We start from the raw sequence: 45,139 nt of genomic DNA, 5'->3' as shown, positions 1-45,139 counted from the left end.
GAGTATCAATTTACACGCTGATGGACCCAGTAAAGCTGGTGTTAAGCATAAACGAATGCGAGCGATGTGGTCCGATAAGGCCCGTGATAAAGTTTTTCTAGATAGTATGCGTTAGCCCTGCCCCCGGGGTAAGAGCGACGCACAGCGTCGCTACTCAGGAACCGGGATTAACAGAAAAGAGCTTCGAAATCGGGGTTGAGATAAGTACCCGCCCAGTCCTGCCAATCTTCGACCAACCTGGATTTAACAGGGTTGTTGAGCACGTACCACATCACTCGCTCAAATTTACCTCTGTGCACCGTCCGGTCAAAATAGAAGTGTTCCCAGAACTGGGTGCCCGTTTTACCAATGAGTTTATTGCAAACCCGGGCGGTATGCGCCTTGTGGCGATTCATGAGGGCACCGATGTCGACGGTATCAAGGCCATCGGGAGCGCGAATGAGGGCGTGCACATGGTTGCCCATTACGCAGACGGCGTAGACGTATACAGCACTTTCTTTTTGAAGGAATAGCCATGAGTCAATAATCTCATGGGCCAGGTCGGAGTCTTGCAGGTAGAATGGACCGCTCGCAATGGTGTGCAAAGCTTCGTCGATATCCAGCTCGTAGCGGGCGTTCAGGGAAAATAATTCGCTGGCGTATACACCCGATTGCAGGATGCCGGGATGCGTTTTCGCTTTGATTTCTAATTCGGCCTTACAGGCTTCATGGCGCGCAGAAATTGTTTTTAAAGCAGCCTTAGGCAAACTACCCGCCAGGCGATAGGTCACGTGAACGGGACGATGATCAAGTGGTTGGTGAGGGAGTTTGGCAGGACTTTTTTTCATGCTCTCAAGATAATACCTCTGGTCGAGACGCTGCGCGTCGACCATCCGCGTCGACTTCCCGCGTTACGATCGACGCGCAGCGTCTCGACCATTGGTGTGGTTGTTTTACGGTAACTCTTCTGGTGGAGACGCTGTGCGTCGACTTCCCGTGTTGCAATCGACGCACAGCGTCTCTACCATTGGCGTGGTTGTTTTACGGTAACTCTTCTGGTCGAGACGCTGTGCGTCGGCCATCCGCGTTACGATCAACAAACCGCGTCTCAACCGGGAAGTGTACCGGCATCATACTCCGCTTCCGACATGGAAAATTCAGGGTCCACCACCTTCACCTTCTCCCACGTCAACCCGTACAACCGATACACCAACACGTCAATCTCCGCCTCTAAAGCCGAGGTGTCGGCGGTGGGGTCGGTTTGTTTGGTGGTGAGGATTTGCTGGACTAGTGTAGAAACTTTGTTTGTTTTCTTTTGATTTAGGTGGTCTTCTTTGATTATTGGAAGGCTTTCCAAATCTCCAACTGATAAACGAGGGAAGCTTCCCGCAACAATTTTATTAGAAGTGTTAAGGTAAATTGTGTTTTTATTGGTACTGACCAACCGGAAAACGGGGGCAGCGTTGGTAAGCGCCTTCGTTTCAAGCTCTTTACCTGAGAACCATATATCTACATCCGCCGTTGCAACAGAAACTAATCCCCTGACACGATGAAGCTTTTTTCTGTTTCCCGTACTATATTTTTGCTGGCGCTTCTGTTTCTGGCCCTTGCCGGCTTTTTCCCCTCACCCCTGACCATCGGCCTGGCCGCAACCGCTTTTTCTGCGCTGGCGCTTTGGCAGACTTACGCGATTTTGCGCGACGACAGTGCTGCCGCCAAGCGGAAAGGACCCACCGTTTACGAAGGCTACCAGAACGAGTAGCGATTACTGCCTCCGCGGCACCTTGCCGGCATATTCTGGCCGTTCAACCTTCTCCGCACCTGCGGCCGCGCCCGGTAAGACACTTCTTTAGTTCGCTACGACCAAACGACCAAGCGCCTTCCGCCGCTGCAGCCCGATTTTTTCGGAGGTGGTGAGGAACTCCCGCGCCTGAAAACTGATGGAGAAGATGACGAGCTGGTAAAACAGGATGCCGTAGTTGGATTCGCCGAAAATGCCGAATTCGGTGAGGGAGTTGATGGTGATGGGAATGAGGATGCCGATGAGCATCAGCTTCTTCTCTTTCGTTGCCGAAAGTATGCCCCGCAGCGTGAAAAGCATCTGGAAGAAAACAAGGGTGAGCCCGACGAAGCCCAGGTTCATCAGCACCTGCATGAAGGTGTTGTGGGTCATTTTACCGGGGTAAGTGTGGGTCGACTGAAAGTACTCTTTGTAGTCGATGCGCATGAACCCGAAGCCCAGGAGCGGCTCGCGGGGAAGACCTTCGTTGATGAGTGCTTTCCAGAAAGGCAGACGGCCGGTCATACTCATCACTTCTTCCAGGCGGGAACTGTCTCCGTCTTTCAGGACGACCTTCCAGACCGCTACCGGCGTGACCACCATCATGCCAACCAAAATGAGCGCTTTGATCTGCTTGCGGTCCGACTGCATGACGTGGAAGAAAATGATGAGTAACGCCCCGATGAGGGAAGATCTGGAGCCCGTAGCGTACAGCGCGTAGAAAATGATGAGCAGTTGAAAGCCGGTCCAGACGACCCGGTGGGCGTGGTAGAAGTTGAAAATGAGGCAAGCTACACCTACGCCCGCCAGCATGCCGAGCTCGTTGGGATTCATGATGTAGCCGCCAAGGCGCGCTTCTTCGCCTCCGTGGGTGAGGCGGTAGAAAACATCAGGCGAGACCCACATGCCGACAACGAAGATCACGATGAGGTAAAACACCGTATTGCCCAGCAACTGGTACAGCCTGATAGAATGCCCCGGAAAATACTGATCGATGAGCTGAATGGTCTTAACGAAAAAGTAGGAAAAAACGAAGCTCTGGCAAGTCATGAACCACTGCAACCCGCTGACACCTACGTTGGTACTCCACAAAAAAGAAGCGAAGCCCAGCAACAGATACCCGGCATAAAAGGCCACCGAGAGGATGTTGTCCCCCTTCGCCGACGCCGGAATGCCGTAGGCGCGTACCCGCTGGTACAGGTAAATAGAGCCGAGCAGTACCCCATTCCTCCCGATCAGTTTGATCGCCCGGGTAATTAGGATGTTTTCGCTCCACGTGAAGAAACACCCGACCATGAGAAAGAGCAGAATGAACAGGTACTTATCGACCTGCTTAAGGAACGGCTGGTGTAATTCGGGCTGTAAACTCATGCGTAGAGTTGGTTGAACTGCTTTACGATACGGGGCCAGTTGAACTGTTCTGCGACCATCTGTGCGGCATTTTTGCCGAGACTTTTCAGGGCGCGGGGCGCGAGGTGCAGGGTTTGGTTCATGGCCGAGCCCAGGGCAGGAGCATCGTTGTTACCCACCACAAATCCTGCCCGGTGTTGTTTGATGTATTCACCTACGTTGGTCGCTTCGGAGACGATGCACGGAACGCTGAAGGCTGCTGCTTCCAGCACTGCGCTGGGCAGACCTTCGTTGCGGGAAGGGTGCAGGAACACGTTCATTTGCCGCAGGAGTGCGTCTTTATCCTTACCGAACTTTGCTCCCCATAAGATTACGTTGTCGGAAATGCCGAGTTGCTCAATCAGTTCGGTTACCGCCCTGCGGCCCCCGCCGTCGCCGATCAGCCAGAGCACCACGGAGGTATTGCCCCGGAAATGCTGCGCAAATGCGGTGAGCATCAGATCGAGGCCCTTGGTGTGGTAATCGAGCCGGCCAACGAAGCCGAACACGAATGGCTCGGAGGTTGAGGCCTCGGGCGACGCTTCTTTGTTGAATTCCATACCGTACGGAATCAGGAGTGTCCGGTCAGTAGGGAAGATGGTATTAAGACCGGTAACCTCGCTGGCTCCGATGCAGTGAATGGCCGCAGCGTTTTTAAGGAGTATTTTTTCGAAGAGCTGGAAGTAAGCCAGCTTTTTCAGTTTACTGCGTTGCATCGCGACGGTATTGTACGCGCCGTGGCCGGTGATTACGTACTTCAGCCCCGCTTTTTTCAGCGCTTTGGCTGCTTTGTAGAACTGAGGAATCCATCCGCCATGCAGGTGAAATACGGTACGCTCGGTATCGAGCGCTTTTATGCTGTTCAGGAACCGTTGGTCCGGGGCGGAGAACTTGCCCGATGTGCGGAAGAGGCTTGTCGTGAAATTTCGTTCGGGGTAATTTTCGGACAGGTCGTGGGTGAACCCCCAAACCTCTGCCTTCAGGCCGGCTGCTACCTGTTGGGTAGCCAGCTGATGTACGACCTTGTTTACGCCATTCATACGGTCAGGATTGGCTTTGCCCATTACGAGATGTATAATTTCCATACGTTGAATTGGTTTTTTTTGAGGACGATGAGCCAGGTAGCCTGAAGGATCAGCTGATTGCCGATGAGGCCGATTACAGCGCCCGTTACCCCAAAATGAGTCAGCAGGAACTGGTAACTGATGAGGCTGAACGCAAAACTGATGAGGTAGGCGACGAAGTAAGACCGGTTAAGTTCCGTAACCCGAATGAGTAAGCGAACGGGGTAGGCAAGGATGATGATGGCGTACAGAACGACCATGCCCCGCAGAACGTAAGCGTACGGTACAAACTCTGCACTACCCGCAAAGCGAAGAACCTGCCCGGCGAAGAGGAATAAAACGCCGAGGCCCGCCAGAATAATCATCTGGTATACCCCAAGCGCACTTTGAAAGGCCCGGTAGCAGTGCTGTAATGAAACCTGATAGGCCTTGCTGAGCTGTGGCAAAACGTAGTTCTCGATGGTTTGAAGCAATATGTTGACAAGGCCAAACAGACTTTGCACAAAACGAAGTGCTCCTAATGCTTCCAGCCCGATCAGCAGGCCGGATGCCATAACGTAGAGATTGCCGGAAAACCACTGAGTAATGGCTGCGTAAAGCAACCACTGGCCATCGATGATGTGTATTTTGAAGTACCTTTTTATTGCCTGCAGATCGGGAAGAGCTACTGATCGCCAATAAACAACCGTGGCAATAATAATTGAGGGCAACTGACCCGCCGCCAGAAGGTACAAATAAGTATTGAGGTCAGTACTTGCTGTGCTCAGTAGGTGGAATGCCAAAAGGCCGATAGTTGACAAGGCGAAGGCCGCGGCGATAATGAGAGCAGTAATCAACTGTGCCGTAGCCAGGAAGTATTTGCGGTAGAAATCGTACCCCAGGAAGAAAGCGAGATAAAGCAAGAACGGTAAAAGGTCCTCCTGGCCAATAGCCAGTAAACTGGTATTGGCCAGGTAGGCTCCGAAAAAAAACGTGAAATAAACTAATATGAGAAAACACTGTAAAAAAATCAAGACTATGCGATAAGACGAATCGTCGGTTGTTTTACCGACATGGATCTGCATTGGCTGAATGACCAGGGCCTGACTGATGCTCAGCAAGAGGTATGAAATGATTATGAGAGACGCGTAGACGCCATACAGCTCGAGGCCCATAGATTTGGCGAGCGCAATGTTGACGACGAACCCCGTGCCACTGAACAGACACTGTTCGAGCAGGAGGGGAAGCTTTTTATTGAGGCTGGCTGACATCATTTACGGGTTATGAGTTTGCGTGCCTTTTTGATTAGCCACCACCCCTCGTGGAGGAGGGAGGGAGAATACTTATGGTTGTTGAGGATCAGGTAGAGGTTCTGGACGTTGTTTTTTGCTTTGATTTCGTTTAGCTCTCCGATGCGGCTCAGGTGCGTCTTTCTGGTGTCAACGATGCATACGTTGAGGTCTGCAAGGCTCATGAACACTATAGACTCAGCGTTTTCGGGCAGGGTGTAATTATCAATCAGTACCAGATCGTGTTCTGCGCAGAGGTTTTCGTGCCAGTTCTTCAAGCCCGCAAAAGTGAACGCTGCGAGTTCATCCTGCGGCAGCAGTACTGCGCGGCCCGGAGGAAGGGCGTTGTAGCAGGCTTCGTCAAACGTCAGAATAATGGAGTTGCGCTGTTCTTTGGCAAAGAGCTCAAGAAGATGGTTGAGGTGGAAGCGTGCTCCGTGGTTCTTGCCGAAGGCTGAAACGGAAATTGAACCGTGTGCAGGAATCATTCCCTTCATGTCAAGCTTGAATATTTCATTTTTGAAAAATGAAGAAGCCTGCGCTGAAGATTTAAAGTGAGGCGCACCGAAGAGAACCGGGATGTCGGTATTCTTTTCTACCGAGCTCAGGTCATTGACCCGGGCCTTGCTAGCGTTTACAAGGAAGATGAAAATAATAGCTCCTATCATTCCAAGCAGGGTAGACACGATAATGATGATGGGCCGGTTGGGGGAGACGGGGTTCTGGGGAATACTCGCTTTATGAATCACCCGGTGAAAAGCATGTTTTGCAGCTTTGGCAATTTCTGCTTCAATCCGTTTTTCATTGAGGAAAATATAAGATTGCTGATGAATCTGAAACTCGCGGTCGAGAATAGCAAGGATGCGTTCCCGCTCGGGAAGCCCTATGAATACCTTTTCGGCTTCTTCGATGTTGCTGGAAAGTTTATCGTATTTGGTTTTCAGGTTTTTGCGAGTATTATTGATGCTTTCGACAAAGTAGTCCGTGTAGTATTTTATCTTTTTGTCGACGTTTCCTACCAACTCGTGGTTGGGCTTGTAAATCAGGAGTAAGTCTGCTTTTTCGAGTTGAAGCTGTTTGATCTTCTTGATCATCTCGGTAGAAAGGAGATCAGTAAAGGCTTCGAAGTTAGGGGCGAGTTTCAGGAAGTCGTCTTTTCCGTTCTTGATGTACTGGTCCAGCTCTTCAATGGCTTCGAGCGACATTTGAACGTTCGTCTTCTGAATTTTTAACTGGGATATCTTCCGCAGGTCGGTTTCGGTTTCCTGCCTGATGTTGATGATGTTGTTGTTGACACGGTAACCCTCGATTTTCATCTCGGCCCGGGACAGGTCCTGATAAACCTTGGAGATCTGCTGGTCCAGAAAATCGGAGGTGACATTTGCTGTTTTGAATTTCTCCTCGATATAATCACTGATGTAAGTCTGGGCCAGGGCATCGGTGAGTAGTGCTGCTTTTTCGGGTACATTGCTCTTATAGATGATTCTGAGGATAGCAACATCTTTGTCTACGGAAACAACGTCGAGTTTAGACGCTACTTTTTCGATCAGGCGGGCGTCTGAATAGCGGACAAGTTTGTAATCACCGGTTATTTCCAGTTCAGGTTTTTCGGCCAGCAAAGCATAGTTTATGCTGAGCAGCAGGGCCGCTTTATTTCCAATCCGGAGGGTGTCTCCGAATACACCTGAATACTGATCTGTGGAGTTAGCGGGGGCGATCGTGTAGTTTACGGTGTCCCGGACTTTGATTATCCAGTCTTTATTGTAATACGATTCATCATAAATCATTAACTCATGAAAAAACGGCTTTTCGTTGAACAACTCTTTTGTGGTTACCCGGCCAATTCTGCTTAGTTCTTCAGAGATTCCCAGGCCCGTAACGGCTTTACCGATGAGTACCTGAGACTTCAGTACCTCGATTTCGGTCGCAATCTTATTAGTGGATGCAAACACATCGAGGTCTTTGAAAAGATTGTTTCCGGTTGATCCCTCGCTAAGGTCAGCGAGTTTAATCTTGGTGGTACTCTCGTACATGGGTGTAGTGTAAGAGAGGTACTTCTTTGCGAAGAGGAAGCCTGCAATCATCGCTGTGATGATGATCGGTAATCCGCGCAGGTATGGCCTTAATATGCGTAGTTGCTCGTTCATGACTGCTGCTTAAAATGCACTCTTGAAAATGGCCGCAGATGTTAGTGCCGAAGTAAAAGGGATGATGACCGAAATGCGCCGGTCGAATTCTTTGTAGCTGCGTGAGGGAGCGATCACGATGTCGCCGGGGTACAACGGGATGTTCTTGAAGTTGTAGTTACCCCTCGTTGTAAGGTCGATGGTTAAAATATGGGTGTCTTCACCTGCCTGCCGGAAAACTTTGATGCACTTCAGGTTCGCATACTGGTCAAACCCGCCTACCTGGGCTATCATGTCCAGCAGGTAGTTTTTCCCTTTGTCCACGGCGACGGTAGCGGGGTCTCTGAACTCGCCTATCAGAGAGATTTCGCGGTTGAGCACCTTTACGTCGACAACCGGATTTTTAAGAATCTGAGCAAGCGAGTCTTTAAGGTTATTCTTGAGTTCAGGTATGGTAAGGCCCTGTACTTCCATCATGCCGAAACGGGGAACTTCAATGGTTCCCTCCCGGTCGACCATCAGCCATTTCCCGTAAACTTCATTCGAGTTGTAAATACCGTACGTAGAACCGACACTGAGTTCGTCGTGTCCCCAAACGCTAATGCTGATTTTGTCGTCGACACGAATGGTGTATTCGTATGTGTCATTGAAGTAAATCAATGAATCTTCCGGGGAGAGAACTCCTTTTTCGGTACGTGCCTCTTTGACGAACACATTCTGCGTGTGGCATGATTGCAAAACCGCAAGTGCCAGAACCAGTAAGATGAAAGGATAATATTTCATGGATAGGGTAGGCTTAAGGAAGCAGTTTGCGAAACAGGGATTTGGTGGCAGGACGCTGAGACTTGAGCATGGCCAGGCGCTTAAGCGCTTCCTCAATTTTTTCGGTTTCTGTTCCGTCCTTGATGATGTAATCAAACGCGCCGTACTTAAGCGCATTTAAAGCAGTAGCCATGTCTTCCTGACCGGAAACCATTATAACCGTTGCATTAGGGTTTGAACGTTTGATCTTTTTCAGTACTTCAAAGCCGTTCACCTCCGACATCTGGTGGTCGAGTAAAACGATGTCAGGATTGAGATGGAGATTGTCCAGACATTCAACACCGCTGAAAAAGTGATGCAGGTTGTTGTATCCGAGGTTGCTGAGGTGTTTTTTGTACAACAAACCCACAAACGGATCATCGTCTACGATAAAGGTGATAGAGTGATTCAAACTGGTCATTTTGTTTCGTTTGCTATGAGTGTTGCCAAACGAATGCCAGTTTTCAACGTGTTGATTTAAAGGGAGTTACCTATTGTTCAGCAGGTTATTTGTTTTACTGGGTGGAATCAATTCCATTTTGTGGAAAAATAGAAGGCGCTCAGAGCGCACAAGAGCCCGTTGCGCACCATCAATGCTCAGGCAACTAAAAGTTGAGCGGCCATGCGCGCGGGATGGCCGGTACTATTGTTTGCAGCAGGTTGGAGCGCCTTCTTTCATGAAAGTAAATAGTCAGGCAACAGCACGGCGAAGTTTACCGACCCCGGAGAGGGCCGGAGTATGAGTCTGCCTGACAGTTGCCTTCATCGTGATCAGGTCTGATTATCCCTGGTCGCTTTTCATTTTGCTGAGAACAACTCTTAATGTGTTCACCAGAAAATCGACTTTTATGGATAGTGTACTGTGCTCAACACTTTCAGCCTTGGCTGCGAGTTCCACTTCCTTGGCTGAGCCGTTCAGCTGTTTAATCCCCATACTTTCGATGCTGGGCTTTATTTTATGTGCAACTCTGGCTACGGTGGCGTAATCTTTTTTAGCTAGTGCAATTTCGATCTCTTCCAGTGCAGGAGGTGTATGTTGCAGGAAGATTTCGATCATGTTGTTGACAAATTCTTCGTCGCCCCTGCTCAAAGCTCTCAGTTGAGTCAGGTCGTAGTGATTGTCGATAGCTATTGCAGATTGCGGAGAAGCGGGAGCACTCCATTTTAATTGTTTGGCGATGGTATTGAAGAGTTCTTTTTCCTCAAATGGTTTGGTGACGTAGTCATTCATTCCAATGCTCAGGTAAAGATCGATATCCTTCTTGAAAGCATTTGCGGTAACGGCAATGACCGGAACGCTCAATTTCAATTCGTTGCGGATTATCTTAGTTGTCTCTACACCGTCGAGTTCCGGCATCTGGATATCCATCAGAATGATGTCGTACTGATTTTGCTTCAAAAGTTCAAGGGCAATCAGGCCGTTCTCTGCTTCGTCGGTTGTACAGCCAAAATGAGAAAGACTCTTATTAGCAATTAACCGGTTCATCACGTTGTCTTCCACCAGAAGAACACGGGTGCCCTGCAGCAGAAACTGACTGTCCTGTGTTTGATCGGAGAGTTCTTCGATATTCCCTTTTTTAAGGGATACAGTAATTTGGAACTCGGTCCCCTGGCCTTTCACACTACTGACATCAATGCTGCCGTCCATCAACTTGACGATTTCCTTGGTAATGGACATTCCAAGACCGGTACCGCCAAAGCGGCGGGAGGTTGATTTTTCGGCCTGGCTGAATTTAGAGAACAGTTGCTCCATATATTCCTCGTCCATGCCTATACCCGTATCAATGATTTTGATCAGAATGACTTGTTCATCATCATTTTCCTGAAGCACTTCGATATTCAGGCGTACCTCTCCCTCCATGGTGAACTTGATTGCGTTATCAAGGAGGTTAATCAGGATCTGACGAATTCTTGCACTGTCGCCTTTATAAGCAGGCCAGATTTTCTCGCTCAAAGCAGACGTCAGAACGATGTCTTTTTTAGCAGCTTTGAAATGTAAAATGCTGACCATGTTAGCAATCAGAGCCTGTAAACTGAAGGTGTGTTTTTCCAGTTTCAGTTCTCCTGCCTCAATCTTGGATATGTCCAGAATATTGTTGACAATAGAAAGCAAATGCCTGGCGGCATTATCGGTATGGCTCAGGTAGGTTTGCTGTTTGGGCGAAAGTTCTTCCCGGGAGAGTTCCCGTATCATCCCAATGATAGCATTCAGAGGAGTACGAATCTCATGGCTCATGTTGGCAAGGAATGCCTCTTTTGCAACTGAGGCCTCTTCGGCTTTATTCTTTGCGATGGCCAGTTCGGATTCCAGCTTCTTTTGCTCTGTAATATCGAGGTGAATACCAATAGAGCCCGTGAGCGTTCCTTTGTCGTTGTAGTTTGGTGCGCCGGAAATGAACCACCAGCGGATTTCGCCGCTTTTGTTCTGTACCTCAATCTCATATCCGTTAGAAATACCTTCGGATCTTAGCTTGAGTTGCTGATCAAGAACCTTGAGGTTGGGTTCTTCTAAATGGAATTTATTGGTACTGCTTCCAATAAGTTCTGCTTCACTGTAACCGGAGATGTCGCAGAAATTCTGATTGGCAAAAACGATTTTTCTCTCGTTGTCTATTTCCAACAGGCCAAGGTTCATGTTGGTAATTATATTCCGGTATTTCTCTTCCTGCGCTTTTAGGAGGTTTTCTGATTTTTTGCGCGAGGAGATGTCCCTCATGAACCCACAGAAGTAGTTTTTCCCATTTTGCTGGTAGGTGACGACGATTAGTTCCACCGGGAATTCCTCTCCGGCTTTATTAACTGCAGTAAGTTCCAATTCCTGATTGAGAATGTGACTTACCCCCGTATTGAGGTAACGGTTCATGCCCTCGTTATGGGCAGTTTTCATATGGTCCGGGATAAATAGTTGGGACATCGATTTGCCCATAGCTTCTTCCTGTGTCCAACCAAACATTTGCTCAGCACGAGGATTCCAGAACGTTACTTTGCCCCTGTCATCTGCAATTACGATGGCATCCAGAGAAGAGTTCATAACCAGGCGATTACGCTCTTCGCTTTCCAGCAGGCTTTCCCGGTCGTGTACACTCTCCGTTATGTTGGTGTATTTCCAGAAATGACCACGGTATATGTCATCAATGAATATGGGAACATAATCCCGCTCCAGAATTTCACCTTCAGCGGTTTCGATCATTTCATTGTAGACGGGTTTTTGTTCGGAGAGCAGAGTCTCAATTCTACTGACGAATCTTTCTGGATCTTTAAAAAGATTCATGCAATGCATTGCAGAGTCAGAGCAGTCCTGTCCTACCATTTCATCCGGGGTTGCCGGCATCTTAAACATCGAGCAAAACAAGTCATTCGTGAAAAGAACCTCTCTGCTCTCGTTCTCAATCAATACTCCGGACTGAAGGTTGGCAAGTAAGGTTTTGAACAGATTGATATTTCTGAAGAGCTGTTTCTTCGTTAGCTTGTTGATGTTTACCTGACCTCTTATTTTTTCGGAGAGTGAAACAAGGTCTTCATTTTCGCTAAGTGCTTGATCGGAACCCAAAAGGCTGCTGATGGTCTGGTTCAGCTGCTTAAGGGTGAGGAGGCGTTGGTTGGCCAGCGAGTCTAATTCCTGATTGACCTCTGTGTACTCTTTTTCACTAAGCTTGAAGGCATGATCCATTAACTCACGGTCACGCTCGAATGACTCGTAGGAGTTGTTGATGCTTTCCAAAAATGCTTTGCAATCTGCCTGGCCGAGCAGGTTGTCAGGAAGGTACTTTCGAATCTGTTTTTGGAGAAGTTTATGGTACATACTACCTCAGGCTTAAATGTTAATCGATCTCCTGCATGCAGGTAATGGTCATGGTTTGGTTGTGGAGTTCACACGGTCCTCCTTTTTGGTAAGGCGATATCTCTCCGTAAGAATAGTACCCTCCGATTACAGTGTCTTCGCCCAGAACCTGGGCTACCGCTTCTACTTCTTCGTCAACCCGGTTGGCAAGTACCAACTTACGTCCCAGGCAGCTGACGAGCAGTGCAACCTGCGGTTTAAACTGATCGAAGGAGGCCAGGCAGGTGTTCGCCGCAACACTGGCCGCGTCGATCAAACGGTCCGTATTGGCTTTCATGAACCTGACCTTGCTGCCTTCGGGAAGGTCGCCGGCAAACGTCATGCTCGATTTCTCTTCGTCGATTGAGAGGATTGTCCTTACCAGGTAGCCATCCCCGTCCTGAATGCGAATAGATAAAGGGAAAAGCAATGCCGAACCAGGCAGCTCGGAAGCGTATTTTCCCAGGTATTCTTTATAAACACTCAGTGCGTTTTTCCCCCCGACCTCAAAAAGTTCGTTGCCGGAAGATTTTGTTACCGTTCTTTCCAGCCCGAAGGGTTCCCAACCTCCAAAGGAACCGTGTGCCACCCGGAGGTTTTTACCGTAGAAACCGATAGCAAGTATTCTGCCTCTTGTGGGGGGCTCGTTCAGACCAACCAGGGTATAGTCGAAATCTGCTCCGTCTCCTGCCAGCCCGCCGGTAATTGATACATGATCCGGGATGATGCTCTGAATCCCTTTGACAAGTTCGCTGCCATTGACGAGGCTGCCGTCGGAGAGGATCAGAATGTGCTGGAGGTCGTCCGCCATGAGGTTCTTAACCACGTCTGCGCCCGCCGAAAAACTGTCCGGGCTGTCTTGTATGTTTATCGCCTGGTGGCGCAGGGTGGTCTTGTCGAAGGAAATGGTCAGCAGCGCCAGGTTCTCATCGTAGACTTCCATGTCGTAAACTTCTCCCGCTGAGGAAGACAGGCCAATTACGGCATTGGGGAACTGCTCCCGGAGGAAAGTATACGTTCCTGCTTTTTCCATTAAGGCCTTTAATCCGAAACCCAGGACAAGGTCAGCCTGTTCATCGACGGGTAAGTCGGAATCGTTAATAGAGCTTATAAGGTATTGTTTCGCATTCATTGTTAGTTGTTTGAATTCAGCTCTCCACTCTTGAGCATGTTGTAAATCGTCGACTTTCCTATGTCTAATTTTTCGGCGACCCGGACTACGTTGTTATCGTATTTTTCCAGATACTGGCCTATAATTTCAACAGTGTATTCCCGAAGGGTTTTTTCTCCGTAAGTGATGGCCTGGCGACTGTTCAGGCCTGAAAAGCGGATATCTTCGGCACTAATCCCGTTGGTGTCGGTCATTACGCACGCAAGCTCCACTACTGCCTTCAATTCCCGGACGTTACCGGGGAAATGATATTTCAATAGTTTTTCCTTGCCGCTTTTGTTGAGTTTTAGCGTTCCGATGCCGTTCTCTTTGCAGTATTTTTTGATAAAGAAGTTGGCGAGCAGCAGCACGTCTTCGTCCCGATCTTTGAGCGGAGGAAGTGCAATCGGGAGGCCCATTACACGGTAGTAAAGGTCTTCGCGGAACTTGCCCTCTTTCACCTGTATTTCAAGGTCACGATGGGTGGCTGTCAGTAACCGTGCTTTGAATTTTATCGGCTCGGTGCCGCCAACCCGGGTGAATTCCCTTTCCTGAATGGCACGAAGGATCTTACTCTGGAGCCCAAGGTCCATCTCTGCGATCTCGTCCAGAAACAGCGTCCCTTCTTTGGCAACCTCAAACTTTCCGGGCTTCCGACCAATCGCACCAGTAAAGGCTCCTTTCTCGTGCCCAAAAAGCTCGCTTTCCAGCAAATTTTCGGGGATTGCCGCCATATTGACGGCCACGAAGGGGTGCTTGCTCCGGTCGCTGTTGTAGTGGATCGCTTTGGCTATTACCTCCTTACCCGTACCGGTTTCGCCGGTAATGCTTACGTTGATATTGGATTTTACCGCCTTTTTCAACATCGTGTAGACCCGCTGCATAGCTTTACTGGTCCCGATGATACTATCGAAACTGAACTTCTCTTCTAACTGAACTTTCAGCGTTTCTACTTCTTGTTTCAGTTCGCTGTTCTCCCGGATGTTGATGATCGATCGCCAGAGCAGGTCTTTGGTGTTGTCATCCTTCACTATGTAGTCACGGGCACCTTTCTTGAGCAGGTCTACGGCCGTGGCAATGTCGTCCTGCCCACTGATCACTACTATGGGGACATTGCTGTTGACAGCGCGGATTTTATTGAACAGTACGTCACCGGTCATGTCCGGTAAACCGTAATCGATCGACACTACGTCCGGCTTGCGGTAGATTTCCTGTAAGCAGGCTTTACCAGACGTAAAGAGCTCAACCTCATAGTCCGGATTCAGACTAAGATGATGTTTTAATAATCTGCCGTAGAAGGGGTCATCTTCCACGATGAAAATCTTAAAGCTATCCAAATTCTACCAAATTTACTGATGGAAAGATAAGAACTCTAAAGAGAGTTACTGACGGTTTTCCCCATATAGTCTGTTTTTATATGTGTCCGGCCAGGGATCGGCAATTTTTAATTCACCGGGGAAAAAGGAAGGGGGTGACCTTTAGACTGCTAATTGGTCTATTAGTAACTATTTTGTAGTGGGCGGGGCCGCGGGTGCATTGCTTTGTTTTTAAACAATCTTTGCACCTGCGACCCCGCCTGAAATCATAGTAAACATCGAAAAGAGACCTGTGAAATAGTTTAAACGCTGATTTTTAGTTGGTTATGATCGTGGAGCGGTCGGTCGGTTTCCTGTTCTTTTTTTCCAGCCTAAGCAGAACATCACGGTGTTGAAACATCTCGTTCTGGATTTTAAGAATCGTTCCTAAACCGGTAATGCATAGTACTATCCATGCTCCGGCGATCAGTACGTGGGTCGCCGCGGCAATGGTTACCGAGCCCAGAAAAATTGCTACAGCCACACCAATAATCCATCTCCGGACCACTGAGTGTTGCGGGTTGATTTGCAGGAAAATGTGGTGGATATGCGTCCTGTCGGCAGCAAACGGAGACTTTCCGGCTTTGATGCGGGTGAAGAAAACCCTGATCTCGTCGAAGACTGGAAGCGCGAGCAAAGCCGCGGTTCCTGCGATGATCTCGGACGATAATCCCGTGCTGAAACTCCTTTCAACCATGACGATACTGACGCCTGCTGTGAGGAATCCCAACATCAGGCTCCCCCCGTCTCCCATGAATATTTTGTTCCGTTCGGATGTATTGAATCCCACAAAAGCGTAACAGACCACGGCTACAATTACGCTCAGGAAGCCGATGTCCCACATACCTAAATAGATGGAAGTAAGCCCCATGCAGGCAAATGATATACTGAATAAATTGCCCGCCAGCCCGTCAATTCCATCAATCAGGTTGTACGCATTCACGACGCCTACGATGAACGCCATACTGATGGCTATTTTTGCGGTTTCAGGAAGACCGCCGAGGTGCAAAACGGAAAGCGCCTCGTCGAGGAAGATGCCATTGGAAACGAGCAGGAAAGCACAGCAGGTTTGTATCGCCAGTTTGAGGAGTGGTCTAAGGTCAATCTTATCGTCTATAACTCCCGCAATCAGGAGGACTACTGCGCCGAGGATTAAACCGATCACGGTATCCGAAAAGATATTACTGTTGTTGATGTGCATCCCGATTGCAATAACGATGCTGAAGCCCATGGTTATCCCCCCGATGACAGGCACGTTTTCCTCGTGGATCTTGCGTTCCGAGTCTCCACGGTCTGTGAAGCCTATTTTTTCGGCGACTTTGCTGAAGTAGGGCACCGTAATCTTCATGATGAGGTAAGCGAGAACTACGGAAGCTGCTAATTGAAGTAACATATTTGGTGGTTTTACTACTCGAAGAAGAGGTTGTGGGTGGCCAGGTGTCCTGCACCGTATTCCATCAGGGTTTCTTCGTCGTATTGTTGGAAAGCCGGGGCTACATCTTCCTTACGGTTACTGCTGCAGGCTTTTTCGACCAGCACCTGATATTTCTTAGCGATCAAATCCCACCGGTAGCGCCGTAGCGCAATTTCCTTCATTTCCATTCCCACCTTCTTAAAGGTTGAATATTCGGTGTTCTCAAGCAGGTTGCTGAGTTCCTTAACGGAGTTGAAGTAAAGAGCTTTACTTTCGGTGGTGGTCCGGTTATAACTCACGTTGAACGACATGATGGGCAAACCGAGGTACATCGCTTCCACCAGGGAAGGGTTTGTACCTCCCGCACTGTGGCCATGGACGTACAAGGAAGCATTTCCCCGCAGGAGATCGATCTCACGTTGATCGTAAATCGGGTCCAGCAGGATTAGGTTTTTATGCTCGCCGTACTGTGTTTTGAGGTTGGTGCCATAAGTACTCTTTTGCCAGTTACCCACCAACACCAGGGGGAACTTCCCGAAAGTAGTGAATGCTTTGAGGATCATTTCTACATTGTTCTCCGGTTCAATCCGGCATACCTTAAAGGCATATGGTCTGGCCAGAAACGGGTAGTTGATTACGTCGTCATCGTTGATTTCCACTTCCATCGTGTGATCAGCTCCGTATTCAATTACGTTGCTGAGGCTTCCGTAGCGGATGGCTGTGTAATCCTGAATGGACTCGTTGTCTGAAATGTCGCAGTGGGAGTACTTCACCGCGATTTTCTCCGCCCAGTACAAATACATCTTTGCCGGCCAGGACCACTTGTCGCGCTTCCACTCAATTCCGTCAATAGAAATGATGATGCGTTTGTTGGTGAACAGTTTCACGAAAGGCAAAACCCATGCTCCTGCGACCCCAAGAATCAGCAGTACGTCTGCGTACAGCAAAGCGTGCAGAATAGACCAGGCATCGTAGGGAATACTTTGAATACCATTGGCCTCGAGGGGCAGGTACTTGAGCCGGGCACCAAGGTAGTGGTCTGGTCGGTCAGCATCAGGGTAGCGTTTACCGGAACAGTACACCGTCATGTCGTATTCCTTATCCAGGTTCTTGACCAAATGGCTTGACAAGGTCTCAAATCCGCCGTAATTGGCCGGGAGGCCTACGGTTCCGATGATGGCTAACTTCCTTCTCCTGTTCGTCATGATGGTTTCGATTTTGTATGCCGGTAACGTTCAAATCCCAGGCCAGAGGTTTTTTCTTTTGATTTTCAGTAGATAACGAATTTTTTATTTTAGATGTGTTCCATTTTCTGGAAGGCGGTTCCGGAATCAAGATGCCCCGTAGGAGTGATGATTTCGAGGCTCTTGCGGAGGAAATGGCGCTCCGAAAAAGTGGCCGCGTGTGTGCAGGCTTCGTGACTGAGGTAGTCGTAATAAGCTGAATCGCCGAAAAGAATCTGCAGGGTTGCTGTTATTGCGAAGGTATCCTTTCCGTTGAGGTGGAAGCCGGTGATGCCGTCGTGGACAATCTCGGCGATGCCGCCAACGGGCGGCACGATTACGGGTATTCCGTAAATCATCGCTTCCAGCGCGGTCAGCCCGAAGGTTTCTTTCCATTCCTCTGGCCGGGAGAGGTTCATCACAACGTCTGCCCGCTGGTAAAAAGGATGAACATCGCGCTGTGCGGGGTAAACGGTGAGGTTGGCGGGCAACGCCCGCCCCGCAAAGTACTCGTCGATTTCCTGCCCGGAAGCATTGACGACCAGCTCGAAACTTAATTGAGGAGAAGCCCGGGCAATCTCCACGTATTCGTCTACTCCTTTGTACCGCTTGAGGGAGGCAATCATCAGAACATTACCCGCAGGACCGGTCTGCCGTTGGAAAGAGCTCGCTCTTTCTCTGAAATCATCTTCAATTGCGTTCCACAAAATGTGAGAAGGCAAAGCAATTGGTTCCTCCTTAGCCAGAAAATCGGAAACGTATATAACTTCGGAGGCACAGACTTTAACCCAGAAAAGCAGGAACTGTTTGAAAATTTTCGGATTTACCGAGGTCTCGTGGATATGGTAGATCACCCGTGCCCCCTTGATCCAACCCGCAATGGCTGCCCCGAAGGGGAGAATGGTATTGACGTAAACAACGTCTTCTTTTCTTACCTGCGTCAGAAGCACCATTAAGGTAATAAGCTGAGACGACATCAGCACCATCAGCCTCAGCGGAATGAACCGATGAAACCGATAGTAATTATGGTGCACTTCTACTCCTTCAATACCGGATAGAAAACCCTGGGTTGATGCACTGGTGTAGAGGTGTACTTTGTGGTTTGCCCCTACCCATCCTTTCAGCAACTGACTGAGAACTTTAGGGCTGCCACTGTAGTCGTTGAGTAAGTGAGCGACAAATATCTTGTGCATAGTGATCAGAGCTTTGAGTAGATGTCCCGGAGGGTTTCACCCCTACGGTTCCAGTCGAATTTTTCATTGAAAGCAGTGCGGGCCGCGATGCTCATTTCTTTGAGTTTGTTCTCATCGCCATGAATGCTGGCAATGGCATCGGCCAGGCGGTCTACGGTTCCCTGGTAAGTTCCGGAAGCAGCAGCTACGCCGTAGTCTGGTGCTACGAACCGTCCGGGGCCGTAGTTGTCGAGCGTGACGACCGGTAAGCCGAAAGAAAGTGCTTCGGGAACTACCATTCCTGCGCCTTCGTGAGACGGGAAGAGGAACAACGAAGATTCCTTCATCCTGTCCATCAGTTCATGGCGGGGAACCCAGTTGATCATTGTACACCAACGTTGGATGCCCAGTGATTTGGTGAGTTCTTTTAAATTGTCCCGCTCGGGGCCATCCCCGACGATAGTCAGGCGGGCGTTGCTGGCGGGGTTCAGGTTCACAAACCGGGCAAAAGCCCTGATCGTGAGGTCGAAACCCTTCATGTGGACCAGCCTTCCCGCACTAAGAATCTCGAATCGTCTCCCTTTTTTCTCAGGAGCCCAGCCGTAATCCTGCGTTGCAACGGAAGGGGAGATGTGGTGGTTCTTTCCCCGCAGATCGAGTACTTCGGGTACTGAATCGTTCATGCACCAGATGTAATCGGCGTGCTTTCTGGTTTGCTCCAGGGCTTTGCTCCAGTTCCAGAAATAACGCTTGATGCTGCCGGTAAGAAAGCCTTTCAACTTGTCGGACACAGGCATAGTGAAACGGAACGGCGCGGGGATCTGCGGGTGGTGGCCGATAGGTCCCCAAACAAATGGTTTGCCGAGTTGCCACAGGTAACTGGGGCTCCAATCGTTATGGAAGTTAAGGTGGTGAGTAATATCGAACTCAAGCTCCTGCTTCCGGATGAAGCTGATGATGGTTTTCTGCCAAAGTAAAAAGTAGAGCATTGAGCCCCAGGTTCCCCGCTTCCACCAGCGCAAACGCTTCGGCAGGTCATAGTACAGAAACCGGATGTTCCCGTATACACCGTCGGGGTTTGCGGCCATGTATTTTTCGATGGCCCCCCGGTTGTTTTCCCGCGTAATCGCAATTACTTTATTGAAACGGGCAACCTGGTACACATAGTTCCAGCCCATTGCATCTTCGGAGCCTTTGTAGGGGTTGACGGCGTAGGTTGTGGCGAGGATGGTCTTCATGAAGCAAGGATTAATGGAGTGACAGGAGCGTCATCGTTCCCGCTGGGGAAGGTGGTGGCGCGCTCTTTCAGAAGTTTGGCGGGTACCCCGCCAATTACACTGTAAGCAGGAAAGGACCGGGTGACTACGGCGCCGGCAGCAATGACGCAGTGGTCGCCGATGTTGACACCATCCAGAATGGTGACTTTGGCGCCCACCCAGCAATCCTTACCGAGTCGGATGCCCGATCTGCTCACACCCTGGTGTCGGATGAGAGGTTCCAAAGCGTCGAAGTTGTGGTTCTCCGGGTGGCAGCTGAAGTACTGACCAATGATGCAGTCGTCTCCGATGCTGAGGCCTCCCGCTCCGCCCAGGTAGGCGTGCTCCCCGATGCCGACGTTGTCGCCGATCCGGATATACCGCCCGATGTTGCCAAGTGTAGTGCTGACGATCACCCGGCTGTAATCGCCAATGCTTACGTTGTTTCCCAACCGGATGCCCTCGCGGCCGAGCGCCTGGAGGCGCACCTGATCACCAAGTTTTACGAGCCGGCCGAAACTGATTTTATGAAGGTGCCGGAAACTGACATTGCGACCAAGCATTAAGCCTTTTGGCAGTTTGCCGCGGAGGAGCACTTTCAGTCCTCTTAGTAATAATGCTGCGGTGGCCAGAAGGAAAGAAATGATCATCCGGCTGTCTATGTCATCCGAAAAGGCGAAAGCAGGATTACGCAGGCGGATGATGGATGTGAATAAGCTTTTCATCTCAGGCTGTCTTTTTGAGCAATGCTTCCCGGATCACCCGCAGGGTGTCGGCAAGCTCCACGTTTTCGATACTGGTGAATACGGAAGAGGTGCGTCCTTTGCCCAGCCGTTCGAAGAGTGCCTTGTACCGCTGCGTGAGCGACACGATGGTATCCTTTGCCAGCTCCTGCTTGCGAGCCAGAATGGTATCGGCGTCGGCAAAAAGGAAGAAGTTGAATTCGGGCTTGCGGATGAGCCGGAAACCCGTGGCTGTTATCCAGAAGGGTAGTTCCAGATTGCTCCTCCGGCCGTCGATCATAAAGTCATAGTAGTAGCGATCGTAGACTACCACGTAGCCGCGGAGTACGTACCGCAGCTGGACGTACCACTGGCCGAGCAGGTAGTCGAGGTAGTAATAACTGAACCTGGCTAACGAAGAGAGCCGGCTGGTATTGGTGCCCGTGCGGGGCAAGGTGGCAACAGATTTTCGTTCTGCTTCTTCCTTCCCGTAACGCAGTGCGCTGAGAATGGGAAGCACCGAGGGACGGTGCCGGAGTACTTTTACCGGCCGCCGGAACTGCTTGTCGAGCAGCTTTGTCACATGCTCGATCACGGTGCTTTTGCCGGCTCCGTCCACTCCGGAAAAAGTGACGACGTAGCCGCGGTTGAAGATCATGGTTCGGGCGGTGTCCAGAAGGTAGTTCAGACGATTGCCCCAGCCCCGCAAGCCGGAGTTTTGGGTTAAAACTGGAGGCAACGAAGAATGATCCTGCCCGAGCCCGAATTTTGCGGGGACGGTAGCGCCGTTTAACCCGTAAAAAAAGCGCAGGTACTGGCGGGTATCCCGGGGGGATACTACCCGGATCCCGTAACTGCTGAGACAAGCATTCCGGATCACCTCGTTGACCTCCATGAAACTAACTGACTTCCATTTAAAAACCCATATCAAATCTAAATTCAAAATCCCGCCGTCTTCTAATACCAGGAAGACGGACATCATAAAAGATTTTTGCATTACCCGGCACTGAGCAAGTCCGGAAAAGGCCTTAAGCCTGTTGATGAGCTCGTGAGCCTCCTCTTTACGGATCAGGATGTCGAGATCACTGTCTGCAGGAAGCTCCTGCGGATCATCGTTGTCCATTTTGAGGACTGCATATTTTTTGTTATTCAGTAGGGCGAAGAGCCGGCCAATCAGCGCTTTGCGCTGGTCGGAAGGTGGCGCAAGTGCCATAATCGCATCCGACCATACGTCGAGCTGCCAGTAAATCTGTTGGTGCCACTCTTCCTGCTTCTGGTATACGGAGAGATAGTAAGAAACATGATGAGCGAGGTAGAGCCGGAGGTACTGATCGACGTCAGCAGTTGCTGTTCCGAAAATAGCCGTACGGGTTTCCGGGGTCAGTTTCTGCTGCATCTGGTGGTAGATTTCTGCCCATGTTTTCCGTTCCACCATCACTCCGTTCTGGAGGTGGAAATGGAAGAAGTCAAACCCGAGGGGAAGCTCAGTCCGGGCCAACTCCCAGTCGATGATGCCTAAGCGATCGTTTGGGGTACGCAGGGTATTCCAGGGGGTGAAATCTCCGTGCGCAATCCCGAAAGAAGCCACGGGCTGCATGTCTTCAGTTAGTACGAGGTGCAACAATGCGTCTACGAGGTGTGACGGTATTTCGGGGTGCCGGGCGTTGCGCAACTGATTGATCCGTTCGTAGATGTTTTCCCATTCTCCCCAGCTGCCAACCGGACCGGTGGTACAGCTGACCTGCCGGAGTTCCGCCAGGGCCTTAGTGTGCTGCCCGTTGAAATGGCTCCAGGTGCCGCGGTTTGCGATGCGCTCCATTGTTAGTGCGTTCGTACCGTTCTGTACAATCCGCGGAACGATGAAAGAGGGAGAAGGACATAAAGTCTGCAGTTGCTGCAGGAAGAAGGCTTCGTTGGTGAGGTTGGCAACGGCCATCTCTGTGCTGGCTTCTTTGGTAATGGTTCCCTCGCTGTCCATCACTACACGCTTACGGTTGGGGCCGGGAGTGCCGGTAAAAACCGCCCAGTCGGTCCCGTTCAGGTTGTAATCCGGGCCGAGTGGCATAGACTTGAAGACCAACCGTTGCAGACGCAGTAAAAATACGAGTTGGACTACCGACACAAAACCCCGTTGTTTCCAGTTAACGGGTTGAACGAACCGCAGGAAAACCGGCTTGTTGCTGGCCGCAGGCCAGACCCACCGCGGGTTACCCTCGCCGTCGGGGATGTAGAGGCCAGAAAGGGCTTCCCCATCTGTTAAGGACTCCCGACTTGTGCTGATTGGAAAAGTTGCCATTTTCTAAAATAGTTGTGCCGGGGATACAGCAAAAAGCGGTTCTTTTATGCTGTTTTCTGTTGCCTAGTGGGTTACGTATTATTAAATAATTCAGGTGTTCCATTAAGTGGAAGTCATTCCCTTAAATGGAGGTTGGTCTGAGGGGAAGGAGGGAATTGTGGAAAGGGCAGGGAGCGACAAATTGCCGATCCGCCATGCTTTTAAACCTGTACTGCACCTGCGTACTGCGCCCTGCAGAGTTTCACACAATAAAAATACCCGGCACAGCAAGAGCTGAGACCGGGTAAGTGCTTCGTAAAGATGTTGAGAGTTGTCTGTAAGACACTTTTCAATCTGAGAACTGAACTGAACTGAACTGAAAAAGGCGAAGCTGTATTAAAAAGGTCCGGCTAACCGATTACTAAACTAAGTAGATCGGCTAACCAGTACCCAAAAATAACTACAAATGAGAGACGACTAAAAATGGGACAACACAAAAAATACATACGACAGTTATTAAAAAAGAACAACACAAAAATTCATCAGAGACACTTGTAAAACACAAAAAATATGAGAGAAAGCTATTAAAAAGTGACACAAAGTTTATGAGAGACGACTGTGGATGAACAACATTGAATTCATGAGAGAAAAAATTATAAGGAGACAACACAGCTGTGCTTGACAGCTAAAATCAATCTGTATGCCCTTATTAGTACCAATCGTGTGCCAGGAATTAATTTATTTGTTTTTAGGCGTTTACATTCATGTATAAATTTAATGTGTTCTTTTGAGTGGAAAGTGTTCCATTTTTTGGACACAGAGACTCTTGCTGAAATCTCAGATTGCTGTTTTTGGATGTATATATTGGCGTAAGCATGGGCACCGCGAGTTAGCGGGACGTTTCAGTTGTAAGTCTGGCGGTCTGAGGTACAGAACGAGAGGTGCAGCACAAGCACGGTTACCTTACTGAGAAGTACGTATGCATAGTCTCGGCGACGGAGACCAAACTTTCCTTACATTGCGCTCCTTAACCTACCCGATACCCTGAATGGCCCTAAAAAAATCCGACCTCTACGCCTCCATCTGGTCCGCTGCCGACGTGCTGCGCGGCGGGATGGACGCCAGCCAGTACAAAGATTACGTGCTCACGCTGCTGTTCATGAAGTACGTGACCGACCGTGCCGGACGGCCCGACAGCCTCATCGAACTGCCCGCCCAGGAACCACCCGAAGACAAGCCCGACGCCACCGAAGGCTACGGCGGCAGCTTCAAAGACATGATCTACTGGAAGGGCAAAACCGGCATCGGCCAGGCCCTCAACCAGATCGTGGCCCGCTTTGCCCGCCATAATGGCCTGAGCGGCAGCATCACCACAGCCAACTTCAACGACCCCGAAAAACTGGGAAAGGATAAGGAGATGATCGACCGGCTGAGCAAGCTGATCGGCATCTTTCAGAGCGATGACCTCGACTTCAGCGGTAACCGCGCCGGCGACGACGACCTGCTGGGCGACGCCTACGAATACCTGATGCGCAACTTCGCCACCCAGAGCGGCAAGAGCAAAGGCCAGTTCTACACCCCCGCCGAAGTCAGCCGCATCATGGCCGCCATTCTGAACGTAGAGCGGGCCGACAGCGCCAACTTCACCGCCTACGACCCCACCTGTGGCTCCGGATCGCTGCTGCTGAAAGTAGCCGAGGTCGCTCCCGTAGACATCTCCATCTACGGCCAGGAAAGAGACATCGCCACCACCGGCCTGGCCGTGATGAATATGTGGCTGCACGACCGCCCCACCGCCGTGATCAAACAGGGAAATACTCTCTCTGATCCCCGCTTCACCGAAGTGCGCGGTGGGAAGGAAATGCTCAAACGTTTCGACGTCATCGTCGCCAACCCGCCCTTCAGCGTCAAGGAATGGAGCAACGGCTTCGAGCCCGAAAGCGACACCTACGACCGCTTCACCCACTTCGGCATGCCGCCGCAGAAAAACGGTGATTTTGCCTTCCTGCTCCACATTCTGGCCAGCCTGAAAACAGGGGGTACTGCCGCCATCGTCCTGCCCCACGGCGTGCTCTTCCGGGGCAACGCCGAGGCCGACATTCGCCGGAGACTGCTGGAAGCCGGCGTCATCAAGGGCATCATCGGCCTACCCGCCAACCTGTTTTATGGGACGGGGATTCCGGCTTGTTTGATTGTGATGGAGAAAAGCCTCGCAACAGGGGAAAACCTCTCCCCCGGCCCCTCTCCGGGGGAGAGGGGAGACGTGGCAGACGTTGCAGGTGGCGCGGCCGCGGGTGCCGTGTTTTTGCTAGACGCCAGCAAAGGCTTCCGCAAAGACGGACCCAAAAACCGCCTGCGCGACCGTGACATCGACCGCATCATCGAAGTATTCAACGAAAAACGGGAAGAACCCGGCTACAGCCGCAGCGTCCCCCTGGCCGAAATCGCCGCCAACGACTACAACCTCAACCTGCCCCGCTATCTCGACAGCCGCGACGAAGCCGACCGCCAGGACCTCGAAGGACACCTGCGCGGCGGCATCCCCCAGGCCGATATAGACGCGCTGGAAAAATACTGGCGGGTATTCCCCCAAATGCGGAACGAGCTGTTCACCGACCTGCGCCCCGGCTACCTGCGGCTGACCGACGAAAAACCCGCCGTAGAAAATTACGAAGAGTTCCAGGCCTTCCAAACCCAACTCACGGAGGCTTTTGATAGCTGGTTCCAGTCGGTAGAAGCCGACCTCAACGGCATCGACGAGGCCACCAAACCCCGCTCCTTCATCCGTCACCTCGGCACCCGCGTCCGCGCCCACTACGATGCCCTGCCACTGGTAGACGCCTACGCCGTGTACCAACACCTGATGGACTACTGGGAAGCCACCCTGCAGGACGACCTGTACACCATCATCGCCTCCGGCTGGACGGCCGAGCTGGCGCCCGAAATGACCGGCAGCGGCGACAAGCAGAAGGTCCGCAAGGGCTACTTTACCTGCGCCCTGCTGCCGCCCGAGATCGTGCGCGATCACTTCCTGAGCCCCGACGTGGAAGAACTCGCCACCCTGGAAAACAAGATCGCCGACACCGAGGCCCACCTCGCCGAACTGCTGGAAGAGGAAGGCGGCGAAGACGGCCTGCTGGCCGAGGTCGTCAACGATAAAGGCAAGATCACGAAGGGCGACCTGAACGCCCGCCGCAAAGCCCTGAAGGGCAGCCGCGACCCCGAAGAGCAGGAAGAACTCCGCGCCCTCAACGACTACGCCAACTACGAAGAACAGCGCGGAAAATTCAGCAAAGCCGCCAAGGCTCTCGAGGCCGACACCCGCAAGCGCACCTACGCCCGCTACGACACCCTCACCCCCGAGCTGGTGCAGGACCTGGTGGTGAACCATAAATGGTACGCCGCCCTGCAGGGCCGCATCAGCGCCGAAACAACCGCCGTGGGCCAGGCCCTCAACCGCCGCCTGGGCGAACTCGCCACCCGCTACGACCGCCCACTCAGCGAGCTCGAAACCGAAGTCGAGCAGCTCTCCGCCACCGTCAACGCTCACCTCGCTAAAATGGGACTGACATGGTAAGGGATGGATATAAGCAGACGGAGGTGGGGGTGATTCCGGAGGATTGGGAGGTGGTGGAGATTGGGAGCGTTACAACTAGAGTTGGAGATGGACTTCATTCTACACCGATGTACGATTCATCTGGGAGCTATTCCTTTATAAATGGTAACAACCTTAAGGACGGAAGAATATTTATCTACGACAATACAAAGCGAGTTGACGATACTCAATATGACTTACATAAGATTGAATTAAATGCCAGTTCCGTGTTGATGTCAATTAACGGTACAATTGGCAATATTGCACTTTACGAAGGGGAAAAAATTCTTTTGGGGAAGAGTGCAGCTTACCTTAACTTCAAATCTAGCGTTGATAGAAAATACATGGCCTTTTGTCTTGCCAGCAAGATTATTCAACAATCTTTTAATGACAATCTAACAGGGACAACGATAAAAAACCTTGGGCTTAAAGTTATTAGTAGTACGCCAATCCCCCTCCCCACCCTCCGCGAGCAACGCGCCATCGCCCGGGCCCTGTCGGACACGGACGCGCTGCTGTCGGCGCTGGATGCGCTGATCGGTAAGAAGGAGGCCTTTAAGCGGGGGATGATGGAGGGGTTGTTGTCGGGGGAGATTAGGTTGGAAGGGTTTGAGGGGGAGTGGGGAGTGTCTAGTCTCGGAAAACTTTGCGAATTGATTGGGGACGGTACGCATCAAACTCCAAAATATGTTGAATCAGGTGTAACGTTTGTGAGTGTAGAAAACGTGACAAGCATGGATTTTACCAACACAAAATTCATTTCAGAGGATGCATTTGACGCTATGGCGAATTATTCCAAGACACGACGTAATGATGTATTGCTCACAAGAATAGGAACATTAGGTGAGACGGCATTAGTTGACTGGGATACACCGGCTGCCATTTATGTAAGTTTAGCGTTGCTACGTTTTGCAGATGAAATAACTGCAAAATGGGTTTATACTTTTTCTAAATCAAGCATTTTTATAGCTGCACTTGAAGCAAGGTCGCTAATGAATGCGATTCCGAAGAAAATAAATTTGGGAGAAATCTCAGGTATTCCAATTCCAATACCACCGCTAAGTGAGCAACGCGCCATCGCCCGGGTCCTTTCCGATCTGGATGCGGAGTTGTCGGCATTGCGTGCGCGGCGGGCGAAGCTGGCGAAGGTGAAGGCGGGGATGATGGGGGAGTTGTTGACGGGGGCGGTGAGGTTGGTGTAGACACGTAAAACTCGTACGATATGACATATGATGAATTCGAAGAGGTTGTCTACAACCAACTCGTTGAGTGGCAAAAAGCTGAAGGTTGGTACTTTTCAATGCGTTTAAGACCTAGTAAAGGCGCGGAAACGGATCGCTTTATCGGAACCAGAAATTACAGCTACTTCGGGACTACTTTCTGGAAGATCAAATCGGGGTATCCCGGGAGTGCCAACGATCCGATCGATGTATGGTTTGTCAAGAAACAGGACGGATTAGAGTACAAAATCGAACTAAAACAAACACGGCAACCAGATGATCGGCAAAACGAACTGGTTCTGGAATTAAACGATAGTCTAAGTGAGTCCGATGGGGCTTTGTGGGAAAGAGCCAAGACAAACTCTTCCGAACGAAAAATTGCGTCTACAGTAATAAAGGGAAGAGAAAAGAGATATACTTCCACCGATGAATTGTTGTTAGATCTATACGCTGACTTACAACTATTTATACCCAGGGTTGATGCGGTTATCAAACAAATAAAATCCAAAAATTCTGACTTTGAAGCTGATCGATTAGGCCCAGAAGACACCAAAAAATTTGAGAAAAGCTATACCCTTCGCCAATCGAAGTTCAGTACTGAACGCCCGGGGCTGGAATCAGCACCTGGAGCATTGACGACCGCTCAATGGGAAAAGTTTCTTAATGACAAGGGTGTTTTCCATTCGTATGATTTAAGCATCATCAATGCTTTTTATCATTCGCCCGGCTACCAAAACACAACCTGGGCGGTAGACGGGATGATCCGAGGGGTTGCAGCAGATGATAGTCAAACGATACGCGTCAACGGAGCTGTGTCCCGCCTGGCTCAACGTATTGAACAATCCCTTAATGCCCCCTTCGAGTACATCATCAGAAAAGACGGCACCACCTGCTACTGGTCTATGCTTTTCAATGGAGAACAGAAAGGGAAATATTATGAATGGGAAATGGTCCCTAACCTGGTCACTGCCTACGAAAGCTACGGTCCTGCGGCATCGCCCCCAACACCTGTTCTCAAAAATCATGTTTCCATGCCCAGTCATCCCCTCAACCAAATTCTCTACGGCCCACCCGGTACCGGTAAAACCTACGCCACTATCGAAATGGCGGTGCGGATAGCAAATCCAGACTTTACCGGTTTCGGGGACAGACAAGCCCTGCACCAGGAGTTCCGCCGCCTGAAGGAAGTACGGCGAATTGCCTTTACGACCTTCCACCAGAGCTTGAGTTATGAGGATTTTGTGGAGGGGTTGAAGCCAATAATAAATAAAGATCCGGAAGAAGAAGCTGGCGAAATAAAATACGAAATAAAACGGGGTATCTTTAGGGATGCCACTACTACTGCTATCTATTCTGCTGTTGAGGTGTCAGAGGCAGAAGAGGAAAAAACAGCCCTCAATTTTGCGGAAAAGTATGATGCCTTCGTTAAAATGGCTCAAGTAAGTCTAGCGGAAGAGGAGCCGGTTGAATTGAAAACCTGGAAAGGAAAGAAAGTCTATGTTCGAGAGCTTTCGGAGAAGAAAAGCATGTGGATTTACCATGGCAAAGACGGAGAGACTAAACATACAGTGTCACGGCAGCGGTTGATAAAGCTGAACAATAAGATTAAGGAAAAGGGGGAGATAAGTAACATTAATAAGTTTATACCCGAGGCGATTGGCGGGGCGAATTACTCCGCATATTTTGCTGCCTGGAAAGCCGTGCAAGACTTTGTTCCCCCCGTTGAAACAGCTCAGAAGGAAGAAGATTCATCTATTGATGAAAAGGCAGATATCATAAGTGAACTTGACTTAAATGAGCTTGATTTTGACGCTGTCCCTGCCCACGTCCTCATCATCGACGAGATCAACCGCGGCAACGTCTCCGCCATTTTGGGCGAGCTGATTACGCTGCTGGAGCCCGACAAACGCCTGGGCGCGAAAGAAGAACTGAAAGTGACCCTTCCCTACAGCCGCGAAGAGTTCGGCGTACCACCCAACCTCTACATCATTGGCACGATGAACACGGCCGACCGGAGCGTAGAGGCGCTGGATGCGGCGCTGCGGCGGCGGTTCACCTTTCGGGAGGTGGGCCCCGATCCCGAGGTGATCGCGCGGGCACACCCCACCAGCGGCCGGATCAAAGTGGGAGAACTGGAGGTGTATATGGCGGAGTTGCTGGCAATGATCAACCGCCGTATCAAAGCCCTCAAGGATGCCGACCACCTGCTGGGGCACAGCTATTTCCTGCGGGTGAACGACTGGAAAGACCTGGCCTCCGCCTTCAACGACCGCATCATTCCGCTCTTGCGGGAATACTTCTTCGCCCATTACGGGCAGATGCAGTTGGTAGTGGGCAAAGGCTTTTGTGCCGTGGAGCCCACCGAAACGACCGACTTCGCCACCGCCGATGACGAAGTGGACGACTACGCCGGAGAGTACAAAAGTTACCGTTTCCCCGCACCGGAAACGGAGGTTGAACTGGAAGCGGCCCTCCGTCAACTCGGCTTATCGTGAGGCCACCGATCGTCACTTACGAGCACCGGCGGCTGAGGGTTGGCGGCAGAAGAGATAATATCTCCGCCGGAGAACTCAAATCGCTCACGGCTTTTCATGCACGGGGTGGGCATAAGTACTACGACCTGATCCACCGGGGGATAAAGTTCAAAAGCTACGTCGGTGTCCTGCGCGTCGGCGAGCTCACCATTGAAGTCTTACCTAAGCTGGACGATGACAGGGAAGAAGCCGACGTATGGCGGAATCGTTTGCTGGATATGCTGGGCGTCGTTCCCTCCGTCACTGCTCTTCACCCCACCTCTTCGCACCTGCGCACGCGCCCAAACAGCATCCTGGAACACTATCTTTTGCTTTACGCCAATGAGCTGGAAGTACTGCTGCGTGGTGGCCTGGCCAAAGCCTACCGCCAGCGAACGGGTAACCGGACGGCGCTGCGCGGTAAGCTGGAACTCACCCGCCACCTGACCGAAAACCTCGTGCACAAAGAGCGTTTTTACGTGCGTGACCAGGTTTATAATTATGACCGTCCGCTCAACCGAATTCTCGGCCAGGCCCTGCGGCTGGCCTTGCGGTTGGCAAGTTCTGCCGGTCTGCGCAACCGCCTGTCGGAATTGGTGATGCGCTTCCCCGAGCTGCCCGATCAGCAGCCAGTCACGGAGGAGACGTTTCTGCGGCTGCGCTACGATCGGCGTACGGAGGTTTACCGGCCGGGTATCCAGATTGCCCGCCTGCTGCTGCTCAATTACCATCCGGATTTGCGGGCCGGCCGGCAGGACGTACTTGCCCTGCTGTTCAACATGAACGCGCTGTGGGAGGGCTTTTTGCTGCAGGGTTTGCGGCGCTACCTGCCCGGCAATTACCGGGCCTCCGGCAAGATAACGGGTGGTAGATACTGGGAGGGAGACAGAAAGGCTATCCTGATTCCGGACATTATAATTTATGAGAGTGAAACCCCGGTCGCCATTCTCGACGCCAAATGGAAGCGACCGAAAAATGACCGCCCTTCGCCGTCGGATCTGCAGCAGTTGTTTACTTATGCGGGGCATTTTAGGGTTGAGCGGGTGGCCTTGCTTTATCCGTCCAATACCCCTTTCCCAAAGCAGATATGCGGAACTTTCGTACAAAGTCAGGCTAAAGCAGACTTACTATGGGCAAGGATGGAGAGCGGGAGCGTTAAAAGCTGGATGCAAAGCCTTGCCGCCACCATTCAGGAATGGCTGTGAAAACAAAAAGACTCCTAAATACTAAAGTTGATCTAAAATTTATCTTATTTTGATTGAGAACCCTGTTTCGCGGCCACAAACTTGCAATTTTATCACGCAAGTTTAGCTTAAACTAAACAACATGCCTACTTTTGCGCTTAATAAGATGGAATTGCCCGTTACGGCAAGCGTTGAGGTGTGTTGGCTTGAGATCGATGGATCGGCTCCTTTTGTAGACTTTACCGCCCGCATGGAAAAGAGTGGTAAACGAAGCGATTTGGTCAAACTGTCCGTTCTTTTCGAAGAGATTGCGCACGGCCGGCAGCTGCCGCGAAACGCCCTCAAAGAGCTGAAGGGCGTTCCGGCCGAAGATGATTGGCGCGAGTACGAGCTAAGGAAGAATCAAATCCGGGTTTACTTTTTCTTGATTCCTCCTGATAACAACATCGTGGTAATGGGAGAATTCAAGAAAAAAGACAAAGAGCAGCGTAAAAACATTACTAAATTCCGGGAGATCAAAGCGGCCTTCAAAGCCGCCTATCTCCGGGGCGAACTAGAAGAAGAATGATCACTCAATCACTGGAAGAAAGAATGCGCGAGGAGGTTTACTGGACCACCAAAATCCAGCTGGAGTTGTTTCGGGAGATCAGCCATTACCTGTCGGAAACGGGCATGACCCGTACGGCCTTCGCCGATAAATTAGGGGTAAGCAAGGGCTACGTTTCTCAAATTCTCAATGGTGACTTTGACCACAAGCTCTCTAAAATGGTGACGCTTCTGCTGGCCATTGAGAAAGTTCCTCAGTTGCAATTCAAGCAACTTGATGCAGCCATTAAACAGGCGAAAGGGGAGGTGCCGATGATGCAGGCGGTTTATCGGGCTGCTCCGCAAAAAGTAAGGCTGGAGTCTGGTGGGCCAACCACTTCCGATCGTATCATTCAGGTGTCGAAAAAATCGACCTTCACCTTTAATGAATCTGCCTGATGATTACTTACAAGCTTATTGAAATCCAGGAGAAGGGGCTGTCCGTCTCTAATCCTATCCTTGAGCAGCCGAGTCAGCAGTTTTTACTCGGTTGGGATGTTGATGTGAACATCAAGTATCCCCAAAAAGGACAGCTGGACTTAACGATCAGAGCCAGCGCCGTTCAGGAAGATAACGAAGACCGAAGGCCATTTGCTTCAATAGTCGTTAGTCATTGTTTTGAAGTAGAAGGCATAGCAGAACAGCATCCTCAGCAGGCCTCTTTGGAAGATCGCCACCTTCTGGCCACACTCATCGGCGTATCTCTGGGCACCATCAGAGGGCTGATGTACGCCCGGACGGTTGCCATTTTGGGGAAAAATGTGTTTATGCCAATCATGAACCCGCTTGAGCTTCTCAACAACGCCTTTCCTTTGAAGTCTGTGGAGGAAGGCTAGGGAAGTCCCTGAATACCCGCCCCATTCCTTATCTTGCCGGTCACCACTTTGAAGAAACCCGCATAATGCAAATCACCGACCGAGAAAAGAAAACACAGGATCGCGTCATCAATCAACTCAACCTGGAATTGGGTTGGAAGTATGAGGGCGATTGGCATCATCGTCACAACAATCACTGCTTAGAGCGAAAGTATCTGGAGCAGTATCTCGCCAAACGGGGCTACGAGCCAGCGATAGCGAGTGCCGCTACCGATGAATTGCTGCGACTAGTCAACGATCAAAGCCGTGATTTATACCCGGTAAACAAGGACGTCTATAAGGCACTGCGCTACGGTATTCAGGTTAAACCGGGTGCCGGCGAAAACGATGTAGACGTTAATTTTATCGATTGGGAACACTACGACCGTAATGACTTCTACTGCGCCGAGGAAGTAACCGTGCAGGGAGAAGTAAATAAAAAGCGGCCGGATATCGTGTTGTATATAAATGGTATCGCTTTAGGGATAATTGAACTTAAGCGGACTTCCGTAAGCGTAGCCGACGGCATTCGCCAGTTGTACGGCAACCAGAAAGAGATGTACATCCGCTCTTTCTTCCACACCAGTCAACTGCTGATTGCTGCTAACGAGAGTCAGGGCCTGCGCTATGGCACGACCTTGACGCCGGAAAAATATTACCTGAAATGGAAAGACGAAGTACCGTCTGATGAGCCCGTGTTACTGCGCCGGGAGATCGCACAACTGCTCAATCGCGAGCGCTTTCATGAGATCGTGAAGAACTTCGTCCTTTTTGACGGAGGCGTCAAGAAAGTGTGCAGACCCCACCAGTTTTTCGGTATTCAGGCGGCGCGGACGCGGGTGCAGGGTTTGGATGAGGAGCCAGGAAAGGGCGGCATCGTCTGGCACACCCAGGGCAGTGGTAAGAGCCTGACTATGGTCTGGCTTGCCCGCTGGATCAAAGAAAACATCACGGACTCCAGAGTTGTGATTATTACGGATCGGGATGAACTGGACAAGCAGATCGTCCGGGTATTTGATCAGGCTGGTGATGATATTCGCCGGGCCACCAGCGGGGCAGACTTATTGAAGTTGCTCAACGAGCATCAGCCGCCGTTGATCTGTTCTTTGGTCCATAAATTCGGTACCCAGCTGGCTGGCGGGAAAGAAGTATCGGAGGAAGACTACGCCAAAGAACTACGCGCAGCCTTACCCAAGGGCTTCCGGGCCAAAGGCAATGTTTTTGTCTTCGTCGATGAATGTCATCGCACGCAATCGGGTAAGCTCAACGAAGCGATGAAGGAGGTCGTTTTACCGGATGCCGTTTTCGTCGGCTTCACCGGCACTCCGCTGATGGCTAAAGACAAAAAAAGGAGCATCGAGGTCTTCGGCTCTTACATCGGTAAGCCCTACAAGTTCAATGAAGCTGTTGAAGACGGGGTCGTCTTGGATCTTCGCTACGAGGCTCGCGACATCAACCAGCGCATCAGTAACCAAGCCGGTGTAGATGACTGGTTTGAAGCGAATACATCCGGGCTTAACGACATTGCCCGCCACCAGATCAAACAGAAGTGGGGCACAATGCAAAAGGTGCTGAGTAGTAAGAGTCGGCTGGACCAGATCGTGATGGACATCGAAATGGATTTTTCCAAACAGACCCGTTTGGAGACAGGCCAGGGTAACGCCATGCTTGTAGCGGGGTCTGTGTACGAAGCCTGTCGCTATTACCAGTTGTTTCAGGAAACCTCCCTGGGCAACCATTGTGCCATCGTCACTTCTTACACACCTGCCGCAGGAAAAGTGAGCAAGGAAGATAGCGGTGAAGGTGCCACCGAAGAACTGCTCAAATACGACATCTATCGAAAAATGCTCGGCGACAAAGACGCCGAAACCTTCGAGCGAGAGGCAAAGAAAAACTTTATTGAGGAGCCCGGTCGAATGAAGCTGCTCATCGTGGTAGATAAACTACTCACGGGTTTTGACGCGCCCTCCGCCACCTACCTCTACATTGACAAGAGCATGCGGGACCATGGCTTGTTTCAGGCTATCTGCCGGGTTAACCGACTGGATGGCGAAGGCAAGGATTACGGTTATATTGTTGACTACAAAGACCTGTTCAAAAGCCTGGAAAAATCCATCACGGACTATACCAGCGAAGCCTTCGACAGCTACGATGAAGAAGACGTCGCCGGCCTGATCAAAGACCGCATCGCCGAAGGCCGCGAACGATTGATGGATGCTCTAGATGCCTGTGAAGCACTAATTGAGCCCATTGGCAGCCAGTTAATGGAACCACAACTGGACTATTTTTGTGGGCGGGAAAGCGATCAGACTAAAGACCTGGAAGAGCTCGAGCAACGCCGTAAAGTTTTGTACAAGCTGACCGCCGAGCTATCACGCGCGTACGCTGCCCTGGCCAACGACATGGACAAGGCTGGTTTCTCCGTTTCCCGAACCGTCTCGATAAAAAGACGAGCCGGACACTTTGAAAAACTCCGGGAAAGCGTTCAACTACGTAGCAACGATCGCATTGATATGAAGATGTATGAAGCCAAAATGCGACGCCTCATCGACATGTATATTGTAGCAGAACACAGCCGGAAAATTTCTGAACTAGAGGATTTCTCTCTGATTGAATTAATCGTTAAGCGGGGAATTACCGAGGCTGTTAAAGAATTACCGGATAGCATTCGGGAAAGCGAAGACAATGTCGCTGAAACCATCAACGCCAACGTCCGCGATGAAATCGTTGAAAAGCGTGCGACTAATCCGGAGTTTTTCGCCCGGATGTCAGAATTATTGGAAGAAATCATCCGGCTGCGGGCAGACCGGGCTATCGAATACGAAGACTATCTGGCCCGGGTAGCTGCCCTTACTTTGGAAATGCGAGGACAAACTAAAGTTCAGAACTATCCAACCTCCTTGCGTACGCCACGTCAGAAAGCGCTTTATGACAACTTGGGCAAAGATCTGGAATTAAGCCTGGCGATGGATAGCGCCGTTAAGTATAGTGCAAAAGACGGTTGGCTGGACAGTCCAATGAAAGAGCGGGCCGTCGTTAGGGCAGTCCAAAAACAGCTAAGGGGCACGGACTACGATCTGAAAAAAATTATGGAACTGGTTAAAGCGAATGCTGATGAATAATCCGGAAACAAAGCACATTGCGGGAATTCCGGTAGAGATCGAATACAAGGATGTGAAGCACTTGCACCTCAGTGTACACCCTCCCGACGGGGATGTTCGTGCAGTGGTACCAACAGCAACCAAGGCTGACAAAGTGCACCTTTTTGTGGTGTCACGCCTGGGTTGGATCCGGCGAAAAAAAAGGGAAATGGCAAAGCAGCCCCGTAAGCCTCCCCAACAATACACAGAGGGCGAAAGTGTTTTCCTGTGGGGTAAGCAATATCGAATTCGTTTGAAAAGAACAGCCGGAAGACACACGGTAAGCCTTTCAGGGGATTGGCTGGAAATGTCCATTCGGGACGGTACAGATCGGGCGGGCCGGCAGCGAGTAATACATAAATTCTATCGGAAAGAATTAACCAATGAAATCCCTAGGCTATCCAAAGAGTGGGAGGCAAAAACAGGCTTGCGTGCAGATGAGTACCGCATTAAAATGATGTACACCAAATGGGGAAGTTGTAATGTAGATGCCAGACGGATCTGGCTAAATCTTGAATTGGCGAAGCATTCAAAAGCTTGTCTTAGCTACATCCTTTTACATGAATTGCTCCACTTTGAAGAGCGCAGCCATACCGCTCGCTTTCAAGCGCTCATGACACAGCACCTTCCTGCCTGGAGAAATTTACGAGAGACTTTGAATAATGGTTTTCCTGGTCTGCCTGATTTATACTCCCAGGGGAGTATCGTCAGGAAATAGAGACGCTTTAAGGTTCGACGTGAGACCGTTACTCTGCCGGGTTTCTCGCGCGATTGCCCTATATAGTTGTCAAAGCGGCCTGATGATTGTATGACTCTTGACTATCTTCGCCCCCTATGGCAAAGGCAAAGAAAAAAGGCTCAAAAAAGGTAACTCCTCTTATGGCTCAGTACGCCCAGGTGAAGGCTAAGCACCCGGATGCACTGCTCCTCTTTCGCGTCGGAGACTTTTATGAGACTTTCGGCGAAGACGCCGTCAAGGCGGCCCAAACCCTGGGGATCATCCAAACCAGCCGCAACAACGGAGGGTCTGACGTAGAACTGGCCGGTTTCCCTTACCACAGCCTGGATATGTACCTGCCGCGCCTCGTTAAGGCTGGCCACCGCGTCGCCATCTGTGAACAGCTCGAAAAGCCATCGAAGGAGAAGAAAATCGTTAAGCGCGGCGTCACCGAGATCGTTACGCCCGGCCTCGCCGTAAACGATAAACTGCTCGACCATAAATCCAACAACTACCTCGCCTGTGTCGCTTTTGCCGGAGGGAAGAAAGACCACTTCGGCCTGAGCCTGCTCGATATCTCTACCGGGGAATTTCTCTGCGCCGAAGGCCCGTCTGATTATGTCGACAAACTGTTGCAAAGCTTCCAGCCCAAGGAAATCGTCGTCAATAAAGGCCGCAAAAAAGAGTTCCTCAACATCTTCGGCGACCGGTTCTACATCACGCCGCGCGACGAGTGGATTTTCACCACAGATTATACCCAGGAAAAACTCCTCCGCCAGTTCAACGCCGTAAGCCTCAAAGGTTTTGGTGTCGATAAAATGGAGCTGGGTCAGATTGCCGCCGGGGCAATCATGCATTACCTCGAAACAACCGAAAACAAGAACCTTCAGCACGTTACCCGCATCAACCGGCTGGCCAACGACCGCTACGTGTGGCTCGATCGCTTCACTATCCGTAACCTCGAATTACTCCACTCACCGCACGACAACGGCGTGCCGCTGGTGCAAGTAATGGATCATACCGTCACGCCCATGGGCGGGCGGCTGCTGCGCAAATGGGTCGTGCTGCCACTGCTCGACCAAAAGGCCATCGAGAGCCGCCATGCTGTGGTGCGCTCCTTCGTGGAAAACGCAGTTTTACTGCAGGACCTCGATGAGCACCTCCGCAAAATCGGTGACCTCGAACGACTCATTTCCAAGGTTCCGCTGGGCAAGGTGAACCCCCGCGAAATCCGGTCGCTTTCCGATGCCCTCTGTGCCCTCGAACCGATCAAAGAACTATTGGCCGGTACCGATAACCCGGTGCTCAAAGATATTTCCGACAAGCTGGATCCGCTACCCGCCGTATGCGGCGAAATAAACCGCCAGCTCATGGAGTCTCCCGCCGTAAACCTGAACAAAGGCGGCGTCATCGCCGACGGCTACGACCCTGATCTCGACGAGCTGCGCGACATCACGCGCAACGGCAAAGCCATGCTCGCCGGCATCCAGCAACGGGAAGCCGAACGCACCGGTATCAGTAGCCTGAAGATCGGTTTCAACAACGTCTTCGGCTACTATCTCGAGGTTACGAATAAATACAAAAACCAGGCTCCGGAGGAATGGACGCGCAAGCAGACCCTCACCAACGCCGAACGCTACATCACCGAAGAACTCAAAGTGCTGGAGGATAAAATCCTCAACGCCGAGGATAAAATTCTGCAGCGCGAAGAAGAGCTGTACGAAGAGTTGGTGATCTGGTTGCAGCAATACATCAGCCCGGTGCAGCACAATGCTGCGCTCGTTGGTCAGCTCGATTGCCTGCTCAGTTTCGCCAAGCTGGCCAACCGCAACCGCTACGTGGAACCAGTGCTCGACGACAGCAAGGATATCGAGATCGTTCAGGGGCGTCACCCCGTTATCGAAAAGCAGCTGGCGGTGGGCGAGGCGTACGTCCCCAACGATGTTTCCCTTGATCCCGAAGGACAGCAAATCATCATGATCACCGGCCCCAACATGAGTGGTAAGTCGGCTCTGCTGCGGCAAACCGCCCTCATCTGCCTGATGGCGCAGATGGGCAGCTTTGTGCCCGCCGAGCGCGTTCGGCTTGGCCTCATCGACCGGGTGTTTACCCGCGTTGGTGCCTCCGATAACATCAGCTCCGGCGAATCGACCTTCATGGTGGAAATGAACGAGACGGCGAGCATCATGAACAACATCACCGACCGATCACTCATTCTGCTCGATGAAATCGGCCGGGGAACAAGTACCTTCGATGGCATCAGTATAGCCTGGGCCATCGCCGAATACCTGCACAGCAACGGTAAAACGAAGCCCAAGACGCTTTTCGCCACCCACTACCACGAACTCAACGAACTGGGCGACCGACTGGAACGTATCAAAAACTACCACGTTTCCATCAAGGAGCACGGCAATAAAATCATCTTCCTGCGCAAACTGATGCCGGGCGGCTCCAACCACAGTTTCGGTATCCACGTAGCGCAAATGGCCGGTATGCCGCGCGAGATCGTGCGGCGGGCAACGGACATTCTGGCCCAGCTGGAGTCTCAGCACATCGAACAGGATGCAGTAGGCGCGGTCGCAGGTGCAGACAACGGTAACGGGCAGGGACCAGCCGTGAAGCCAGTCGCTGCGAATACCTTTACCCAGCCCGCTCCCCAACTCTCGATCTTCGAAACCGTAGATCCTACGGCGGGCAAAATAAAAGCCGCCCTCGAAGAAGTCAACATCAACAACATGACACCGATCGAGTGCATGATGAAACTGCAGGAAATGCTGGGGCTCCTCGAATAGCCCCGGCCACCTCCGCCTCCGGCGGATAGCCGGGTCGCCAGTCCAATTCTTTTAGCCTGGCGAAGCCGGATAAAAGTTGGCCTGGCGACTCCCGCCCACGACCCTAGGTTGCTCCTCCCCGCTGTTCACCGGAGGTGAAGGCGGCCGGGAAAATTTACCGTTGCCAGCGTACCTTTGCTCCATGTCTTTCTACCAATCTTTGGCTAAAACCGGCACCAGGTATTTCGGTAAGGCCTTTCTTTTTAAGCACGGTTTCAACCTCTCCCCGATGTACCGCCGCAGCACGGCCCGTATTACCAAGGTGACCGGGGATATGCTGAAGGTGAAAATCCGCTTGCCGCTGAGCTATAAAAACAGCAATTACGTTGGGTCCATCTTCGGGGGGAGCATGTTCTCTGCCGTAGATCCCATTCCCATGGTTCAACTCATCAATCTGCTGGATGAGAACTATGTAGTATGGGACAAATCCGCTGAAATATCGTTCAGAATCCCCGCAAGGGAAGACCTGTATGCCGAGTTTACTTACACCGAAGAGGAGTTGGCCGAAATCAAAGCCCGCATTGCCAGCGAACGGGAAATTGACATCGTTAAAGTGACCCGTTTGACCGACAAGACCGGAAGCAAGGTCTTCTGCGAAGTGCGCAAGACCGTCTATGTTGCCGATAAAGATTACTACCGGGAGAAACGGGCCGCCCGCAGGAAGAAATAAACCCTGGCTCATTCGCCAGTACACCTTCCGGGGGGGGCATTTCTCCTCTATCCTGCGCAATTTGACCACGTAAACTGTTCATGCCGGTATGAATGTATTCCCCTGAAAAAATAGCTGTCGATCCAGGTCGCTACCGCTTCACGTACCGTAAGCTCTTCAGGAAGCGCCCGTCTCTGACTACAATCAAATAGACTCCGGCAGGAACGCTCCGTAATTCAATCGGAACGGACCGTTCGCTGTGCCCGGGTATGCTGTGCTGCATCAATTGCCCGGCGGCGTTATAAACGTCTATGCTGCTGATGGAGGGGAGTGGATTCCCACGGTTGAATATTTGCAGGAGGCCGGGGCCGGGGTTATTGGTCAGGTAAAGGTTTTTGAGTCGGTTTTCTGCTACGTCGGAAGAGCAACCGGCGAGTGCTGATGAGAAATTCCGGTAGGCAAGGTGATCGTTTCTGCCGTTCATCTCTACCGGGTACTCCACCGTAGTGCCACGGTGGTTCATCCGGTAGATATTGCTGCTGAGCGCGCAGGTGAAGAGCTCTCCGTTGTTCCCGTCGAGCCAGTCATTATTCGTAAAGTAAAGGTATCGTTTACCCGGCCGGTCTTCTTCTCCCATATACCAGGCGCAGGAGGTGAGGGCCGTCAGGTTGATCTCCCGGAGGTCGGTACTTCCAACGTGGACCTCCTCAATGTTGAACCGGGCTTCCTGGTTGTTCCCTATCCTGATGGTCATCTCCAGTTCCAGAACAAGGCCTCCGGTGGTATCCGCTCTGCAAATCATTTCTTCCAGCGGGGTATGAATGTTTTCGCACGAACAGGCAGCGAGATAGACGGAACTGAAAAGCAGGGTGAAAATCACGAGTAGTGTTCGGGTAAGCATAAATGGGATTTACCAGGTCAGACGTAGCAGGAAACGAGGTCCGTTGGTTGTAGTGGGCTTTTTTGCCCGTCATTCTTTTCAGGCGCGACCGCAGGTGCCGGGTCGGTTTTTGGAGCGGCAATGCGGCTATCGGTCTTCTCCTTTTTGACAAGGCACTACTGGCTAGCCCACTAGTCTTTGAGAAGGTGCTCCGCCTCGGTGCTGACTTCCAGACCGGCCCAGCTTGCCCGGCCGGCATACACGAGGTGCTCATGTTGCCAAAACTCTACTTCCAGCTCCGAGCGGATACTCTCGTTTATCTTACCGGTCATCGCAGCCCCGGTGATCGGGCTGGCCAGGTCGCCACCCTCCGAGGGGTGGCCGGTGATGATGAGCTGAGCCTCCAGGCTGCTGAAGTGAACCTTTACCGTACTCAACGCTCTGTCGAACGTTGTTTGCACCTGCGACCCCGCCCAGGTCGTAAACAGGTGAAGCTCACCTTCGAAAAGGAAAGTTGCCAGGAAACCCCGGAACGATGAGCCAAGCCAGGGAATACTCGCAACGCTGGCCATCAGGCTGGCGGGCTGGTCCGTACCCGAAAGGTGGTTGCTCTGGCACCATATCCACGCGTTGGGGAAGCCGCTGCCCCAGTCTTTTTCGGTATAGCCGATGCCTCCCGCCGCATTGTGGGCAAGCCCGCCAACGGTGATGGTTCCCCGCAATTTATGGTGCAAACTCACCAGCCCGTGGTAGCACTGCATGCGGGGCACGAAACTGTACCAACCCATCACGCCGGGAGCGAGGAAACGCTTGGGCCACGGCTTTACTTCGTCGAAATGAAGATCGACTTGCAAGCCCGGCAAATCAATGATAAGTCTGTCTTCTGCGAAAAAGTGAGGGCCGAGCTTCAGGGAGAAATGCTCGGTTGCAGGAAGGAAGTCATCCACCCCGTACCGGTGATAAACGGAGGTGGACGCGACCCCGTCGAGTACCTGCAGGAAGGAGTGCCCCGTGCCGTCGGCTCCGTAACTGATGCCGGGGATGAAGGCGTAAGCCAGGTTTTGTTCCGGAACAACAACTTTGAAGTACCACCCTTCGAAATAATCGCGGGTCCGGCCCCAGCCCTGAAAACGGGGAGGGTCGAAGGTCGACTTACGGCGAAGAAGAAAGTCTTTCATAACGCTGTTACTTGGTCCGGATTGCTTTTACTGTTTCCCGGCAAAGCGCCAGGAACATCTCCGTCGTGGCCAGGGGGCTCCCGGTAGTGTAGTAGGGGTTGGCCGAATGCTTCACAATGACCGTATGGGTGGTCGGGTTAACATAAATGAACTGGTTGTAGACTCCGATAGCGAGAAACTCTCCCTCATCTCCGGCAGGGACCCACCATTGGTAGCCGTACCCGAGGCTGTGGGATGAATTTGTGCGCTCTCCCGGCTGCAGGTGCGGGGCATCGGGCGTAACGGAAGCTGTTACCCACTCTGCTGTTACCACCTGTTTACCCCGCCAGTTGCCTTTGTGTTCGTAGAGGCTGCCAAGCCTGGCGCAATTGCGTACGGTCGTGTTCAGGCCCCCCAGGGCCATCTCCATCCCGGTGTCGTCGGTCAGCCAGTAGGAGTCGTGCTCCATCCCGAGGGGAGTCCAGAGTTTTTCCTGGGCGTATTCAGTAACGCCTTTTCCCGTAGCTTTTACCAGCACCATCCCTAATACGTGGGTGTTGATGCTGACGTAATGATTGAAAGTACCGGGCGCTTTCTCCCGCACCAGGCTTGCGGCAAAGTCATCCTGGCTGGTTCCCCAGGCAAAGCCCCGTCCCCAGCGGTTGATGTCAGACCAAAAATCACCGTAGTCTTCGTTGAATGCCACCCCGGACGACATCTGGAGCACATCTTTAATTCGAACGCCCTCGTATCCTGAGCCTGACAGTTCCGGGCAGTATTCATCTACCGTTTGTTCAATGCTGGTTATGTCGCCCTCAGCCAGGGCAATGCCAAAGAGGGCAGAAAGGAATGACTTAGAGACCGACCACACGATCTGCGGCGTCCCGGCGGTATGTCCGCGCAGGTATTCTTCGTGAACGATGGTGTCGTTCTGAAGGATCAGAAAACCAGTAGTGTAAGTGGAATCAAGAAAGGACGAAACGTCCATGGTCAGCCCGGCGTAACTGAAACTTGAAGGAAGCGGGAAGGCGGCATCGCGCTTAGGGAAAGGGGCAGGAGCGGAAGCTTTAACCTCCTTGATGGTAATTGTCTGATTGGTCGTCCGGAAGTTCTCGACGATGATGTCTTTGTCGAAAAAGTGCATCACCTTGTTCACTCGTTCCAATTTGGGGTAGTAGTACGCACCTGCCACCACGAGGAGGACAACGAAGGCCAAGAGGATTTTTTGGTATGTCTTCATAACCGGGAAGATAACATTAGCATAGTGGACGATTTGTCTTTCTTGTCGGCATAGCACTTTTACCATTTGTGCCCAAAAAAATGCGCGAACGGTAACAAAACCGTTCGCGCATCCGAAGCGACATCATCCGGGTCAGCTAAATGAAAGCCGGACCGTTGGAATGTCCGAAGAAGTTTACTTAGCGTCGTTGTAACGCTTCTCTACTTCGTCCCAGTTAACTACAGAGAAGAAAGCCTCGATGTAGTCAGGGCGACGGTTCTGGTAGTTGAGGTAGTAGGCGTGCTCCCAAACGTCGAGGCCGAGGATGGGGGTTCCCTGTACGTCGGCAACGTCCATGAGTGGGTTGTCCTGGTTAGGGGTGGAGGTAACGGCGAGGTGACCGTTTTCGGCGACAACGAGCCAGGCCCATCCGGAACCGAAACGGCTGCCTGCGGCAGCCGCGAAAGCATCCTTGAAGGCATCGAAGCCACCAAGGTCTTCTGCAATGGCGTTGGCGAGGTCGCCTGATGGCTTGCCGCCACCATTAGGGCTCATCACTTTCCAGAACAGGCTGTGGTTGTAAAAGCCACCACCGTTGTTGCGTACCGCGGTGCTGTGCTTAGACACATCGGCCAGGATGTCTTCCAGCTTCGCGTCAGCGAGGTCAGTGCCGTCAATGGCAGCATTGAATTTGGTGGTGTAACCGTTGTGGTGTTTGGTATGGTGGATCTCCATAGTCCGCGCGTCAATGTGTGGTTCGAGGGCGTCGTAGTCGTAGGGGAGCTTGGGTAATTCGTACATGTATCGTATTATTTTGATGGGTAGGCCAGTGTTCAGCTGGCTTAGTCCCGATATAACGTTGAATCGGGGCTGTGGTTTTATTGGCGAGTAGAGTTTTTATGGCCTCTAGTTTTTTGGGCGCGGGCGCAGGTGCAAAGAAGGTTAATTTAGCACTGATGCGCCGCTTCCTCAAAACAATGGTCCGCTACAGTTTGTAGGCAGTGAGATGACTTAACTTCCGTGCTTAGCAAATGGGCGCAAACCAGATTGTCGCGATTGCTCCTCCCCAGCGCAGCGGTGTGGGGAGGCTGGGAGGGGGTTGAGCGACAACCTGGTTTGCGCCCTAGCAAATCTTGCAGGGTGGCAACAGCGTCATATCTCGTCTAACATGCCTGCCGGTAGCCTTCTTTCGCTGCGCGTCTTCTGCGAGGTGACGGGGCAAAGAAGCAAACCCCTCGGGCTGTGTCTCCGGCTAATCACTAATACGGTCACTGCTGGCCTAAAAAGCAAAAACTCACCATCAAACTTGCCCTTCGAAGTCTTGTGACCGTCGGGTATAATAGCCTTTCGGAAATGCAGCAACTCTGTGTTGGCTCATACAACTTGCTTTTCTTAACGGCCACCAGCAACCGCATTAGTGGCCGGGGCCAAGGCCGAAGTAGCTGCGCAATGAAAATAGTCGAAGGCATCGGTAGATAAGTTCTACTCCGACTGAATCCAACAGGAAAATTATGCGACCGTAAGTCGCTAATCCCTGCTGTTCACCAGAAGTGAAGGTGGCCGGGCAAAGCTTTACTTCAATGCTCCAACTTTCGTAATTGAGAGCAAAGCACAGAGCTCCGACACTCCGGCTTCGGCCTTGGCACCGGCAGTGGAATGCAGTTTTTGAAGCCGTTAAAAAATGGAAACTGTCTGAGCGTTCCCGAAGCCTCAGGGTCAGCACCAAACACTTCGACGGACTGACAAGCCAGGAAACAACCCGACCAACGCCGAAGCGAGTTTTTCCATTTTAGGCTTCAA

The 45,139-nt window shown here is 51.4% G+C and carries 33 protein-coding genes; 12 read left to right on the top strand and 21 right to left on the bottom strand.

Annotated features, from left to right (window positions below; all coding sequences use genetic code 11):
• Nucleotides 1–167: 167 nt before the first annotated feature.
• On the bottom strand, nucleotides 168–827 hold the full coding sequence (locus tag FUA23_RS20190; RefSeq protein WP_187271149.1) for a transposase: 660 nt from the start codon (nucleotides 825–827) through the stop codon (nucleotides 168–170).
• Nucleotides 828–1,087: 260 nt separating this feature from the next.
• Nucleotides 1,088–1,336: a hypothetical protein gene (locus FUA23_RS20185; RefSeq protein WP_147932589.1), complete on the bottom strand. Its 249-nt coding sequence runs from the start codon at nucleotides 1,334–1,336 to the stop codon at nucleotides 1,088–1,090.
• 192 nt (nucleotides 1,337–1,528) lie between these two features.
• Here FUA23_RS20185 and FUA23_RS20180 point away from each other — a divergent pair, with 192 nt between their 5' ends.
• On the top strand, nucleotides 1,529–1,741 hold the full coding sequence (locus FUA23_RS20180) for a hypothetical protein (RefSeq protein WP_147932588.1): 213 nt from the start codon (nucleotides 1,529–1,531) through the stop codon (nucleotides 1,739–1,741).
• A gap of 87 nt (nucleotides 1,742–1,828) precedes the next feature.
• Here the strand turns inward: FUA23_RS20180 and FUA23_RS20175 are convergent, their stop codons facing one another.
• The 15 genes from FUA23_RS20175 to FUA23_RS20105 all read right to left on the bottom strand — a co-directional run bounded on the left by FUA23_RS20175 (nucleotide 1,829) and on the right by FUA23_RS20105 (nucleotide 22,815).
• Nucleotides 1,829–3,130, bottom strand: coding sequence for an O-antigen ligase family protein (locus FUA23_RS20175; protein ID WP_147932587.1), 1,302 nt, complete (start codon nucleotides 3,128–3,130; stop codon nucleotides 1,829–1,831).
• Nucleotides 3,127–4,233, bottom strand: coding sequence for a glycosyltransferase family 4 protein (locus FUA23_RS20170; protein ID WP_147932586.1), 1,107 nt, complete (start codon nucleotides 4,231–4,233; stop codon nucleotides 3,127–3,129). The genes FUA23_RS20175 and FUA23_RS20170 overlap by 4 nt, the downstream gene beginning before the upstream one ends.
• The gene (locus FUA23_RS20165) at nucleotides 4,212–5,465 is read right to left on the bottom strand and encodes an MATE family efflux transporter (protein WP_147932585.1); all 1,254 of its coding nucleotides are present in this window, start codon (nucleotides 5,463–5,465) and stop codon (nucleotides 4,212–4,214) included. The genes FUA23_RS20170 and FUA23_RS20165 overlap by 22 nt, the downstream gene beginning before the upstream one ends.
• Nucleotides 5,462–7,627 carry a GumC family protein gene (locus FUA23_RS20160; protein WP_147932584.1) on the bottom strand — a complete coding sequence of 722 codons (2,166 nt, stop codon included), beginning with the start codon at nucleotides 7,625–7,627 and terminating at the stop codon, nucleotides 5,462–5,464. Before FUA23_RS20160 ends, FUA23_RS20165 begins: the two co-directional genes overlap by 4 nt.
• 9 nt (nucleotides 7,628–7,636) lie before the next feature.
• On the bottom strand, nucleotides 7,637–8,389 hold the full coding sequence (locus FUA23_RS20155) for a polysaccharide biosynthesis/export family protein (RefSeq protein ID WP_187271148.1): 753 nt from the start codon (nucleotides 8,387–8,389) through the stop codon (nucleotides 7,637–7,639).
• Between the two features lie 13 nt (nucleotides 8,390–8,402).
• Nucleotides 8,403–8,828, bottom strand: coding sequence for a response regulator (locus tag FUA23_RS20150; RefSeq protein ID WP_147932582.1), 426 nt, complete (start codon nucleotides 8,826–8,828; stop codon nucleotides 8,403–8,405).
• A 360-nt stretch (nucleotides 8,829–9,188) separates the two neighbouring features.
• On the bottom strand, nucleotides 9,189–12,209 hold the full coding sequence (locus FUA23_RS20145) for a PAS domain-containing hybrid sensor histidine kinase/response regulator (protein WP_147932581.1): 3,021 nt from the start codon (nucleotides 12,207–12,209) through the stop codon (nucleotides 9,189–9,191).
• 19 nt (nucleotides 12,210–12,228) lie between these two features.
• On the bottom strand, nucleotides 12,229–13,359 hold the full coding sequence (locus FUA23_RS20140; protein WP_147932580.1) for an FIST signal transduction protein: 1,131 nt from the start codon (nucleotides 13,357–13,359) through the stop codon (nucleotides 12,229–12,231).
• A gap of 2 nt (nucleotides 13,360–13,361) precedes the next feature.
• Nucleotides 13,362–14,714 carry a sigma-54-dependent transcriptional regulator gene (locus tag FUA23_RS20135; RefSeq protein ID WP_147932579.1) on the bottom strand — a complete coding sequence of 451 codons (1,353 nt, stop codon included), beginning with the start codon at nucleotides 14,712–14,714 and terminating at the stop codon, nucleotides 13,362–13,364.
• A gap of 295 nt (nucleotides 14,715–15,009) precedes the next feature.
• The gene (locus tag FUA23_RS20130) at nucleotides 15,010–16,125 is read right to left on the bottom strand and encodes an MraY family glycosyltransferase (RefSeq protein ID WP_147932578.1); all 1,116 of its coding nucleotides are present in this window, start codon (nucleotides 16,123–16,125) and stop codon (nucleotides 15,010–15,012) included.
• A gap of 14 nt (nucleotides 16,126–16,139) precedes the next feature.
• The gene (locus tag FUA23_RS20125) at nucleotides 16,140–17,351 is read right to left on the bottom strand and encodes a DUF1972 domain-containing protein (RefSeq protein ID WP_147932577.1); all 1,212 of its coding nucleotides are present in this window, start codon (nucleotides 17,349–17,351) and stop codon (nucleotides 16,140–16,142) included.
• A gap of 89 nt (nucleotides 17,352–17,440) precedes the next feature.
• Nucleotides 17,441–18,562: a glycosyltransferase family 4 protein gene (locus FUA23_RS20120; RefSeq protein ID WP_147932576.1), complete on the bottom strand. Its 1,122-nt coding sequence runs from the start codon at nucleotides 18,560–18,562 to the stop codon at nucleotides 17,441–17,443.
• A gap of 5 nt (nucleotides 18,563–18,567) precedes the next feature.
• Nucleotides 18,568–19,779, bottom strand: coding sequence for a glycosyltransferase family 4 protein (locus tag FUA23_RS20115; protein WP_147932575.1), 1,212 nt, complete (start codon nucleotides 19,777–19,779; stop codon nucleotides 18,568–18,570).
• Nucleotides 19,776–20,522, bottom strand: coding sequence for an acyltransferase (locus FUA23_RS20110; protein WP_147932574.1), 747 nt, complete (start codon nucleotides 20,520–20,522; stop codon nucleotides 19,776–19,778). The genes FUA23_RS20115 and FUA23_RS20110 overlap by 4 nt, the downstream gene beginning before the upstream one ends.
• A gap of 1 nt (nucleotide 20,523) precedes the next feature.
• Entirely contained in the window at nucleotides 20,524–22,815 is a 2,292-nt protein-coding gene (locus tag FUA23_RS20105; protein ID WP_147932573.1) for an aminoglycoside phosphotransferase family protein, read from the bottom strand.
• A gap of 1,027 nt (nucleotides 22,816–23,842) precedes the next feature.
• On the opposite strand from FUA23_RS20105, the gene FUA23_RS20100 reads away from it, so the two are divergent.
• From FUA23_RS20100 to FUA23_RS20050, 11 genes are all read left to right on the top strand, one after another.
• The gene (locus tag FUA23_RS20100) at nucleotides 23,843–26,371 is read left to right on the top strand and encodes a type I restriction-modification system subunit M (RefSeq protein WP_147932572.1); all 2,529 of its coding nucleotides are present in this window, start codon (nucleotides 23,843–23,845) and stop codon (nucleotides 26,369–26,371) included.
• Nucleotides 26,365–27,591: a restriction endonuclease subunit S gene (locus FUA23_RS20095; protein ID WP_147932571.1), complete on the top strand. Its 1,227-nt coding sequence runs from the start codon at nucleotides 26,365–26,367 to the stop codon at nucleotides 27,589–27,591. Before FUA23_RS20100 ends, FUA23_RS20095 begins: the two co-directional genes overlap by 7 nt.
• Before the next feature lie 20 nt (nucleotides 27,592–27,611).
• Nucleotides 27,612–30,104 (top strand): McrB family protein, encoded by a 2,493-nt coding sequence (locus FUA23_RS20090; protein WP_147932570.1) that lies wholly within the window; start codon nucleotides 27,612–27,614, stop codon nucleotides 30,102–30,104.
• Nucleotides 30,101–31,327 carry an McrC family protein gene (locus FUA23_RS20085; protein WP_187271147.1) on the top strand — a complete coding sequence of 409 codons (1,227 nt, stop codon included), beginning with the start codon at nucleotides 30,101–30,103 and terminating at the stop codon, nucleotides 31,325–31,327. The genes FUA23_RS20090 and FUA23_RS20085 overlap by 4 nt, the downstream gene beginning before the upstream one ends.
• Before the next feature lie 121 nt (nucleotides 31,328–31,448).
• Nucleotides 31,449–31,874 (top strand): hypothetical protein, encoded by a 426-nt coding sequence (locus FUA23_RS20080; RefSeq protein WP_147932568.1) that lies wholly within the window; start codon nucleotides 31,449–31,451, stop codon nucleotides 31,872–31,874.
• Nucleotides 31,871–32,290 (top strand): helix-turn-helix domain-containing protein, encoded by a 420-nt coding sequence (locus FUA23_RS20075; protein WP_147932567.1) that lies wholly within the window; start codon nucleotides 31,871–31,873, stop codon nucleotides 32,288–32,290. The genes FUA23_RS20080 and FUA23_RS20075 overlap by 4 nt, the downstream gene beginning before the upstream one ends.
• Nucleotides 32,290–32,727, top strand: coding sequence for a hypothetical protein (locus tag FUA23_RS20070; RefSeq protein WP_147932566.1), 438 nt, complete (start codon nucleotides 32,290–32,292; stop codon nucleotides 32,725–32,727). Before FUA23_RS20075 ends, FUA23_RS20070 begins: the two co-directional genes overlap by 1 nt.
• A 65-nt stretch (nucleotides 32,728–32,792) precedes the next feature.
• Nucleotides 32,793–35,867 carry a type I restriction endonuclease subunit R gene (locus tag FUA23_RS20065; RefSeq protein WP_147932565.1) on the top strand — a complete coding sequence of 1,025 codons (3,075 nt, stop codon included), beginning with the start codon at nucleotides 32,793–32,795 and terminating at the stop codon, nucleotides 35,865–35,867.
• Nucleotides 35,860–36,603 carry a M48 family metallopeptidase gene (locus FUA23_RS20060; protein ID WP_187271146.1) on the top strand — a complete coding sequence of 248 codons (744 nt, stop codon included), beginning with the start codon at nucleotides 35,860–35,862 and terminating at the stop codon, nucleotides 36,601–36,603. The genes FUA23_RS20065 and FUA23_RS20060 overlap by 8 nt, the downstream gene beginning before the upstream one ends.
• 116 nt (nucleotides 36,604–36,719) lie before the next feature.
• Nucleotides 36,720–39,395 carry a DNA mismatch repair protein MutS gene (mutS, locus tag FUA23_RS20055; RefSeq protein ID WP_147932563.1) on the top strand — a complete coding sequence of 892 codons (2,676 nt, stop codon included), beginning with the start codon at nucleotides 36,720–36,722 and terminating at the stop codon, nucleotides 39,393–39,395.
• A gap of 181 nt (nucleotides 39,396–39,576) precedes the next feature.
• Entirely contained in the window at nucleotides 39,577–40,104 is a 528-nt protein-coding gene (locus FUA23_RS20050) for a DUF4442 domain-containing protein (protein ID WP_147932562.1), read from the top strand.
• A 130-nt stretch (nucleotides 40,105–40,234) separates the two neighbouring features.
• Here the strand turns inward: FUA23_RS20050 and FUA23_RS20045 are convergent, their stop codons facing one another.
• From FUA23_RS20045 to FUA23_RS20030, 4 genes are all read right to left on the bottom strand, one after another.
• Entirely contained in the window at nucleotides 40,235–40,984 is a 750-nt protein-coding gene (locus FUA23_RS20045) for a T9SS type A sorting domain-containing protein (protein ID WP_147932561.1), read from the bottom strand.
• Nucleotides 40,985–41,154: 170 nt separating this feature from the next.
• A complete protein-coding gene (locus FUA23_RS20040) occupies nucleotides 41,155–42,141 on the bottom strand; it encodes a tocopherol cyclase family protein (RefSeq protein WP_147932560.1) in 987 nt (328 codons plus the stop codon).
• 7 nt (nucleotides 42,142–42,148) lie between these two features.
• Nucleotides 42,149–43,360: a serine hydrolase domain-containing protein gene (locus FUA23_RS20035; RefSeq protein ID WP_147932559.1), complete on the bottom strand. Its 1,212-nt coding sequence runs from the start codon at nucleotides 43,358–43,360 to the stop codon at nucleotides 42,149–42,151.
• Nucleotides 43,361–43,534: 174 nt separating this feature from the next.
• A complete protein-coding gene (locus FUA23_RS20030; protein WP_147932558.1) occupies nucleotides 43,535–44,140 on the bottom strand; it encodes a superoxide dismutase in 606 nt (201 codons plus the stop codon).
• Nucleotides 44,141–45,139 lie beyond the last annotated feature (999 nt).

The organism is Neolewinella aurantiaca, assembly GCF_008014675.1.
Lineage (GTDB): Bacteria > Bacteroidota > Bacteroidia > Chitinophagales > Saprospiraceae > Neolewinella > Neolewinella aurantiaca.
The sequence above is the reverse complement of the archived record's forward strand: the minus strand, read 5'-3'. Positions and strand labels throughout refer to the sequence as shown.

Bases quoted from the DNA above. Each gene is read 5' to 3' on its own strand.
- FUA23_RS20130 (WP_147932578.1), bottom strand. From the start codon at position 16,125: ATGTTACTTCAATTAGCAGCTTCCGTAGTTCTCGCTTACCTCATCATG.
- mutS (WP_147932563.1), top strand. From the start codon at position 36,720: ATGGCAAAGGCAAAGAAAAAAGGCTCAAAAAAGGTAACTCCTCTTATG.
- FUA23_RS20035 (WP_147932559.1), bottom strand. From the start codon at position 43,360: ATGAAGACATACCAAAAAATCCTCTTGGCCTTCGTTGTCCTCCTCGTG.
- FUA23_RS20105 (WP_147932573.1), bottom strand. From the start codon at position 22,815: ATGGCAACTTTTCCAATCAGCACAAGTCGGGAGTCCTTAACAGATGGG.
- FUA23_RS20160 (WP_147932584.1), bottom strand. From the start codon at position 7,627: ATGAACGAGCAACTACGCATATTAAGGCCATACCTGCGCGGATTACCG.
- FUA23_RS20190 (WP_187271149.1), bottom strand. From the start codon at position 827: ATGAAAAAAAGTCCTGCCAAACTCCCTCACCAACCACTTGATCATCGT.
- FUA23_RS20150 (WP_147932582.1), bottom strand. From the start codon at position 8,828: ATGACCAGTTTGAATCACTCTATCACCTTTATCGTAGACGATGATCCG.
- FUA23_RS20095 (WP_147932571.1), top strand. From the start codon at position 26,365: ATGGTAAGGGATGGATATAAGCAGACGGAGGTGGGGGTGATTCCGGAG.
- FUA23_RS20110 (WP_147932574.1), bottom strand. From the start codon at position 20,522: ATGAAAAGCTTATTCACATCCATCATCCGCCTGCGTAATCCTGCTTTC.
- FUA23_RS20075 (WP_147932567.1), top strand. From the start codon at position 31,871: ATGATCACTCAATCACTGGAAGAAAGAATGCGCGAGGAGGTTTACTGG.
- FUA23_RS20165 (WP_147932585.1), bottom strand. From the start codon at position 5,465: ATGATGTCAGCCAGCCTCAATAAAAAGCTTCCCCTCCTGCTCGAACAG.
- FUA23_RS20090 (WP_147932570.1), top strand. From the start codon at position 27,612: ATGACATATGATGAATTCGAAGAGGTTGTCTACAACCAACTCGTTGAG.
- FUA23_RS20040 (WP_147932560.1), bottom strand. From the start codon at position 42,141: ATGAAAGACTTTCTTCTTCGCCGTAAGTCGACCTTCGACCCTCCCCGT.
- FUA23_RS20145 (WP_147932581.1), bottom strand. From the start codon at position 12,209: ATGTACCATAAACTTCTCCAAAAACAGATTCGAAAGTACCTTCCTGAC.
- FUA23_RS20115 (WP_147932575.1), bottom strand. From the start codon at position 19,779: ATGAAGACCATCCTCGCCACAACCTACGCCGTCAACCCCTACAAAGGC.
- FUA23_RS20175 (WP_147932587.1), bottom strand. From the start codon at position 3,130: ATGAGTTTACAGCCCGAATTACACCAGCCGTTCCTTAAGCAGGTCGAT.
- FUA23_RS20120 (WP_147932576.1), bottom strand. From the start codon at position 18,562: ATGCACAAGATATTTGTCGCTCACTTACTCAACGACTACAGTGGCAGC.
- FUA23_RS20080 (WP_147932568.1), top strand. From the start codon at position 31,449: ATGCCTACTTTTGCGCTTAATAAGATGGAATTGCCCGTTACGGCAAGC.
- FUA23_RS20060 (WP_187271146.1), top strand. From the start codon at position 35,860: ATGAATAATCCGGAAACAAAGCACATTGCGGGAATTCCGGTAGAGATC.
- FUA23_RS20045 (WP_147932561.1), bottom strand. From the start codon at position 40,984: ATGCTTACCCGAACACTACTCGTGATTTTCACCCTGCTTTTCAGTTCC.
- FUA23_RS20100 (WP_147932572.1), top strand. From the start codon at position 23,843: ATGGCCCTAAAAAAATCCGACCTCTACGCCTCCATCTGGTCCGCTGCC.
- FUA23_RS20125 (WP_147932577.1), bottom strand. From the start codon at position 17,351: ATGACGAACAGGAGAAGGAAGTTAGCCATCATCGGAACCGTAGGCCTC.
- FUA23_RS20065 (WP_147932565.1), top strand. From the start codon at position 32,793: ATGCAAATCACCGACCGAGAAAAGAAAACACAGGATCGCGTCATCAAT.
- FUA23_RS20050 (WP_147932562.1), top strand. From the start codon at position 39,577: ATGTCTTTCTACCAATCTTTGGCTAAAACCGGCACCAGGTATTTCGGT.
- FUA23_RS20030 (WP_147932558.1), bottom strand. From the start codon at position 44,140: ATGTACGAATTACCCAAGCTCCCCTACGACTACGACGCCCTCGAACCA.
- FUA23_RS20170 (WP_147932586.1), bottom strand. From the start codon at position 4,233: ATGGAAATTATACATCTCGTAATGGGCAAAGCCAATCCTGACCGTATG.
- FUA23_RS20155 (WP_187271148.1), bottom strand. From the start codon at position 8,389: ATGAAATATTATCCTTTCATCTTACTGGTTCTGGCACTTGCGGTTTTG.
- FUA23_RS20180 (WP_147932588.1), top strand. From the start codon at position 1,529: ATGAAGCTTTTTTCTGTTTCCCGTACTATATTTTTGCTGGCGCTTCTG.
- FUA23_RS20140 (WP_147932580.1), bottom strand. From the start codon at position 13,359: ATGAATGCGAAACAATACCTTATAAGCTCTATTAACGATTCCGACTTA.
- FUA23_RS20070 (WP_147932566.1), top strand. From the start codon at position 32,290: ATGATTACTTACAAGCTTATTGAAATCCAGGAGAAGGGGCTGTCCGTC.